Source organism: Plantactinospora sp. WMMB782 (assembly GCF_049179135.1).
Taxonomy (GTDB): Bacteria; Actinomycetota; Actinomycetes; order Mycobacteriales; family Micromonosporaceae; genus Plantactinospora.
The window spans coordinates 2218629-2276096 of record NZ_JBMHMC010000007.1 but is presented as its reverse complement, the minus strand read 5'-3'; the positions used below and the strand labels follow the sequence as shown (position 1 = coordinate 2276096).

Below are 57468 nucleotides of genomic sequence, written 5' to 3'. Positions count from 1 at the left end.
GGCGCCGTTGAGGTCGTTCTGGAAGAATCCGTGCTGGTAGATCAGGTAGGCCACCGAGGTCGCCGAGTCCTCCGCGCCGGCACCGTTGGCCAGGATCAGCGGCTCGATGAAGAGCTGCATGGTGGCGACGATCTGGAGCATCGCCAGCAGCAGCAGGATCAGCCGGGTCTGCGGGATGGTCACGTTGACGATCCGCCGCCAGATCCCGGCGCCGTCCAGCTCGGCCGCCTCGTAGAGTTCGCCGGGGATGTTCTGCAACGCCGCCAGGTAGACGAGTACGGCGCTGCCCATGTTCATCCAGGTCGAGGCGAGCACCATCGCCGGCATCGTCATCCCCGGCGACTGCATCCACTCCGAGGTCGGCAGGTGCAGCGCGGCGAGGACCGCGTTGAACAGGCCCGCCTCGCTGGGGTCGTAGGCGTAGTACTTGAAGAGGAAGAGCGCCGAGGCCGGCGGCAGCATCACCGGCAGGTAGACCAGGATCCGCAGGTAACCCTTGGCGTGCCGGAACTCGTTGAGCAGGATCGCCACGAAGAACGGCACCGCGTAGCCGAGGACCAGCGCCAGTACCGTGAAGTAGAGGGTGTTCCGCCAGGCGGTGAAGAAGCTCGGGTCGTCGACGATCCGGAGATAGTTGTCCCAGCCCACCCAGGTGGTCTCGCCGCGCCGGGTGCGCTGGAAGCTCATCACGACGCCGCGGATCATCGGATACCAGGAGAAGACGGCGAAGCAGGCCACCGCACCGACCAGGAACGCGTGCCCGGTGAGGTTGTCCCGCACCTTCCGGCCCAGCCCGCCGCCGCGCCGGGGCGGTGCCGGATACGGCCGGACGGAACGGCCCGGTCTGGTGGTACCCGGAGCGGTGGTGATCGCCAAGGCAACTCCTAGGTCGGTGCGGTTACGCCGGTCCTGGGCCGGTGCGGGGAGCCGGGGCTGACCGGCCCCCCGCACGGGCCGCCGGTCAGCTCTCGGCGGCGAGCAGCTGGTTGACCTTGTCCTCTGCGGTCTTCAGCAGCGTGTCGGTGTTGGCGTTCGGGTTGGTCAGCACCCCGGACATCGCGGCGTCGAGCACGGCGTAGACCGCCTGCGCGTTGCGCGGCTCGCCCCGGATCGGGACCGGGGTCGCCTCGAAGAGCGCGAAGTTGGCGGTGTCGACGTTGGCGTTCGCCTTGCGCAGCTCGAGTTCCTGCTTCTGTGCCTCGCTGCCGTTCGCGAAGAGCAGCGGCTGCGGCAGCCCCACCGGGTAGTTCTGCGGCTTGGCCCGTACGTAGTCGAACTGGCCCTTGCCCGGGGTCAGCTTCTGGTAGGCGATCCACTTCAGGCCCGCCCTGACCTGCTCCGGGCTGAGGCCCTTCTTGAAGAAGTAGCCCTCGCCGCCGCCGAGCGTGGCCTTGGCCGGACCGTCCTGGCCGGGCATCGGGGCCATCGCCCAGTCCTGGAACCTGCCCTGGAACTGGCTGACGATCGCCTGGGTGGCGTCCGGCGCACCGACGAACATCCCGACCTTGCCGGCGGCGGCGTTGGTCAGCAGGTCGCCCCACTGGAGCAGTTGGCGGGCGCCCATGCTGTCGTCGCCGTAGCGCATGTCCTTGAGGTTCTGTAGGACCTGCCGGCCCATCGGGTCGTTGAAGTCGGCCTTCCTGCCGTCCGGGGTCAGCACCTGACCGCCCTGCGAGTAGAGCAGCGCGGTGAAGTGCCAGCCGCCGGTGTTGCCGGCGCTGTATTCGGAGTACCCGGCGATGCCGTCGCCGAGCGCGGAGATCTTCTTGGCCGCGTCGCGCACCTCGGGCCAGGTCTTCGGCGGGTTGTTCACGTCCAGCCCGGCCCGCTGGAAGAGCGTCTTGTTGTAGACCAGGCCCATCGAGTAGTTCTTCGCCGGCAGGGCGTAGAGCTTGCCGCCGTCGCTGAAGACCTCCTTGAGGGCGGGGTCGATGCTCTCCCAGGTCGGCACGGTCTCCTTGTCGGCGTACCCGGTGATGTCCATCGCCTGACCGGAGTCCAGCACCTGCGCCAGGTCGGTCATGTACCCGTAGAAGACGTCGGTCATGGTGCCGCCGGCGAGCCGGGCGGTGAAGTCCGGCGGGTTGTTGCACTGCTCGCCGACGCTGACGCTCTTGATGGTGATGTCGGGGTTCTGCCGCTGGAACTCGGCGACGTCGGCGTTCCAGTTCTGCAACAGCTCCTTCTGCGAACCGACCGGCTGGCAGTCGACAGTGATGGTGACCCTGCCGCCGGCGTTCGAGTCGCCGTCGTCGCTCTTCGTAGAGCAGGCCGGGAGGCTGAATCCCAGGCCGGCCGCGAGCGCGAGCGCCGCGGCCCTCCGGTACTGCGGTACGGACATCTGTGGCATCCCTTCGGGAACGGGAGCTGTGTGGCGTCGGGTGTGAGTGCGGTCACTGTAGCGAGGGCGACTCGGTTACGCAAGATTGCGATTGCGTGATGAAAAGACGCGACGCAAGTACGGCAGTTGTTGACAGAGATTGGCCTTCTGATCCGGAACGGGACACTTCTCCGGTTGCCGTCCGCCGCTCCGCTCACCTGGCGGCTGGCTGACCGGATACGGATCGGGAAAGCTGGCGGTATGGCTGAACAGCAACACAGGCGGGTGGAGCCGGACGGAGTAGGCGGTCCGGCCGGCACGGTGGACGTGGACGTGGTGGTGGTGGGGCTCGGGGTGGGTGGCGAGGAGACGGCCAACCGGCTCGCCGCGGCCGGCCTCTCGGTGGTCGGCATCGAACGCAACCTCGTCGGCGGCGAGTGCCCGTTCTGGGGTTGCGTGCCGAGCAAGATGATGATCCGGGCCGCCAACGCGCTGGCCGAGGCCCGCCGGATCGACGGCCTGGCCGGGCGGGCCCGGGTCGAACCGGACTGGAGCACGGTCGCCAGGCGGATCCGCGAGGAGGCCACCGCCGGCTGGACCGACGACGCCGGGGTCGCGCGGTTCACCGGCAAGGGCGGACGTTTCGTCCGGGGTACCGGCCGGCTGGTCGGCCCCGGCCTGGTCCGGGTCGGCGACCAGACGTTCCGGGCCCGGGTCGGCGTCGTGCTGGGTACCGGCACCACGCCGGTGATTCCGCCGGTGCCGGGACTGGCCGGCACGCCGTACTGGACCAACCGGGAGGCGATCGAGCTGGCCGAGTTGCCCGAGTCGCTCGTGGTGCTCGGCGGCGGGGCGATCGGCGCGGAACTGGCCCAGGTCTTCGCCCGGTTCGGGGTACGGGTCGGGATGGTCGAGGCCGGCGAGCGGATCCTCGCGCTGGAGGAGCCGGAGTCGTCCGAGCGGGTCGCCGCGGCGCTGCGCGCGGACGGGGTGACCGTGCACACCGGGGCCCGGGCCGAGCGGGTGGAGCACGACGGCAGCGGCTTCACCGTGCACCTTGCCGACTCCGCCCGGCTCCGGGGCGAGCGGCTGCTGGTGGCCACCGGCCGGCGGGCCGTACTCGACACGCTCGGCCTGGAGACGGTCGGGCTGGACCCGACCCGGCGGTTCGTGGCGACGGACGACCGGATGCGGGCCGGCGACGGCATCTGGGCGGTCGGCGACCTGACCGGGCACGGCGCCTTCACCCACGTGGCGATGTACCAGGCCGGGATCGCCGTCGACGACATCCTGCGCCGGGCCGGGAAGCTCACCGACGCGGCCGGGAAGGCCGACGACCCTGCCGGGAAGCTCGGGGACCCGGCCGGGGGTGGGCCGCGGGCGGACTACCGGGCGCTGCCCCGGGTCACCTTCACCGACCCGGAGGTGGGTGCGGTCGGGCTTACCGAGCGGCAGGCCCGGGAGCGCGGGCTGACCGTCCGGACCGGCTTCACCGCGCTCTCCGACTCCACCCGGGGCTGGATCCACCAGGTCGGTGACGAGGGCTTCGTCAAGCTGGTCGCCGACGCCGACCGGGGCGTACTCGTCGGCGCGACCTCGGCGGGTCCGGTCGGCGGCGAGGTGCTCAGCGCGCTGGCCGTGGCGGTGCACGCCGAGGTACCGGTCAGCACGCTGGCTGGAATGATCTACGCCTATCCGACGTTCCACCGCGCGATCGAGTCGGCGGTACGCGACCTGTTGCAGTAGCGCGGCTTGCGGTAGCGCGGCGGACTTTGGTTCGGTTTTTGCAGACGGCTGCCGTACCATCGCCGCCGTGACCAGAAGACTCACCGAGGTTGCCCGCAAGGCCGGGGTCAGCGAGGCCACGGTGAGCCGGGTGCTCAACGGCCGGGGCGGGGTCTCGGAGAGCACCCGGGTCGCCGTGCTCACCGCCCTGGACGTGCTCGGCTACGAGCGTCCCAGCAAGCTGCGCGGCGAGCGGGCCCGGCTGGTCGGGCTGGTCCTGCCGGAGTTGCAGAACCCGATCTTCCCGGCCCTGGCCGAGGTGGTCACCGGGTCGCTGGCCCAGCGCGGGCTCACCCCGGCGCTCTGCGCCCGGACCATCGGCGGGATCTCCGAGTCCGACTACGTGGAGATGCTCCTCGACCACCAGGTCTCCGGGGTCATCTTCGCCGGTGGCTCGTACGCGCTCGCCGACGCCCCGCACGACCACTACCGGCGGCTCACCGACCGGGGCCTGCCGGTGGTACTCGTCAACGCCGGCGTCGACGAGCTGGGCTTCCCGTGCGTCTCCACCGACGACGCGGTGGCGGTCGAGCAGGCGTACGGGCACCTGCGCTCGCTCGGCCACGAGCGGATCGGGCTGGTGCTGGGGCCGGCCGACCACGTGCCGTCCCGCCGGAAGCTGGCGGCGATGGCGAACGTCGCCGGCTGGGCCGACGACGAGGAGTGCGTCGAGCGGTCCAGTTTCTCCATGGAGGGGGCCCGGGTCGCGGCGAGCAAGCTGATCGAGCGCGGCGTCACCGGGATCATCTGCGCCAGTGACGTGATGGCGCTCGGCACCATCCGGGCCGCCCGCCGGCTCGGCCGCTCGGTTCCGGCCGACGTCTCGGTGGTCGGCTTCGACGACTCGGCGCTGATGACCTGCACCGATCCGCCGCTGACCACGGTGCGGCAGCCGATCGAGATGATGGGGCAGGCCGCGGTGGACCTGCTGGTGCACCAGATCGACGGCGTCGGCGTACTCACCGACGAGCTGCTCTTCGAGCCCGAGCTGGTGGTACGCGGCTCGACCGCTCCCGCACCCGGGCACTGACCGGCCCCGCCCCGCCCGGCCCCGCGATCAGGGGGAACCGGGCGGCTGTCGCGCGCCTCCGGCCTGGACACCTCAAGTCGTCGTCTTTCATAGTTCTGTCGTGTTATTGCGGCAGGGCGCTCTGCTTTGTATCGTCATCGACACGAAACGAGCACTTTAACGGTCCAGACGAGGCAGTTCAGAGGTCCAGGAAGCAGGTACTCGTGTCCACAATCCAGCGCCGCCGGTGGTGGCGAGACGCGGTGATCTACCAGGTCTACCCGCGCAGCTTCGCCGACGACAACGGCGACGGCGTCGGCGACATCGCCGGCATCCGCAAGCGGCTGGGCTACCTGTCCGGACTGGGCGTCGACGCCATCTGGTTCAGTCCCTGGTATCCCTCGCCGATGGCCGACGCCGGCTACGACGTCGCCGACTTCCGCTCCGTTGAGCCGGTCTTCGGGACGCTCGCCGAGGTGGAGGAGCTGATCGCCGAGGCGCACGGTCAGGGCCTGCGGATCATCGCCGACCTGGTGCCGAACCACTGCTCCGACCGGCACCCGTGGTTCCAGGCCGCGCTGGCCGGCGGCCCGGACGCGCCGGAGCGGGAACTCTTCTGGTTCCGCCCCGGTCGCGGCCCCGGCGGCGACCTGCCGCCGACCGACTGGATCGGCGAGTTCGGCGGCCAGACCTGGACCCGGACCACCAACCCGGACGGCACCCCGGGCGACTGGTACCTGCACCTCTTCGCCGCCGAACAGCCCGACTTCAACTGGGACCACCCCCGGGTACGCGCCGAGTTCGAGGACATCCTGCGGTTCTGGTTCGACCGGGGGGTGGACGGCATCCGGATCGACTCGGCGGCGCTGCTGCTCAAGGACGCCACCCTGCCCGAGGTGGTCGACGGGGCGGCACACCCGTTCCACGACCTCGACGGGGTGCACGACATCTACCGGAACTGGCGGCGGATCGCCGACAGCTATCCCGAGCCGCGCGCGCTGATCGGCGAGGTGTGGCTGCCCGACCGGCAGCGGTTCACCAACTACCTGCGCCCGGACGAGCTGCACACCGCCTTCAACTTCGACTTCCTGACCTGCGCGTGGGACGCGGCGAAGCTGCGGGCCAGCATCGACGGCACCCTCGCCGAACACGCCCCGATCGACGCCCCGGCCACCTGGGTGCTCTCCAACCACGACGTCACCCGGGTGGTCACCAGGTACGGCCGGGCCGACACCACCTTCAGCTTCGCCAGCAAGCGCGAGGGCACCTACACCGACCTGGAACTGGGCACGGTCCGGGCCCGCGCCGCCGCGCTGCTCTCGCTCTCCCTGCCCGGCGCCGCGTACGTCTACCAGGGTGAGGAGCTGGGGCTCTGGGAGGTCGAGGACATCCCGCCCGCACTGCGCCAGGACCCGATGTACCCGCGCTCCGGGTTCGTCGACCCGGGCCGGGACGGCTGCCGGGTGCCGCTGCCCTGGTCGGGCGAGAACGCACCGTTCGGGTTCAGCCCGGACGACGCCACGGCACCGCCCTGGCTGCCGCAGCCGGCCGCCTGGAAGGACCAGACCGTGCAGGCCCAGACCGACGACCCGCACTCGATGCTGGAGCTCTACCGCGAGGCGATCCGGATCAGGCGCGTCCTGCCCGCGCTCGGTGACGGCACGCTGCGCTGGCTGCCGGCGCCGGACGGCGTACTCGCCTTCGCCCGCGATCCCGGGTTCGCCTGCGTGCTCAACCTCTCCGACGCGCCGGTGCCGCTGCCCCCGCACCAGAGCCGCCTGCTGGCCAGCCGCCCCGTCGACGGCGACCTGCTACCGCCGGACACCGCCGTCTGGCTGCGTACCGCCGAAGCAGGCTGACGGCGCCGGGGGCAGAGGCTCCGGTGGGTACGCCGACCCCACCGGAGGCGTGCTGGTGCGTGCCGGCGGCGGGGACGCCGACCCCGTCGCCGGTGCGCAACCGGTCCGCCGGCCCCCGCCGGTCCGTTCGCCCTGCGCCTGATCCACTCGGCTACCGTGGAGTGGGCACCAACGGGGAGGGCGGGTCGATGGGAAAGACTTACGACCGGATCGACGGCCGGCTGCGCGGCTTCATCGAGAACCAGAAGGTCTTCTTCGTGGCGACCGCGCCGCTCGACGCCGACGGGCACGTGAACCTCTCCCCGAAGGGGCTCGCCGGGTCGCTCGCGGTGCTGGACGAGCAGACGCTGGCGTACCTCGACTTCGGGGGCAGCGGTGCCGAGACCGTCGCGCACCTGCGGGAGAACGGCCGGATAACGCTCATGTGGTGCGCCTTCGACGGCCCGCCGAACATCGTCCGGGTGCACGGCCGGGGCGAACCGGTGTTCCGAGACGACCCCCGCTGGGCGGAGCTGATCCGGCACTTCCCCGAGCAGGCCGACTCGCCGGGGCAGCGGGCGATCGTGCTGGTCACCGCGCGGCGGATCAGCGACAGCTGCGGCTACTCCGTCCCGTTCATGGACTACCGGGAGGAGCGGACGCTGCACTCCGACTACTTCGGCCGGAAGACCGACGAGGAGTTCGCCGCCTACTGCGAGCGGAAGGACCACGTCGGCAGCAGCCTCGACGGCCTGCCGGCGATCCCGCTCCCGCTGCCGCCACTGCCGGCCTGACCGTTCCGGCCGTCCCGGGCGGGTCCCGGCCGTTCCGGGCATCCCGGGCATCCCGGCCGCGCCGGGTTCTCAGGCCGGGCCGAACGTCCCGTGTCGACCCTCTCCGGCGGTGAACCGGGTCACTCCCTCGGTGGCGTCGGTGGCGAGCGAGTTCATCCCGTACGCCAGCTCGGTGCGCATCGCCTCCTCCTCCGGCCGGCCGGCGGCGGCCAGGGTGGAGAGCCGGTCGTTGCGCAGGCAGGTCTGCGGGAAACCGGCGATCTCGGCGGCCAGCGCCTCGGCGGCGGCCCGTGCCTCGCCCGGCTCGACCAGCCGGTTGACCAGCCCCATCTGGTACGCCTCGGTGGCCGGCACGGGGCGGCCGGTGAGGATCAGGTCCATCGCCCGGCTCTGCCCGACCAGCCGGGCCAGCCGCACCGTCCCGCCGTCGATCAGCGGTACGCCCCAGCGGCGGCTGAACACTCCGAACACCGCGTCGGACTCGGCGACCCGCAGGTCGCACCAGAGCGCCAGTTCGAGCCCGCCCGCGACGGCGTACCCGGAGACGGCGGCGATCACCGGCTTGCCGAGTCGCATCCGGGTCGGGCCCATCGGGCCGTCCCCCTCCGGCTCGACCCGGTTGCCGCTGGAGGTGGTGATCGCCTTCAGGTCGGCGCCGGAGCAGAAGGTGCCGCCCTCGCCCCAGAGCACCGCCACCGAGGCGTCCCGCTCGGTGTCGAAGCTCCGGAAGGCGGCGGCCAGCTCCCGGGCGGTCGGGCCGTCCACCGCGTTCCTGGTCTCCGGCCGGGACAGCACGACCGTCCGCACCGGACCGTTCTGCTCAACTCGAACCCCCACCGGACAAGGATGCCCGCCCCGCACCCGGACCGCACCCCTCGATATCACCGGCGGTTCCGGTAGATACCGCCACGGTTTCCGCCGGACCGCCCGGACCGCCCGGACCGTTGGGACCGTCCGGACCGGCCGACGATCGGCGCCTTCAGCCGGACCGGCCGGGTCGTTCGGGCTGGCCGGACCGGGCGACGATCGGCGCCTTCAGCCGGACCGTCCGGACCGGCCGGACCGGGCGGTGATCGCGCCCAGCGAGGCGGCGACGACACAGCCGACGCCGAGCAGCTGTGGCCAGCCCAGCGTCTCGTGCAGCAGGGTCAGCCCGACCAGCGCCGCCACCGCCGGCTCCAGGCTGAGCAGTACGGCGAAGACCCGGGCCGGCATCCGGCGCAGTGCCGCCATCTCGGCCGAGTACGGCAGTACCGAGGAGAGCAGCGCGACCCCGAGCCCGAGCGTCAACGTCCACGGGTCGAACAGCGCCGCACCGCTGCCGGCGACCCCGAACGGCAGTACGCAGACCGCCCCGGCCACCATCCCGAGGGCCAGCCCACGGCTGCCGCCCAGCCGGGTGCTGACCGCCTTGCCGAACACGACGTACCCGGCCCAGCCCAGCGCGACCAGCCCGCACCAGGCGAGCGCCGTACCGTCCAGCGGGCCGGTGCCGCCGTCCGGGCCGAGCAGGCCGGCGAGCAGCGCCACCCCGAACCCGGCCAGCAGTACCCAGCCGACGTCCCGGGCCCGGCGACTCGCCGCGACCGAGACCAGCAGCGGTCCGGTGAACGCGATGGTGACCGCCACGCCGAGCGGTACCCGTTGCAGTGCGGTGTAGAAGGCCAGGTTCATCCCCGCCATCGCCACCCCGAACGCGACGACGAGCCCGGCGGAGCGCGGTCCGAGCCGCAGGGTCGGCCGGACCACCGCGAGCAGCACCAGGGCGCCGAAGCCGAGTCGCAGCGCGGTGGTACCGCCGGGACTCACCGTCCGGAACAGTCCGGTGGCGATCGCCGCGCCGACCTGCGTGGAGACCATGCCGAGCAGCATCAGCAACGGCGGCGGCACCGCGTCCGGCCCGACCAGCGCGGCGAGCCGGCGCGCGCCGCCAGCCGCCGGCCGCGCGCCCGACGGCCCGACGGCACAGGTGTACGTCCCGGACATGCCGATCATCCTGCGACCCGGGTCAGCCGCGACGCGAGCGGATTAACTGGGCCAAGGGATCGGGCCTGCCCCGGGGCGGGCGGGTCAGCGGTCGGTGAGTGTGCCGAAGCCGTCGGCGGCCAGTTCGGCGAGCTCGTCGAGGGCCTGCCGGGCCCGGGCCGCCGTGGCCGGCTCCCGCTCGGGCAGGCCGCTGGCGAGGAACTCGTCCTCGTCGAGCCGGTACACCTCGCTCAGGTCGGCCGACGCCCACAGGTCGAGGTCCAGGTCGGGGACCACCAGCACGTCGTCGCGTACGGTCGGCGGCCGGGTCACGTCGCAGTACCAGCCCTTGCGGGTGCCGGCGGCGTCGTAGACCTCCTTGACCGAGTACCAGCGGTCCCGCCAGTAGTGCTCGGTCCAGGTGTCGCCCGGCTCGAACCGGACGAAGCCCATGTCCCGCACCACGTCGTCCGCCCAGGGCGCCTGGACGACCAGGTGGTTGCCGTCGTCGGAGACCACCGAGGCGGGATAGCGCAGGTCCGGGCGGGGTGCCTTGACCAGGTGGACCGTCACCGGTCGCCCGACCGCCAGCACCTGCCCGCCGGCACCGGCGCCGCTGCCACCAGGGTCGCTGTCGTTGCCGCCGCCGCTCGGGTCGCTGTCGTTGCCGTCGTGGTTGCCGCCGTCTCGGACCGTCATCCCGTACTCCCCGCTGCTGCCGTCGCGACCGACGGTACCCGGGCGGCACCGTGGCGGGCGACGGCGATTCCAGGTGTGGTCAGGACGGTGGCGCGAAGGGCCACTCCTCGAACGCCGCACACCGGCCGTCGCCGGCGAACCTCATGATCCAGAGGTCCCGGAACTCCTTCCCGGTGCCGTACCGGACCTCCAGCCGGGCCACCGCCACGTCGCCGTCGACCGCGACGATCTCGCTGGTCATGCCGAACTCCTCGTCGGGGCCGTCCCGCTCGGCCTCCCACATCTCGCCGATGTCCGGCAGGCCCACCACCGGCTCCCGGTACGGCCCCGGCAGGTAGCTCGCGTCGGGGGTGAAGAGCGCGGCGAGGGGTTCGGTTCCGGGGGTACGCCAGGCCCGCTCGTACCCGGCGATCCAGCCCTGCACCTGACTCCGGTCCATAGCGTTCCACTGTGCCATCCGGACGCCGGCGGGCGGGCCGCTTTCCGAGTCCGTACCCCCGAAATCGGCCTGGCGGTCAGCCGTGGCGGTCAGCCGGCCTGGCGGCCGTGACCCGCTCGGCCGGGCGCGGTGGCGGGCCAGCCGTTCCCGGGCTGGCCGTTCCCGGGCTGGCCGTTCCCGGGCTGGCCGTTCCCGGGCTGGCCGTTCCCGGGCCGGTGGCGGTTCCGGCGAGCATCTGCCGCAGCGCCTCCCGGGCGTCCCGTCGAGGTCGCCAGCCCAGTTCCCGTTCGGCCCGCGAGCAGTCCAGCAGTGGTACCGCCGCCCCCGGCTCCGCCCAGCCCTCGTCCGGCGCCGCCGGCCGGGCCCGCCCGGCGGCCCTGGTCAGCAGCCGGAGCAGGCCCAACGGCACCGGTACCGCCCAGCCACCCAGCTCCGTCGCGAGCAGCGCACCGTCGACCGCCGGCTCGGCGGCGATGTTGAAGGCTCCGGTCCGGTCACTGCGCACCGCCCGCAGGTACGCCTCGGCGGCGTCGTCGGCGTGCACCACCTGCACCCGCAGCCGACGGTGCCGGGGCACCACCGGCAGCCGGCCGGGGCGGAGCACCGGGACCGGGGTGAACCGGCCGAGGAGGTGCCGGATGCCCGCTGCCCCGGCGTCGCCCCGCAGGACCGGGGCGGTACGCAGCCGGGTCACCCGCAACACCGGATAGTCCCGCTCGGCGTCGGTGAGCATCGCCTCCACGGCCGCCTTGTCGACGCCGTGACCGGAGCGCCCGACACCGGTCACCGGCCAGTCCTCGTCGACCCGCCGGTCGGCCGGGCCGGGCGCGTACGCCGCGATCGAGGAGGCGTGCACCAGCTTCGGCACCCCGGCGGCCAGCATCGCGTTGAGCACGTGCCGGCTGCCGCCCAGGTTGAGCTGGCGCAGCCGGGCCGGCTGCTGGCCGGGCTGGACCTGCCAGGCCAGGTGCACCACCGCGTCCACCCCGGCCAGTCGCTCGGCGAGCGGATGCAGGCAGGCCGGGTCACCGAGGTCGGCGGCGTGCCACCGCACGACGCCGTACGGCTGCCCGGCGTCCGGTTCGGGGCAGCGCCGGGCGATGCCGACCACCTCGACGTCCGGTTCCCGGGCGAGCCGGCGCAGCAACGCCGTACCGACGTTGCCGGTGGCTCCGGTGATGGCGACCCGCATGCCGGCCGGTCTACCCGCAGGCGGTCCCGGTAACCCGTTCGAGGGTATCGGCCAATTCGACGGCACGCGAAGTTTGTCCGCCCACGGGGCGGGTAGTCCCAGTCGGTGCGAGCGCTTCTGAAACTTGAGCAGGCGACCGGGCTGGACCGGACTGCGGAACGCGTCCAGCGGGTGGTCGCTGCGGCGATCCGCCCGCAGTGGCTACGCGACGTCCTGCACGGTGTGCCGATCGGGCATCCGCTGCATCCGGCCCTGGTGCAGGTGCCGATCGGCGCCTGGGTCAGTACTGCCGTCCTCGACCTGATGCCGCAGCAGCGACGTGCCGCCACCACCCTGGTGGCGCTCGGCACGGCCACGGCGGTGCCGAGCGCGGTGTCCGGCTGGAACGACTGGAGTGCGCTTTCCAGGGAACAGCAGCGGGTGGGCCTGGTGCACGCGCTCGCCAACGGCGTCGCAATCGCGATGTACGCCGGCTCGCTCGCCGCCCGGCTCTCCGGGCGGCACGGTCTCGGCCGTACCCTCGGCTATCTGGGTCTGGCGGCGGCCGGCGGCGGCGGCTTCCTCGGCGGCCACCTCGCCTACAAGCAGGCGGCCAACGTCAACCAGGGTGTGCCGGACCTGCGCCGGATCGAGGACGGCTGGCACGCGGTCGCGGACATGTCCGCGCTGCCGGAGCACGAGTTGCTGACCCGGCGGATCGACGACATCGCGGTGGTGGTCTACCGGGACGGCGACGACGTCACGGTGATGCTGGAACGCTGCGCCCACCAGAGCGGCCCGCTCGGCGCCGGCCAGGTCGTCCGGGAGAACGGTCGTACCTGCGTGAAGTGTCCCTGGCACGGCAGCATGTTCGAGCTGGACGGCGGCGAGGTGGTGCACGGCCCGGCCAGCAGCGACCAGCAGGTCCTGCCCACCCGGGTGGTCGGCGGCGTGCTACAGACCCGGCTGCCCTGAACCGCACCCGGACCGGTTCACCCACACACCCGGACCGGCTCACCCGCGCACCCGGACCGGTTCGTCCACCCGGCGGGATCAGCTCAGCCGCGCAGCCGGTGGCGGCCGAAGACGGACCGGCGGCCCGCGCGGTTCCGTAGTCCGAGTACCGCACCCACCTGCGCGCCGACGATGCCGGCCACCGCGATCACCGCGGAGACGGCGAGCGGCCGGTTCACCTCCTCGGTCGCACCGGCCCGGGAGGCGGTGACCGTGTATCCGCCGCCGTCCCGCTCGGCCGTCGACGGCTGGGCGGGCTGCGGGTCGGCCGGTGACTGTGGTGCGTCCGGCTGTCCGCCCTCTGGTGCGTCCGGCTGTCCGGCCTTCGGGGCGGTTGGCTGGTCGGGTACGGCCTGCGGCCAGCCCCCGGGCGGCGGCGGGGTCGCGACCAGTCCGGTGGCGTGCTCGCGTACGCCCCGGTCCTCGGCGTTCGGCGGCAGGTGCAGCAGTTGACCCGGCCGGATCCGGTCCGGGTCTCCGATCTCGTTGAGCCTGGCCAGTTCCGGATAGCGGTCGAAGTCGCCGAGATAGCGCCCGGCGATGTGCCCGAGGTAGTCGCCCTTCTCCACCCGGTAGACCGGTTCCGGCTGCTCCGCCGGCTCGCCGGCCAGCCACTGCGGCGCAGGTCCGGAGGCCGGTTCCGCCGCCAGCCAGTGCGGTGCCGGCCCCGACGGCGGCCCGTCCCCGCTGACCGGCAACCCACCCCGCACCGCCGCCGGCACTCCGCCGACCGGCACTCCGCCGACCGCCTGTCGCGTGTCGATTGCCTGGCCCGTGCCACCCGCCTGTCCCGCGCCGGCTGGCTGCCCCGCGCCTTCGGCGTACGTTACTGCCGTCCCCGGTGCGGCCGCCGCCGGCGTCGACGCCACCACGGCGGCGGCGGTGGCGGCCGGGCTGACCGCCAGGGCCAGTGCCACCGAGCCGATCAGGGTGGCGGCCAGCCGCTGCTGGCGGCCGAGTCCGGGCAGCCGCACCGCCGGCCGGCGCAGGAGCCGGGCCGGGATCTCGACGAGCACCGAGAGGGCGAAGGTGGCCCAGCCGGCCCAGCCGGCGACCGCCAGCGCCCGCAGGAAGAGCTGGCCGTCGTCCCGGCTGGTCAGCGCGGTTCCGATCTCGTCCAGCCCGGGTACGTGGTCCGGCAGCGGATTGCCGGCCAGGGCGAGCAGCGCCAGGGGCGCCCCGACCAGCAGTCCGAGCAGGACGACAAGCGCCCCGAGGCCGGTGCAGAACTGGCCGGCCCGGCGGGCCGCCCGGGATGCAGGCATGACTATGCCCCCTATTCAGCGGTTCGTCGTGGTGAGGAGTGTCGCGGTGGCCGTACCGGGCACCGTGATGTTGTCGGCGAAACCGAACAGGTCGAGGAAGACCGTGTCGTAGTCGAGTTCGACGTCGACCGTCAGCGTGGCGTTGTCCCCCGCGACCGCGAACGCGACGTCCCAGCGCTGCACGTCGTCCACGCTCGCGAGGTAGTTTCCGACCGCCGTCCGGGCGGCGGCCTGGTCCAGCAGGGTGGTGCCGTCGAGGAGCAGTTGCCCGAGGTCGATCGCCTGGCCGCCGGCCCGGGCCGCCTCGGCCGCCAGGTTGTCGGCCCGCTGCATCGTGCGGAGCTGCCCGGCACCGTCGTAGGCCAGCCCGATGATCGCGAGTACGCCGATCAGCGCCACCGCGAGGAACAGGCTCACCCGCCCCGAGTCCGCCCCGACCGGGTGCTCTTCACCGATCCGACCCGTTGTATCAGGACCGGCGAAGCGGCCCCCGCCACGACGGACAGAATCGTTGGACCCAACGACAGGACTGCCAATACCATGCCCGCCGTGCAGATCACCAGCCTCGATCCACAGTCCCGGTCCTACGCCCAGGGCGTTCTGGTCACACGCGCCGATCGAACGCTGTTCATCAGTGGACAGGTCCCCGAAGCACCCGACGGGACCGTACCGAACGACTTCGACAGCCAGTGCCGCCTGGCGTGGCGGAACGTGCTGTCCGTCTTGAAGGACGCGGGCATGACCGAGCACAACCTCGTCAAGGTCACCGTCTTCCTGTCCGACCGGCAGTACCGGGAAGCCAACGCCCGGATTCGCCACGAGGTCCTCGGCGACCACAGTCCCGCGCTCACCATCATCATCACCGGCATCTACGACGCGGCGTGGCTGCTGGAGATCGAAGCCATCGCCGCCGCCTGAAACCAGCCACCACCAGCGTCCAGTTCGCGAACCGGCCACGCCTCCAGCGCTCATCATGCGTCGCCCACACTCGGGTTCGTCCCAGATGGCGCCTCAGTGAACCCGAAACCGAGAGCTCTGCCCCGGTAACGGTCCAGTGCGGACGCGAACGTCGCCTCGACGGTGCTGTACGTCCGGGCGCCCGGCAGCAGCGGCATCCGCAGGTCCCGTACCGAGACGTCGCAGGTGACGGTGACGACGACCGAGGCGTCGGTGCCGAGGCCGATGACGTACACCTCGTCGAAGCCGGCCCGCTGGCCGTTGACCGTACCGGCGAAGTCCAACTCCGGCTCGTCGGAGCAGGCGAGCCCTTCGGCGTCGAGTCGACTCTGCACCGCCGCCCGTGCCGCGTCCCGCCCGTCCGCCGACGTACGCGAGATCGAGGCGGCTCGGGCCGCGTCGTGTGCGGCGGCCTCGATCGCCTCGTGCGCGACGGCGGTCCGGCCGGCGACCCCGGCCAGCGCGACCAGGGCGAGGAAGGCCGGAGTGAGGATGGCGGTCTCCACCGACACCGAACCCCGCTCCCGCTCCCGGTGCCACACCGGCCGCCTTGCCAGCCCGGCCGCCCTTGCCAGCCCGGCCGCCCTTGCCAGCCCGGCCCGCCTTGCCAGCCCGGCCAGCCCCATTACCCCGGCCCGGAGCCCTGCCAGCCTCGCCCGCTCGCCGGGTGCCGCCGCCGGGCCGGTCACGACGCCGGTTCCTCGTCGGTGAACCGCTCCAGGGTGCCGAACGCGGTCTCGCTGATCGGCGGCAGCGAGATCAACGGCACCACCCGGAGCGGTTGACCGGTTACGGTGGCGCTGACCTGCGTGTCGTCCGGTTCCGGAACGCTCACCGTGACCTCCCAGTCGACAAGCCAGTCACCGGCCCGGTCCAGGAAGTCCTCGGCGCGCTGCTGCCCCACCCCCGGCTCGGCCTGGTACGCCCGCTGCGCGCTCACCGCCGACTGCGCGGCGTTCAGCGCGGTGGCCCGGGCGATGAACCAGGCGGCGGCCTGGATCGAGGCGAGCAGCAGGATCAGGATCGCCGGCATCAGCACGGCCAGCTCGACGGGGTTGGCCCCCCGGTCCCGCTCCGCCCCGAACGTCCGGCGCCACCGGCTCCCGGCCACCGCCGGAAGCCGGTACCGGAAGCTGCGGCGCGGTCGCGGCACGGGTCAGTCCTGGCCCGTGCCGGGGTCGGCACCGCCGTCCGCGCCGCCCGGCTCGGGGATGGCGTCCATCCAGTCCCCGACGCTCTGCGACACGGCGACGGTGACCGCCAGCGCGGCGGCCACCAGGCCAAAGATGATCACCGCGGTCGGGACCGGGCTGTCGCCGCGGTCTCCCTCACCGGTACGGCGCAGCTCCGCGATCCGTACCGCGAGCGCAATGTGCAGGTAGTTGACGATCGACATTGCGGTCTCCCTTCAGTGCGACGGTGGGTCGGGGTCGGGGTCGGGTTCGGGATCAGATCCGGGCCACGAACGGATAGAGGACGAAACCGACGAGTACGAAGACCAGCAGCGCACCGGGCACGTCCAACCGGCTCGTCACCGCCTCGGCCCGGGCCAGGTTGTCGGTCCGGATCTGGTCGCGCAGCGAGTCGGCCCGGCCCCGCAGCGAGTCGTGCACCTGTGCGCCCTCGGTGCCGGAGGACTGCATGATCGCCCCGACGTCACCGAGTTCCGGAATGCCGATCTTCTCGGCCAGGTCGCGCAGCTCGTCCCAGGGCGAGTGCATCTGCAACTGGGCCAGCCGCAGCGCCTCCCTGATCCGCTCGAAGACCCAGCCGTCGCAGACCTCGGCCGCCCGTTCCAGCGCCTGCACCGGCCCGTGCGCGGCCGACAGTTGCAGGGCGACCAGGTCCAGGTAGGCGCAGACCGCCTGCCGGAACTCCCGGCGGGCCCGGTCCGCCTTGACCAGGACACTCCGGTGCGCCATGAAGACGCAGAGCAGTGCGAAGCCGAGTGCCCCGACGGTCGGCACCACGAACGGCAGCCGGATCCCGGCGAGCATCAGGATCGCGGTCGACACCGCCGGAGTCGCCAACCCGATCAGCCCGGAGAGCAGCAACGACAACGTGTACTGCTCGGGCGTCTGCTCGATCAGCGCGAGCTGCCGGTGCGGCGGACGCAGCCAGCGGGTCGCCCCGGCCAGCCAGTCCAGGTCGTGCCGGCCCGCCCGTGCGGGACGGCGCGCCCCGACCGGCTGGTGCAGCCGGCGCAGGGCCGGCCCGAGCGCCGGAGTGGCCGGCAGCGCCTCCCGCACCAGCAGGAAGAGCCCCAACCCGACGGCCGCCCCACCCACGACCCCGAACGTCAGCGTCCAGTTCAAAATCATGCTGAGTCCCCGTCCGTTCGCGACTGCGGGGCTCGCAGACCCGGCTCACTCCTCGCGCTCATGGGTCTTGTCTTCGTTCGCGACTGCGGGGCTCGCAGACCCGGCTCACTCCTCGCGCTCACCGCAACGCCTCCTCGCGGTCCGGCGGGGCGAGGAACCTGGCCGGCCTGGGCGGCAGGCTCATCGCCCGTACCCAGGCGAGCAGGGCGACGAAGGCGGCACCGAGCAGCACCATCACCAACTGGCCGTCCGGCGTGCCGTACGGCTCCATGTAGTCCGGGTTCACCAGCCCGTACGCCAGCACCAGCAGGGTCATCCCGGTCAGGAAGCGCACCGCGAACCGGGGCTGCGCCCGCTTCGCCTCCACCTCGCGCCGGGTCACCACCTCGGCCGCCGCCGCCGAGGCGATCGCCCCGAGTACGTCGCCGAGCCGCTCACCCCGGTCGGTCAGGTGCAGGATCAGCGCCGCGACCACCTGGTCGCAGACCGGGTCACCGATCTCCTCGGCGAACGCCAGCAGTGCGGCCCGCCCCTGCCAGCCGGCCGCCAGCCTGGCGGCGAGCAGGCGTACCTCCTCGTCGATCTGGTCCGGTGCGGTCGAGACCGTACCGATGATGGCCTGCTGGAGTCCCTGGCCCGTGCCGGAGACGTCCTTCAGCCGGCGGGTCCACTCGCCGATCGCCTCGATCCGGTTGATGGCCCGCCGTTCGGCCCGGCCGGTGCCGAGCAGCCACGGCACGCCGGGCACCGCGACGGCGGCCAGCAGGCCGACCACCGGCAGCCCGGTGAGCAGGAACCCCACCGCACCGGCCAGGGTCGCCCCGACCAGCAGGGTCTGGTGCGCCCGCTGCTCCCGGGCACTCGTACCGTCGCCGAGCCAGAGCCGGCGCAGCAGGGAGTTCCGGGCGGGCCCGGCCGGCCGCTTCGTCCCGACCAGCGCCACGACCACCAGCACCAGCCCGCCGGCACAGGCGATCCCGGAGAGTACGGCGATCAGCTCGATGTTCGACGGCAGCGTCACCACGCCACCCCCGCACCCCGCGCGCCCGCCCCGTTCACGCCAGCCGTCCCAGCCGACTGTGCCGGGGCCGCCGCCACGCACCCGTACCCGCCTCGATGTACCGGGTCAGCAGCCGCGCGTCGTACCCGACCCGGAGCAACTGGTCGCGGACCCGTTCCGGCAGGTGGCGGGGGACCGCCCGGCCGTCCGGCCCCGGCCCGAACACCGTCGTCGTGGTGATCCGGTTGCCGTCGCCGACCCCGACGACCTCCTCGACGTGCGAGACGAACCGGTGCTTCCGGCCGCCGATCGCGGTCTCGTCCTCGATGGTGACGTAGACGATCAGGTCCAGCGCGTTCCCGGCCATCCGCCGGGCCTGCTCGACGGTCATCTCCCGGCCGTGCGAGAGCGCCAGCTCGATGATCCGCTCGCTGACCCCGGCCGGGGTACGGGCGTGGATGGTGCACATCGAACCCCGGCTGGTGGTCATCGCCTGGAGCATCGGCACGATCTCCCGGGACCGGACCTCGCCGACGATGATCCGGAGTACGCCCATCCGCAGCGCCACCGGGATCAGGTCGGCGATCGTCACCTCGCCGGCCGGCCGCCCGTCCGGACCCCGGTCGCCGTGCCCCTCCCGGGACTCGAAGCTCATCACCGCCCGGTGCTTGCGACCACGGCGGGCCGGCAGCAGCTCCCGGCTCTCCTCCAGCAGCACGTACGGCTCGTCGGCCGGGATCTCGTCCATCATGGCCCGGATCACGGTGGTCTTGCCGGCGCCGGCCAGCCCGGCGACCATGATGTTCAGCCCGGCCCGCATCGCCGCGCGCAGGAAGTCCCGGATCAACACGTCCAGCATCTCGTCCAGGTCGGCCCGGCCACCGGCGATGTCGTCCAGGGTCACCTCGACGGTGTTGTGCTTGCGGATCACCGCGTACGGGCGGTGGCTGACCAGGAAGACCGCCGCCAGCCGACTGCCGTCCGGCAGTTGCAGGTCAAGGGTGGGCTTCGAGGTGGAGAGCGACCGTTCGGTGGCCCCGGCCCGGCGGGCCGCCGCCTGGAGGATCTCCACCATCTCCTCGTCGCTGTCGGCGATCGGTTCGGCCCAGTCGACGCCGCCGCCGCGCCGGGTGATCCGCACCGAGTCGCAGCCGAGGATGTGCACCTCCTCGATCGTGTCGTCGACAAGCAGCGTCTGTAGCCGGCCGAGCCCGACGAGTTCGGCGTTGACCTGGTCGAGCAGCATCCGCTCCTCGACCGCCGACATCGGGGTGCCGGCCCGGCGGGTGGAGTCGGCGTACTCGGCCACCACCGTTCCGGCGAGCCGGGCCCGCTGCACGTCCTCCTCGGCGGTGCTGAACTCCCGGCCGCGCTGCCATCTGGTCAGCCGCTCGCTCAGCTCGCGGCGCAGTTCCCGGACCACCGCGAAGTCGACCCGGGGCCGGGCCGGGGCGGGCGGGGTCACCGGCTGCGGCACCACCGCGTACACCGGCACGCCGCCGTGCTGCGGCACGCTTCCGTCCGGCAGCGCCGGGCCGTAGCGGCGGCCCGGGTCGCCGCCGGCCTGCCCGGCCGGGCCGTAGCGCCGGCCCGGATCGGCCGGTGCGGGAGTGCCGCCGGTACCGGGCGGCAGCGGTACCGGCCGGTGCCCGTTGTGCGGGACGACCTGCCAGATCGGCGCGGTGGAGGGTGCCGCCGTTTCGGCGTCGGGGTCGTCCCGGGGACGCGGGTCGGAGTAGACGGGCTCAAAGCGCACCGGGCACCCCCTCGATCGCGGCCGGCCAGCCGAGCCGGGCCCGGCGCCGGTCGAGTACCGCCCGGACCGGCACCTCCAGGGCGCTGGCCGCACGCATCAGCGGTCGGTTGGCGCGTACGGTGCCGCCGTGGCTGAGCACCTCGGCGGTACGCGGGTCGTCCGGCAACTGGCCGACCACCGGAAGCCGGAGCGCCTTGCCCACCTCGCTCCGGCCGTGCTCCCCGCCGATCAGCAGCAGCCGCAGCGTGTCGGCCGGCACCCGGTGCTCGGCGAAGTCCCGCTCGATCGCCCGGATGGTGGCCTGGGTGCTGGACAGGTGCGGCAGCCGGGCGGTGGTGACGACGAGCACCAGGTCGGCGGCCCGGAGCAGCGGCCACGGCGGCCCGACCACCTGGAGCCGTCCACAGTCGACAAGCACGTCGTACGCCGGGCGGCCCTTGGCCAGTTCGGCGAAGAAGTCGGCGAACCGCTGCCAGAGCGGTACGACACTGCCGGCCTGTGCCGGGTCGACCACGCCGGGCAGCAACAGCCGTTCCCGCCGGGGTGCGTCGAGGTCGACGAGCTGCGACCAGAACGCCTGCTCCAGGTTGCCGTCCCGCAGTTCGCCCACGGCCAGTTCGCCGATGCCCCGGGGGCCGGGCAGCGCCCCGCCGAGATAGCCGGCCAGCACCGACCCGCCGGACGGGTCGCACTCGGCCATCACCACCCGGTGGTGCCAGGTGAGGGTGCAGGCGAGGGCGGTCGTGGTGACTCCGGGCGATCCCTTGGCGGAGACGAGGGCGACGATGGCCACGGTCAGGCTGCCGCGTTCAGTACGACCGCGATCCGGTCGCCGGTGGCCAGCGCCACCACCGCCGGGACGTCCCGGGCGGCGAGCGCGAGGTAGAGCACGACGGAGTTGCTGGCCGGGGTGGCCATGTCGATGACAGTCGCCTGGAACCGGGTGGCCGGTGCGGCGGCGGTCCGGCCGTCGTCCCCGGCGGTGCTGAACAGCAGCACCTTGTCGCCGGGGCGGAGCCGTTTCGCCGGTACCTCGCTGGGGCGCAGCCCGATCGAGATCTGCTGCTGTCCGGGGCCGAGGAGTGGTTTGTCGGTCAGTTGCGCCATGCTGAGCAGGGTGCCGGGGACCAGGGTCACGGTGGCCCGCTTGCCGACCACCTCGGCGATCCGGTCGGCGGCCACCGGTTCGAGGCCCTGCCCGCCGGCCACCTGCACCGTCACCAGGTCCTCGGCGGTGAGCGCGGTGCCGACCGGTACGGCGCGGGCGACCGCCAGGTAGCTGCCGGTGGCGCGTACCGAGGTGATCGCGAACGCGGATCCGAGCCCGCCGAGCGCGATAAGCAGTACGGCGAGGCCGAGCAGCCCGGGACGCATCCGGCGCTGCCGGACGATCCGGGGTGGGGTGATCGGCGCGTCGATCGGCGCACCGGTGGTCGGACTGGTCGCCACGGTCACCTCGTCACCACCCGAAGCCACGACTGGAGTACCGTCACCTCGTCACCACCTGGAGTTCGTCGATCCGGATCGTGGTCGTGGCCTGCCGGCTGGTGGAGAGCGCGTCCTGGTCACCCTCGCCGGTGTTGCTGCCCCACGGCACCGTCCAGTGCTTGACGGCGGTGATCTCGTACCGCCCGCCCGGCCTGCCGCCGCTGGACCGGGGATAACCGGGGTACGCGCAGGCGGCGGCGGGCGGCTGGCGCGGGTCGTGGGTGCCGGCCTTGAACGGGACGCCGGCCGAGGTGCACTCGAGCGTCTCGCCGTTGCCCATCCGCCAGACGATCTTCGTCGGAATCGCCTCGATCCAGACCGCCACCTCGCCCTGTCGGTCCGTTCTCCGCTCGGTGTCCCAGCTCGACGCGTCGTGCAGCCACACCGGTACGCCGACCAGGCCGGGTGCGTCGCTCGGCGCGGTCCGGATCTCCGGTGGCTCCAGGTTCAGGCTGGCGAAGAGGTCCAGGGCCATCTGCTCGGGGTCCGGCGGCGCGAACCCGGCCGGCGGGTCGGTCAGGAAGACCGTCTCTGAGCTGGGGGCCCCGCTACAGGTCCGCAGGTAGGCGGTCTGTCCCGCCGGGACGTCCGGCGGCTGCGGCTCGGCCCGCTTGTAGTAGCAGTCGTCGGCGCTGTTGAACCAGCCGAGTATGTCGTCGTAGCAGGGCACCCGGGTGCCGTCGTCCTTCTCGCAGACCCGGTTGCCGCCGCCGGAGCCGCCGCCGTCACCGTCACCGTCACCGGAGCCCGAACCGCCGCCGTCGCCGGGCTCGTTCTGCCAGACGTCGCAGTTGGTCTGGCCGGGCGGGCACTCCGCGCCCGGGGCCGCCCCGACCGGCCCACCCGGCACCGCCAGCGCGACGGCCAGGACCAGCCCGGACACGGCACCGGCGGCGAGCACCCGCCGGACCGCCCCGGCTGCGGCACCCGCCGGGTGCGCAGGCAGACCCGCACCCGCGACATCGCCCGCCGGGCGCGTGCACCGGCCGATCCCCGTGACATCGCCCGCCAGGCGCGTCCACCGGGTCAGCACGGCTGGTCCTCGTGCGAGGCGCCGGCGCTGATCAGCCAGCGGCCGTCGGGATAACGGGTGGCGGTGGCGGTGGCCAGGTGCCGGCCGCTGGCCGAGCCCGGGACGACCTTCCGGTCCTTCTTGTAGACCAGCCGGTAGCCGGTGGCGTCGATGCAGTCCTGGATCGAGACGGTGGCCGGGTCGGCGACGAGGTCGACCGCGGTGACCGTCGGATTGGAGACCAGCTTTCCGGTACGCATCGCGCCGTGCTCCTTCGCGTCGCGAATGGTGAGCCTGACCCGGGTCAGTAGTGGATCGGCGAGGTATTTCCGCAGTCCCGGATCGAGTGGATCGCCGGTCCGCTCGGCTTTCCGGACGGCGTCCAGATAGCCGGCGTACGCGGCCAGTGCGGATTTCTCCGCCTCGGCGGCTCCGGCGTCGGCAGTGGCCGCCGCCGCACCCGAGGCGCCTGGCTGGGTGGCACCGCCGGGCCGGTTGCCGCATCCGCCGACGAGCAGTGTCGCCGCGAGCAGGGCGGCCCAGAGGTACGCCGGTTGCCGCCTTCGCAACGGTGCCTCCTCCAGCTCCGTCGCCGATCGCCCACCTCTGAGCGGAGTCGACCGGACTGTCCCCGCCGACGGATCGGCGGGGACGTGGGCAGGGCCGCTCCGCCCCGGAGGCCCTCCACCGGGCCCGGCGCCGCCGCATCCACATTCGGGTGAATCGATCTAGATTTGGTGTGGGTATTGTCGAGCGATCTTTCTGCTGCCTGCCAGCCGACGGTTGTGCGCCGTCCAGATGGCGAGCATAGGCTGACCGCCGACGATACAACAGGGGCTATTCGAGAGAATACGTACGGTTACGATCTCTGTTGTCGACCGGAATCTCGATCATAAGATGTCGATCGATGGAACTCAGGTGATCAATGCTGGGCCGGCGGAAAAGATCCGCTGTCCCTTCCGTTCAGATTGTGCCGGCCCGGTGGAGCGAAATGCCATGGATGACGATGATCTGACAGCTTCCGTACCGGGCCTGCGGGGTTGCCTCGCCGACCCGCCGGACGGAGGTGGCTCGGCCGCCGCACGCGCAGCAGAGCTGCCTCCGGTGGAGCGCGGACGATCCGAGAAGTGCGATCATGAAGTTACGCTGCGTGTGCGTTGGCCGGTTCGGACCCTGGCGATGCTGGCCGTCACCCCGCTGCTGCGCTGGCTCGTCGCCGCCGACTCGGTGCCGTACGGCCGGCCGCGCCGCTCCGCCTGCGACTCCTGCGGTATCCCGATCGGCCCGGCCGGGGCGCTGCGCCCGCTCACCCCGTCGGCCCGGTGCGCCGGCTGTGGCGGCAGGATCGGTGCCGCACCGCTGGCCGTGGAGGTCGTCCTGCTCCTCGCGGTGGCGGCGGTGGTGGTGGCCGCCCGGCCGCCGATCGAGACGATCGCGTTCGGTTGGTGGGCGGCGTGTGCCGTGCCGCTGCTCTTCGTCGACCTTGCCGTGCACCGGCTGCCGGACCGGCTCAGCTATGCCGCCGCGATCGGCACCCTCGGCCTGCTGGGCGTGGCGGCCCTGGCCAGCCGTGACCCGTCGGCCTGGTGGCGGGCGGTACTCGCCGGACTCGGTGCCGCCCTCCTCCTCGCCGGCACCACCCTGCTGCTCGGCCGCCGGGGGTTCGGGCTCGGCGACGCGAAGCTGGCGCTGAGCGCGGTGGCGGTGCTCGGCTGGCTCGGCTGGCCGGCGGTGGTGCTCGGGGTGCTGCTCACCTTCGGCGCCTCGGCGCTGTGCGGGCTGGTCCTGCTGGCGACCCGCCGGATCGGCTGGCGCGGTCACCTCCCGTTCGGCCCGTTCCTGGTCCTCGGCACCCTCGGCACCCTGGCCCTGAGCTGAGTCGGGGCTGACGGGCACGGCGTGCTGGCCAGCCGGCCGGACGGTGGAGGAGGTGGCCGGACTGCCGGCCGAGCTTTTCGGCTGATCGACGGACGGACCGCTCGGCACACCGCAGCAAAAGGACCCCAATCAGGCGCCGCTCCGGATGCACCCCGCTAGCGGCCGATCACCGGGATCGCGGGCCCGGTCGCCGGCCGGTACCGTACGCCGGGCATCCCGTACTCGATCATGTAACTCGGGGGAATCATGAAGCTGCGTACCCGGCACCTGCTGGTCCGGGCCGGCGCGGGCGGCCTGGCCCTGTTCACCACCGGTGCGCTGGTTGCCGTCGGTGGTGCCGCGCAGGCCGCCGCCGGTGCCGACCTGGCGCTGACCGTCTCGTCCGACACCGTCGCGATCGGCGAACCACTGGCCGCGCACCGGGCAACGGCCCTGAACAAGGGTCCGGGCGAAGCCGCGGGTTGGCAGTTCGAGTACGACCTGAGTGGGCTCGACGACAGCGTGGTGACGGTCGGCGACCGGCTGCATCTCGGCTGTGAACTGACCGGTGCGAAGATCCGGTGCTCCACCATGGGGCTGAACCAGGGGGAGAGCCTCACCCAGCCTACGCCGTTCACTCTGGAACGGGTGCCGGGCAAGCACGGCAAGGCCGGCTCGTACACGGTCACCGCCGTGTCGGAGAGCGACCCGGAGCAGAGCGACAACTCGGCGAAGGTCGCGGTCGAGGTGCCGGCGATCGGGGTGGACCTGTCGGTCTACGCCGAGGACGTCCGGCAGGTCACCGAGGACGGCGAGTTCACCGACGCACCGGTGCCGCCGGGTGGCCGTACGTTCACCTTCGGGGCGGTCGGCAACTTCGGCGACACCATCGCCAAGGGCATCAAAGTGCGGGTCACCCTGCCGCAGTACCTCACCTTCGACGAGGTCGAGCCGGGCTGCGGGTACTCCGCCGACAAGCGGACCGTCACCTGCGACTACGACCAGATCACGCTGGTACCGGCGATCCACGACACCGACGGGGACGACGACGTCATCTCGGCGGTCGGGATCGTCTTCCCGGTCAGGGTCGACGCCGACGCACCCGGCCCGGTCGTCGCCCGGGGCGGTGAGATGTTCAGCGCCGCGCTCGCCGTCTCCGACGAGGTGAGCCGCGCCTCGGTACAGCGCAGCCGGAGCGCCGCGCTGCCGGAGGGCGCCAAGGGTATGTCGGCGAAGGAACTCGACGACGCCGACCCGGCGGACAACACCGACACCTTCGTGGCGCACATCGCCGCGCCCACCGGTGACGGCGGCGGTGGCGGTGGCGGCCTGCCGGTGACCGGTGTCCAGGCCGGCCTGCTCGGCGGCGTCGGAGCCGGCGTGGTCGTACTCGGCGGAGCGCTGTTCCTGCTCTCCCGGCGCCGCCGGGTCGTGCTGGTGAACCCGGGCGACGAGAAGCCGAGCGCCTGACAGTTCTCGGCACCACCGGGCGGGGCGGCGAAGGCCGCTCCGCCCGGTGTCGTTCCGGAGGCTGCCCGGTGTCGTTCCGGAGGCCGCGTGGAACTGCCTTCAGGGGGCGAAGCCTGGGCGGCCGGCGGACCGCCCGGCCCGGTAGGCGCGCATCTTCGCCCGGCTGCCGCAGATGCTCATCGTGCACCAGCGACTCCGCCCGGCCGGGCTGTGGTCGTAGTAGACCCACTGGCAGCGGTGTGCAGCGCAGGCCTTGAGCCTGGGCCAGGTGCCGGCGGTCGCGGCGTTCAGGATCCCGGCGGCCACCTCGGCGATCAGCGCCGCCGACCCGCCGAGCCCGGCCACCGGCACCGCCCGGGTCGCACCGGTGCCGTCGATGGTGAGCAGCAGCGGGGAGGTGGCGAGGGCGTGCCGCAGCGCGGCGACGGACGGGGCCGGCACCTCGCTGCCGGCATGTCCCCGGCAGGCGTCCCGCAACGCCTCCCGGAACCGCCGGATCTCGGAGACGTCGGATTCGGTGAAGCTGAGCCCGGTCGCGCCGTTGGCGGCGGCGAAGGCGGTGAGTTCGGCGATCGTACGCAGCCGGTCGCGGCCCGCCCCCATGTCGACGGTGTTCAACAGGTTCTGCACCAGGGCCAGCGGCCCGGGTGCGGGGGCACGGTCACCGGGCTGCCTCATCACGCCACCGTACGCACCCGACGCCAGCGCGGGGTAGGCGTTGTCGATTCTTGACCGTCAATGTGTCGGATTGGTGGCGTGCGCCGGTGGCTGTCGCGGCGACTCCAGCCGGTGGGTGAGCGCGGTGTGCCGGCGACCCGTTCCGGCGGTACGGACCGCGATGGCAAGCGCCTTGCGCGATCCGGCCAGCACCACCAGTTTCCGGGCCCGGGTCACCGCCGTGTAGAGCAGGTTCCGCTGCAACATCGTGTACGAGCCCATCGTCACCGGCACCACCACCGCCGGATACTCGCTGCCCTGCGACCGGTGCACCGTGATGGCGTACGCGTGTTGCAGTTCGTCGAGTTCGTCGAAGTCGTACCCGATCTCCTCGGCCTCGTCGGTGCGGACGGTGAGGTTGCGCTCCTCCACCGACAGCCCGGTGACCACCCCGACGGTGCCGTTGAAGACCCCGGCGGCGCCCTTGTCGTAGTTGTTCCTGATCTGGATGACCTTGTCGCCGACCCGGAAGACCCGGGCACCGTGCCGGCGCTCCGGCTGCCCATCCCGGCCCGGCGAGATCGCCTGTTGCAGGGCGGTGTTCAGGTTGCCGGCGCCGGCCGGACCGCGGTGCATCGGGGTGAGCACCTGGATGTCCCGGGGCCGCAGGCCGAACCGGCGCGGCACCCGGCGGGCCACGATGTCCACCACCAGCTCGGCGGTCGCCTCCGGCTCGTCCACCGGGAAGAGGAAGAAGTCGGGATAGTCGCCGAGCAGCGGCGGCTGGCCGGCGTTGATCCGGTGCGCGTTCACCACCACCCCGGACTTCTGCGCCTGCCGGAAGATCTTCGTCAGCCGTACCCGGGGGACCGACCCGGCGCCGAGCACGTCCCGGAGCACCTCGCCGGCCCCGACCGACGGCAACTGGTCGACGTCGCCGACAAGCAGCAGGTGTGCGCCGGGAGCGACCGCCTTGACCAGCTTGTTCGCCAATATCAGATCCAACATGGACGCCTCGTCGACCACCACCAGGTCGGCGTCGATCGGGTTGTCCCGGTCGTGCGTCGGGTCGCCGCCGGGGCGCAGTTGCAGCAGCCGGTGCACGGTCGCGGCCGGGTGCCCGGTCAGCTCGGTCAGCCGCTTCGCGGCCCGCCCGGTCGGCGCGGCCAGCACGATCTTCGCGCCCTTGGCGGCGGCGAGCGCGATCACCGACGAGACGGTGAACGACTTGCCGCAGCCGGGTCCGCCGGTCAGCACCGCGACCTTCGAGGTCAGCGCGAGCCGGACCGCGGCCTCCTGCTCCGGGGCCAGTTCGGCACCCGTCCGGGTACGCAGCCAGCCCAGCGCCCTCGTCCAGTCCACGGTGGCGAAGGCCGGCATCCGGTCGGTGCGGTGGTGCAGCAGCCGCAGCAGGCTGGCCGCGAGCGCGGACTCGGCCCGGTGGAACGGCACCAGGTAGACGGCCGGGATGGTGCCGCCCTCGCTGCTCGGGTTCGGCACCGCCTCCCGGACCACACCCTCCTCGGCGGCCAGCTCGACCAGGCAGTCCCGGACCAGTTCGACAGGGACCCCGAGGATCTCGGCGGCGTCCGCCACCAGGTTCGGCTCCGGCAGGTAGCAGTGCCCGGCGTCGGCTGCCTCGGAGAGCGTGTACTGGATGCCGGCCCGGACCCGCTGCGGACTGTCGTGCGGGATGCCGACGGCCTGCGCGATCGTGTCGGCGGTCTTGAACCCGATCCCCCAGACGTCGGCGGCCAGCCGGTACGGCTCGTTGCGCACGATCGAGATCGAGCCGTCGCCGTACTTCTTGTAGATGCGTACGGCCAGCGAGGTGGAGACGCCGACGCCGGAGAGGAAGACCATCACCTCCTTGATGGACTGCTGCTCCACCCAGGCGGCGGCGATCAGCTTCGTCCGCTTCGGGCCGAGCCCGGGGACCTCGACCAGCCGCCCGACCTCCTCCTCGATGATCCGCAGCGTGTCGACGCCGAAGTGCGCCACGATCCGCTCGGCCATCTTCGGCCCGATGCCCTTGATCAGCCCGGAGCCGAGGTACCGCTCGATGCCCTGCACCGTCGCCGGCAGCACCGTCGTGTACGACTGCACCTCGAACTGCCGCCCGTACTTCGGGTGCGAGCCCCAGCGCCCGACCAGCCGTACGCTCTCGCCGGGTTGCACCCCGAGCAGCGACCCGACCACGGTGAGCAGGTCGGGCCCGGTCCGGTCGGTGGCGAACCGGGCGATCGTGTAGCCGGTCTCCTCGTTGGCGTAGGTGATCCGTTCCAGCACCGCCTCCAGCACCACGCCGCCGGGCCGGTCAGCCGCCCGGTCGGTGGGCCGGTCCGCGACCCGGTCGACGGGCCGGTCCACAACCCGGTCCACGGGTCGCTGCCCGGCGGTCGGCGCATGCTGTCCGGTCACGGGAGCATCATGGCGCACCGCTGTGTCACCCGGTGCCCAGCAGCCACCCTCGACCCGCTGGTCCCGCTGGTCCCGCCGGTCGCCAGCTCGGTCGATCAGTCCTCCCGCCCGCCCGGCCGGGCTTAGCGTGAGGCCATGGACGACGGGGAGCGGGCACTTGTCATCGACGGTGAGCTGCACGAGCTGCTGGTCATGCTCGCCACCGCCCGGAACGAGACGGTGGGCGAGACGGCCACCCGGCTGATCGAGGCGGAGTTCGACCGGATCAACCCGGGGATGCTCGACGACATCCGGCGCCCGGGTGCGGCGATCAAACGGCTGTACGCGGCGACCGGCCGCCCGGTCCCGCCGGTCTTCGCCGAGATGGTGGAGCCGGAGTTCGGTCGGGCCGCCGGAATCCGCGAACTCGACGAGACCGGCGAACTCCGGCGCGTCTGACCCGCACCCGCCGCACGGTACGGGGTCGGCTGGTCCGCCCTCGCTGGGTGACAATGGCCCGGATGATCGAGGCCATCGCACTGACGAAGCAGTACCGCCGGGTCCGGGCGGTGGACGAGGTGACCTTCTCGGCCGTGCCGGGCCGGGTCACCGGGTTCCTCGGGCTGAACGGGTCGGGCAAGACCACCACGCTGCGGATGCTGCTCGGGCTGACCCGGCCGACCGCCGGCCGGGCGCTGATCGACAGGCGGCGCTTCCGCGATCTCAAGCATCCGCTCCGCCGGGTCGGTGCCGTCCTCGAACAGGGGATCAGCCATCCCGGCCAGACCGGCCGGGCGCATCTGGTCAGCCAGGCGATCCTGGCCGGCGCCGGCCGGTCCCGGGTCGACGAACTCATCGAGTACGTCGGGCTCGGGCACGCCGCCGGGCAGCGTACCGGCGACTACTCGCTGGGGATGCGGCAGCGGCTGGCGGTGGCGACCGCGCTGCTGGGCAGCCCACCGGTGCTGATCCTGGACGAGCCGGCGAACGGCCTCGACCCGGAGGGCATGGCCTGGCTGCGTGAGCTGCTGCGCGAGCACGCCCGCTCCGGCGGAACGGTGCTGATCTCCAGCCACCTGCTCGCCGAGCTGGCCCAGCTCATCGACGACGTGGTGATCGTCGCCAACGGCCGGGTCCGCTGCGCCGCCCCGCTCGCCGAGCTGTACGGCGGCACCACCCGCCGGCTGCGGATCCGGGGACGTGACCCGGGGCGGCTGTGGCAGGCGTTCGAGCGGGCCGGCGGCCGGGTCAGCTCGGACGGGTACGCGCTGGAGGTGGTCGGCCTGTCCCCGGAGGACGCCGGTGAGATCGCCTTCCACGCCCGGGTACCGATCTACGAGCTGGCCAGCGACGCCCCGAACCTCGAACAGATCTTCCTCGACCTGGCGACCGCCGGATGATCGCCCTGGTCCGCAGTGAGCTGTACCGGATGGCCACGATCCGGTCGAGTTGGGTTTCGATCGCGGTCTTCGGCGTGCTGGGTGCCCTCTTCGGGGCGGTGAACGTCGACGCCTGGGCGCTGCTGGCCGGGATGGGCGCCTTCGGGTTCGGTGTACTCGGCGTGAGCCAGCACTTCCAGCACCGCACCGCAGTGCTCCTCTACCTGGCCCGGCCGAACCGGCTGACGACCCTGCTCGGCCAGCTGCTCGCCGGCATCGTCGTGGCGCTGGCGTTCGCCGCCGTCAGCGGGGTGACGGTGCTGGCCAAGGGCGACCTGACGCAGTACCGGAACACCCTGACCGTGGTGCCGCTGCTGGCGGTCTTCGGCGCGGCCAACGCGGCCGTGCTGCGCCGCCCCACCTGGCTCTTCCTCGGGTACGCCGGCTGGTTCGTCTTCGTCGAGGGGCTGCTCGGCCGGCTGACCGCCCCGCTGCCGTTCTCGTCCTTCCTGGGCGCGGCCGGCGGCGACCGCACCAGCCTGCTCGTCGCCGCCGCCTGGACCCTGCTCGCCCTGCTCGCCGCCGCCCTCGCCATCCACCGCGACGTAACCACCGACTGACCCCCGCCCACCCACAGCTCTCGCCCCCATCCACTCGCAGCTCTCGCTTCCGTCCACCTGTCTCGCCCCGCCTACTCGCAGCTCTCGCTTCCGCTCACCTGGACACCAGAGGCGTTACCCGTTGCTGTTGACGCCTCTGGTGTCCAGGTGAGCGGGGTGGGCCGGGTCAGCGAGGCGCTGTGAAGTGGGACCGGCGTCGCTGGGCGGACGGCCGGCCAACCAGATGAGCGACCCGCCGGCGGAGCGGGGGAGCCGGCGCGGAGACTGTCGAGCTGGGTGCACAGGCGGGGCACGAAGCCCGGGGTTGCCGACCGGTGTGCCGCGTGCGGTTCGGGTCGACGGGTGGGCGGGACCAGGGTTCGGGCAGCCCGGCAGGGTGGGCGCACAAGCGGGGCAGCTCGACAGTCTCCCCGGCGAATATCCCTACCCCGCACCCGGCCTGACGCCAGGAGATCGCCAGCTCAAGAACTCGAGGGCACCGGGTTACCCGATCAGCCCTTGAAGACAGTGCACCAGTTGTACGGCGAGGCGCCGCAGTTCACCCAGGAGCTGACCGTTCGCTGGGGCACCGCCGGCCGGATTCTGGTCACCGGATCCGAACCGCCCGAGCGGGACCGGTTCGACGCACGGCCGCTGCCCTGGGAGACCGCTGGCCTGACTGTCCGGGAGGGCCAGCGGGTGATCGTGGCGGCCGACGGGGCGGTCCGGGCGGGCAGAACCCGGCCCGGACCGCCTGCCGCTGCGCCTACTGTGGACGCCGGTGTCGCCGGCTCAGCCCTTGAAGGCGCCTTCCATGATGCCCTGCACCAGGCGTCGGCCGACGAAGACGAAGAGCACCAGCAGCGGCAGCGTGGCCAGGAACGAGCCCGACATGGCCAGGCCGAGGTCGATGTCCCGGCTGTTCTGCAGCGCCTTGATGGCGATCTGCACGGTGTAGTTCTCCGGCGACTTCAGCACGATGAACGGCCACAGGAAGTCGTTCCAGGAGTAGACGAAGCCGAACAGTCCCAGCACCAGTGCTGCCGGGCGGACCAGCGGGAAGGCGATCCGCCAGAAGATCTGCCAGGTCGTCGCGCCGTCCACCCGGGCGGCATGCAGCAGCTCGTCGTCCAGGGTGCCGACCATGTGCTGACGCATCCAGAAGATGCCGAACGCGCTCACCAGCCCGGGAACGATCAGGGCCTGCAGGGTGTCCACCCAGTTCAGCTTCGACATGATCAGGTACTGCGGGATGATGGACAGCTGGGCCGGCACGGTCATCGTCAACACGACGACCAGGAAGAGCGTGTTGCGGCCCCGGAAGTGCAGCTTCGAGAAGGCGAAGCCGGCCAGCGCGCAGAGTACCGCCTGGCCCACGCCGATCGAGGTGGAGACGACGACGCTGTTCACCAGCGCCTGCACGAACGGCACGATCTCGAAGACCAGGTCCGCCAGGTAGAAGAAGTTGCCGCCGGGCACGACGCGCGGCGGCAGGCTGTACGCGGTGGCCGAGTCCGTCGTGGCCACCACGAACATCCAGTACAGCGGGAAGAGGCTGACGAACACCATCGCGCCGAGCAGCGCGTACACCCCGAACGAGATCCGGTGGGCACCGCGCTGGCGGCGGGGCGCCCGCCCGGTGCTGGTCGGGGAACTGGTGCTGGTCGGAGATGCGGGGTTCATGGGCGCTCCGGGCGGACACGGGTGACCAGCAGATAGTTGATCGTAGAGAAGAGCACGACCATCACGAAGAGCGCCACGGCGATGGCGGCGCCGTAGCCGAAGTGGAACCGGCCGAAGGCCTGCTCGTAGAGGAACAGGGTGAGCGTCTGGCACTGCCGGGCCGCCCCGCAGGTGAGTCCACCCACCGGGTTGACCAGCAGCGGCTCGGTGAAGATCTGCAACCCGCCGATCGTCGAGGTGACGACGGTGAAGACGATGATCGGCCGCAGCGACGGGATGGTGATGTGCCGGAACTGCTGCCAGCCGGTGGCGCCGTCCGCGGCGGCGGCCTCGTACAGCTCGCGGGGGACCGCCTGGAGCGAGGCCAGATAGAGCAGGGTGTTGTAACCGGTCCACCGCCAGGCGACCATCACGGCGATCATGAAGTGGCTGCCCCAGACCGACGCGGTGAAGTCGACGTGCTCGAAGCCCAGCAGCTCCAGGAACCAGTTGAGCATGCCGTAGTCGCGGTCGAAGAGCTGGGCGAAGACGATCGTCGTCGCCGCGACCGAGGTGACGTACGGGACCAGCACCGCCATCCGGAAGAACGTCGCCGCGCGCAGCCGTACGTTGTTGAGCAGGTGTGCCAGGCCGAGCGCGATAAGCAGCTGCGGGACGGTCGACAGCACCCAGATGCTGAACGTGTTGCGCAGCGCGCCCCAGAACCTCGGGTCCTGCACGAGCTGGGAGAAGTTGGCCAGCCCCACGAAGTTCCGCTCGCCGATCGGGTCCCATTCGAACAGCGCGACATAGAACGTGAACAGCAGTGGGAAGAGGCCGAAGACGAGGAAGAGCAGGAAGAAGGGCGCCACGAAGGCGTACGGCGCCAGTCGCTCGCGTACGCCCTGCTGGATGTGTCGGTACCGGGTGGGCCGGGTGCTGGTCTTCGGGGCCGGGGCCGGGGCCGGGCTGAGCGTGGTGGTCACAGGTCACCTTCCCGACGTGCGGCGGCCGGGGGTCGTCGCCGGCCGCCGCACATCAGTCGTCCGTTCAGCCGCCCAGGGCGTTCTTGACGTTCTTCAGGGCGGTGTTCCACGCGTCGGCGGGGGCGACCTTGCCCTGCTCGACGCTGGTCAGCGCGTTCAGCAGCTCGCTGCCGATGGTGGCGTCGTCGGGGCCGATGTAGAACGGCTTGAGGTTCACGACGGACTGGGTGTAGATCTTGCCGATCGGTGCGTTGGAGAAGAACGGCTCCTCCCGTCCGACGAGCTGCGGATCGGTGTAGACCGACGGTGTCGTCGGCAGGTTCCCCTTCATCAGGAAGTTCTCCAGCTGACCGGCCGGCGACTGCATCTCGGCGATGTAGTTCCAGGCCGCCTTCGGGTTCTTGGCCCGCTTGGGAATGGCCAGGTAGCTGCCGCCCCAGTTCCCCGAGCCGCCGGGGACGGTGGCGATGTCCCACTTGCCGGCGGTGTCGGGGGCGTTGGTGCGGATGTTGTTGAGCATCCACGCCGGCGCGGAGACGACGGCGAAGTCACCCTTGGTCATGCCCGCGGTCCAGCCGGTCGAGAACGAGGACTGCTTGGCGGAGATGCCCGCCGCGGCGACCTTGAGCGTCAGGTCGAACGCCGCCTTGACCTGTGGGTTCTTGTCGTACGACAGTTGGCGGTTCGCGTCGTAGTAGCGCTCCGTGCCCTGGTTGACCGCCTGGTAGAAGATGCTCGTCGGAGTGTTGTCCAGGAACGGCTTGCCGGTGGCCTGGACGTACTGCTTGCCGATTTCCGTGAACGCGTCCCAGGTCGGCCACAGCTTGGAGACCTGCTCCCGGTCGGTGGGCAGACCGGCGGCCTTGAACAGGTCCGTGCGGTACGCGATCGCCATCCCGCCGACATCCGTCGGTACTCCGATGATCTTGCCGTCCTCGGTGGTCGACTGCTTCATCACCCAGTCGAGGTAGTCGCCCTTGATTTTGTCGGCGCCGAGCGTGGTCAGGTCCACGAAATTGTCCGGGGACTGCATGAACTTCGGCAGGTCGTCACCCTGGATCAGCACGAGGTCGGGCACCTTGCCGCCGGCCAGCGCCGCGGTGAGGGCCTGGGCCGTCTCGGTCGTGCTGCCCACCTCGGTGAGCTTGATGTCGACGTCCGGATGCTTCTTCTTGTAGTTCTCGACGTCGAGCTTCTGGTTGATCTGGGTGAACGACCAGAACTCGAACCCGTTCCCGGAGTCGTCGCCCGATCCTCCGGAGCAGCCGGAAAGCAGGAGCGTGGCTGCGGCGACGACGGCTGTGGTGGTGGTGATGACGCGTTTCACGCGGCCCTCCAAACGGTGGTGTGCGGTCCGGCGGCCCGGAGCGACCGCAGTGGATCACCGAAACAGCGACCGCGGTGGATCACTGGAACGGCAGACCGGCCGAACCCCGCGCGACGTGGCCCCGTCGGCACGCCGCGCGCTGTCCGGCCTGAATCTATGAGTTGACATGGTTGAATGTCTTTCGTATGACGTGTGAGGGTACTCACGGCCACGAAGCCCGTCAACGACCCGGGCCCGGCGCGGTACTGGCCGGGCGGTGGTTCCGCCAGTGGACTTCCATCGTTCACGATGAATGTATTGGTGCTGGTACGCCCCCCGGCACCAGAAGTCGAGAGCGAGGAATCCCGTGCGCAGTCGCCCGTACCGACCGATCCGCCACTGGGCCCGTACCCTGATGCTGCCCGTCCTCGTCGCCGCCCTGGTGGCCGGCAGCGGCGCCACCGCCGCGCAGGCCGTGGCCGAGGACACCGAGCCGCCCAGCGCACCCGGTGCGATCACGGTGGTCGGCGCCACCGCCGACACCGTCGAACTGACCTGGACGCCGTCCACGGACAACGTCGGGGTGCTGGAATACCACGTATCGCAGATCTTCACCGATGTCGCGATGCTGCACCGCACCCCCACCAACCGGATCGTGCTCGACCGGATGCTGCCGTCCCGGACGTACACCTTCGGGGTCTGGGCGGTGGACGCGGCCGGCAACCGGTCGACGGCGCCGCCGTCGCTTCGCTACACGATGCCGCCGGGGGACAGCCAGCCGCCGAGCGCACCCACGTCGCTCGCCGTGACCGGGGTCGGCGAGACCACCGTGGCCCTGCGCTGGAACCCGTCCACCGACAACGTGGTGCTGGCCTGGTACGAGGTGCTCGCCGTCGCCCCGGACGGCGGCGGCAGCGTGGTGGGGCGGGTGTTCCTGATGCCGCCCGTCGGCCCGAGCACCGCGTTCACGGTCACCGGCCTGTCGCCGCGCACCGGGTACCGGTTCGCGGTGCGGGCGGTGGACGAGGCCGGCAACACCTCCGCGCTCTCCAACCAGGTCGCCGTGACCACCGGGCCGGTGCCGGCCTGCGCCGCCCACGCCCAGCGCCGGGGCGCGGAGGTCCGGATAACGGTCCGCAACGTCGGCTCGACCACTGTCGACGGCTGGACCCTGACCTGGGCGCTGCCGAACGCGCAGCGGATCGCCGCGATCTGGAACGCGACACTTGTCAGCCACACCGGCGGCGTGGTCACCGCCGGCAACCTGCACTGGAACGCGGTGATCGCGCCGGGCGGGACGCTGACCATCGGGTACGTGGCGAGCGGAAGCGTCGCGCCGAGCGGTTTCGCGCTGAACGGGCAGATCTGCCAACCCAACTGACGGGCGGCCCGGCAGGCCGCCCCGGACCGGCGGGGACGGAACGACCTGTCCGGCCGGGTGGGGAGCGCGCCGGAGCGTGCGCGCTCCCCACGACCATCGGCCGTCCGGCCATCGCCCACCGCCGAGCCGGTTCCGCCGGCCGGGCGCCGCGTGTCCTGTGACGCCCGGTGGCGTTTACCTAGGTAATCGCACCTGTCCCCGCGCTGTCGATTGACAGGACTGCCGATTCGAGGAAAGGACCCGACCCGCATCTCCGCCGTTACTCCGGGACGTTGACCAATGGCCGATCTGCCGCCGCACGCCGCGGAAATCGCCGCCGAGGTCGAGCGACTGGCGGCGGCACCGGTAGCCGTGACGGAGCGGGTGGCGGAACTCTTCGGCGTGCTGCGCCGACTGGTCCCGTACGAAGCCGCGATCGTGCAGGTGGTGGATCCGGAGCGGCTCAGGTTCGACACGGTCGGCGCGGTCGGCTACGACCAGGCGACCATGACGCACCTGCTCGGCCCACGGCAGTACGAGGAGGTGGAACTCCTCGGGCTGGACCGGGACGGGCCGCCGCTGCGGGTCCGGGAGTCGCCGGTCCCGGTGGCCGAGCTGTACTCCTGGAGCGAGCACTTCGCCCCGGCCGGGTTCAACGAGGGCATCGGGGTGCCCCTGTTCGGCCCGACCGACCGGCACATCGGTGTACTGGCCCTGCACACCGAGGCGACCGAGCACCCGACCGACGCCGCCCGGGACTTCCTCGGCCTGCTCGCCCCGGTGATCGGCGAGGTGGTCGACCCGATGCGCTCGGTCGCCGCCCTGGCCAGGATCGTCGCCAACGCGACGGCCGGGGTGGTGCTGACCCGTGCGGGCAACGCGGTCGAGTTGGCGGGCCTGCCGGACCACCCGGTACTCCGGCCCGGCTCACCCGTGTTGCACGCGGCGGCCGGCAGCCTGGCCGAGGGAGAGCCGCACGCCGCCTTCCTCTGCCCCGACCACTCGGGAGCGCCGTACCGCGACCTCCTGCGGATCAGCGTGCTGGCCTGCCCGGACCACGTGCCGGCGTACCTGCGTGCCGTGGTGCTGGTCTCGCCTCCGGGCGACCTGCACGGGCTGACCCGCAGAGAGCTGGAGATCCTCGGCATGTTGATCGAGGGCTGGTCCAACCAGCGGATAGCCGACAATCTGGTGATCGCCCACCGGACGGTCGCCGCACACGTCGAACACGTCCTGGCGAAACTGGCGGCGCCCTCCCGCACCCTGGCCGCGGTACGCGCGTTCCGGCTCGGCCTGTATGTGCCACGCTCACTGACGGAGCGCCAGACGAACCGGAGCGCCAGATGACCCGAGGCCCCTCGCTGTCCAGGATCTTCCAGGAGGCGGCGGCGATCGCCGCGAGTCCGGTCGGAGCCGACCGACCGGCCCAGTGGATGTCCCTGCTGCGCCGGGTGTTGCCCTACGACGCGGCCTGGTTGTCCCTGGCCGACGAGCGGAGCCACCGGTTCGTCGAGGTGGTCTGCACCGGCTACCCGGAACGGATCCGGGACTACTTCCGCAGCCGGGAGACGATGGAGCAGGCCGAGCATGCGGGTCTGACCGAGTCGCCCGTTCCGCAGTGCGCCCGGGACCATCCGATGCCCGCGGTCGAATATCCGATCTGGAGCGAGTACTACATGCCGGCCGGCTTCCGCGAAGGGCTGGCGGTCGGCCTGTTCAGCCAGGACCGCCGGCACATCGGCATGCTCGCGCTCTGCACCGAGGACGCCGACCACCCCACCGACGGGGAGCGGGACCTGATCGGGCTGCTGACGCCCCGGATCGCCGCGACCATCGACCCGTTGCGGTCGCTGTCGGTGCTGGCCCGGGTCGTGCACGACGCCGTCGCCGGGGTGGTGCTGACGCACACCGGCGATCCGTTCCCGCTCTGCGGCCTTCCCGGGCACCCGCTGCTGGCGGTCGGCTCGCCCCTGCTTCCGGTGATCGACGAACTGGCGCCCCGGACCGAGGGATCGGTCTCGTTCCTCTGGCCGGTCCGGCAGCGGCGCACCGCATCCGGGCGGGACGCCCCGGCGACCGCCGACGAGTTTCTCCGGGTGGTGCTGCTCGGCTGCGCCGCCGCGCCGGCCCCGCTGTTCGGGCTGGCGTTGCTCGCTCCGCTGCCGGCCGGTTGGGCTGTGCTGAACCGGCGTGAACTGGTGCTGCTCGGCCTGCTGCTGGCCGGCTGGACCGAGGAGCGGGTCGCGGTCGGTCTCGACCTGCCGCTGAGCACGGTTGCCGACACGGTGGCCCGGACGGTCGTCGCGCTCGGCGCCCCGGACCGGCACGTCGCCCTGCTGCGGGCGGCCCGCCGGGGCTGGTTCGTGCCGCACCGGACCGGATCGGTGCTGCTGGGCTGAGCGGGCGGATCGCGGAAGTTTCATCCAAGACGTCGCGGACCGGCGTTTCCCTGGTGTCGCGCGCACCGTTTGGCTAGGTAACCGCGCTGACGCGGTGACGGCCGATGGAGAGGGACCGGACTGCCACTCGGAAGGTACCGACCAGGCGAATGGAGTGGCTGTGTGGGCACGTGGGATGGTCGAGCCGCCTCGGGGTGCGGTCGAGGTCGTCGGCGAGGTCCGGCGGATCGCGGCGCTGCCCGGGGACGCCAGGGACCGGCTGCCGGAGCTGTTCGCCGTACTGCGCCGGGTGACGCCGTACAGCGCCGTCGCGATGCATGTGCTCGATCCGGAACTGCGGACGTTTGCCGCGCTCTGCGAGTACGGCTATCCGGAGTCCGTCGTCGCCTTCATGGGCGGGCCAGAGTTCTACCAGGACATCGAGTTGATCGGTCTGGACCGGACCGGGCCGCCGCTACGGGTACGTGACCTGCCGGTGCCACCGTCCGAGGTGCGGGTCTGGGCGGAGCACCTGGAGCCGGCGGGGTTCCGGGAGGGCGCGGGGATACCGCTGTTCACGTCCGACGGACGGCACCTGGGCATGATCACGTTGAACACCGACGACCCGGCACATCCGGACGATGCCGCGCGGGACGTACTCGGGCTGCTCATCCCGGCCATCGCCGACGCCGTCGACCCGATGCGCTCGATCGTCAACCTGTCCCGGATCGTCGCCGACGCCACCGCCGGAGTGGTGCTGACCCGCGGCGGCGAGGTACTGCCACTGCCCGGCCTGGGCGAGCATCCGGTCCTCCGGGCCGACTCGACGGTGCTCGCGGTGGCGGTCGCCAGCCTGGTCGACGGTGCCGCACACACCTCGTACCTCTGTCCGTACCGGACGGCGCAGGGGCTGGTGGGGCACGTCCGGGTCACCGTGCTGCCCTGCCCGTCGTCGGTGCCGGCGCATCTGGTGGCGATAGTGCTGGCGTCGCATCCCGGCGACCTGCGCGGCCTGACGCGGCGCGAGCTGGAGATCCTCGGGCTGCTGGTCGACGGCTGGTCGAATCAGCAGATGGCCCACCAGTTGGTGATCACCCAACGGACGATTGCCGCGCATATCGAACACATATTACGGAAACTGGACAGTCCGACCCGTACCCTCGCCGCGGTGACCGCGCTGCGCCTCGGTCTCTACGTGCCGCCGCCGCTGGCCGGAACCACATCCTCCTGAGGTTCGCACGCCGCCGTCCGGTGCCCCGACGGGCTGACGATCCGACCCGGCGCAGTGGGCTGGGTCACAAGCCGGAACACGGGGCATCATTTGTTACTTGAGTCGTACAAGCTCAACTAATCGATGGCAGGTGTGTGATGGCAACTCTTCCGGTTCTTCCCTTGACCGACGCTGTCCTGCTGCCCGGCATGGTCATCCCGGTGACCCTGGACGCGACCACCCAGGCCGCGGTGGACGCCGCCCGGGCCACCGGCGACAAGAAGCTGCTGGCCGTGCCCCGGGTCGACGGGGAGTACGGCTCCATCGGCGTGATCGCCACGATCGAGAAGGTCGGCCGGCTGCCCAGCGGCGAACCCGCCGCCGTGGTGCGCGGCGAGTCCCGGGCCCGGATCGGCTCCGGCGTCCCCGGACCCGGCGCGGCGCTCTGGGTCGAGACGGTCGGGATCACCGAGCCGGCACCCGCCGGCCGGGCCAAGGAACTCGCCCGGGAATACCGGGCACTCGTGACGTCACTGCTGCAACAGCGCGGCGCCTGGCAGGTCGTCGACGCCGTCGAGCGGATGACCGACCTGGCCGAACTGGCCGACTCGGCCGGCTACGCGCCGTGGCTCACCCTGGAACAGAAGATCGAACTGCTCGCCGCGCCGGACGTGACCGCCCGGCTCGAACTGCTGGTCGGCTGGGTCAAGGCGTACCTGGCCGAGCAGGAGGTCACCGAGCAGATCAACTCCGACGTGCGGGAGGGTCTGGAGAAGTCCCAGCGGGAGTTCCTGCTCCGCCAGCAGCTCGCCGCGATCCGCAAGGAACTGGGCGTGGACGAGCCGGACGGCTCCGCCGACTACCGCTCGCGGGTCGAGTCCGCCGAACTGCCCGAGAAGGTACGCGAGGCGGCACTGCGCGAGGTCGGCAAGCTGGAACGGGCCAGCGACGCCTCCCCGGAGGCGGGCTGGATCCGCACCTGGCTGGACACGGTGCTGGAGATGCCGTGGACCACGCGTACCGAGGACAACACCGACCTGGTGCAGGCCCGCGAGGTGCTCGACGCCGACCACGCCGGCCTGGCCGACGTGAAGGACCGGATCCTGGAGTACCTGGCCGTGCGCAACCGGCGGGCGGCCCGCAACCTCCAGGTCGTCGGCGGCCGTGGCTCCGGCGCCGTGCTGGCCCTCGGCGGCCCGCCCGGGGTCGGCAAGACCAGCCTCGGCGAGTCGGTCGCCCGCGCGCTGGGCCGGAAGTTCGTCCGGGTATCCCTCGGCGGCATCCGGGACGAGGCCGAGATCCGCGGCCACCGCCGGACGTACGTCGGCGCGCTGCCCGGCCGGATCGTCCGGGCGCTGCGCGAGGCCGGCTCGATGAACCCGGTGGTACTGCTCGACGAGGTCGACAAGATCTCCGCGGGCTACGCCGGTGACCCGGCGGCCGCCCTGCTGGAGGTGCTGGACCCGGCACAGAACCACACCTTCCGGGACCACTACCTGGAGGTCGACCTCGACCTGTCCGACGTGCTCTTCCTGGCCACCGCCAACGTGGTGGAGGCGATCCCCGGCCCGCTGCTGGACCGGATGGAGCTGGTGACGCTGGACGGCTACACCGAGGAGGAGAAGGTCGCGATCGCCCGGGACCACCTGCTGCCCCGGCAGATCGAGCGGGCCGGACTGACCGCCGAGGAGGTGAGCGTCTCCGACGCGGCACTGGGTCGGATCGCCGCCGAGCACACCCGGGAGGCCGGGGTACGCCAGCTCGAACGCGCACTGGCGAAGATCCTCCGCAAGGTCGCGGTCGCGCTGGCCTCGACCGACGGCCCGGTACGGGTCGACACCGGCAACCTGACCAGCTATCTGGGGCGGCCGAAGTTCACGCCGGAGTCGGCGGAGCGGACGGCGGTGCCCGGGGTGGCGACCGGGCTGGCGGTGACCGGTGCCGGCGGTGACGTGCTCTTCATCGAGGCGACCAGCATGGAGGGCGAGCCGGGGCTGACCCTGACCGGGCAGCTCGGCGACGTGATGAAGGAGTCGGCGCACATCGCCCTCTCCTACCTCCGGTCGAACGGCCGGGCGCTGGGGCTGGACCCGAACGCGCTGGCCGGGCGGCGGATCCACCTGCACGTACCGGCGGGTGCGGTGCCCAAGGACGGACCGAGCGCCGGCGTCACGATGGTCACCGCGCTGGCCTCGCTGGCCAGCGGCCGGCCGGTACGCCCCGAGTTCGGGATGACCGGCGAGGTGACCCTCTCCGGCCGGGTGCTGCCGATCGGTGGGGTGAAGCAGAAGCTGCTCGCCGCGCACCGGGCGGGACTGACCGAGGTGATCATCCCGGCCCGCAACGAGCCGGACCTGGACGACCTGCCCACCGAGGTCCGGGAGGCACTTACCGTGCACACCCTGGCCGACGTGGCGGACGTACTGGCGCTGGCGTTGCGGCCGGCGGACGACGCCGGGCTGCTCGACACCGCCGACGGCCCGGCCCTGGCCGCCGCCTGACCCTGACCGGCCGGGCCGGTACGACCGGCTGGCCGATCGAACCACGACGGGCCGCCCGCGATGCGCGGGCGGCCCGTCGCCGTTCGGCCCGTCGGCGTCTGTCGCGCGGCCCGGCGTTCAGGAGGCCGGGGGCGGCGGTGGATAGAGGTGGTAGCCGCCGACGGTCTGCGGGGTGGTGCCGGGCAGCCGCCGGGCCAGTTCGGTGTCGAGCGGCGAGCCGACCGGTGCCAGTACGGCCTGCGCCGTCGGGCGCCAGTGACCGGGGTACCGGTTGAGTCCCCGGCCCAGCCGGTCGTCGACGACGCCGCAGGTGACCCGTTCCCCGCTCAGGTAGCTGATCCAGTTGCAGGTCCAGTAGCCGCCGTGCACGTAGCTCAGCCCGCGTTCGCGCAGTGCCGCGAGTACCGCCGACTTCTCCGCCCGGTCCGCCCGGTATCCGCCGACGGCGCCGGTCAGGCTGACCGTGGCGGCGAGCATGGTGAGCGCGAGGGCGGCGATCGGCACCGCCGCCGGCACCGCCCGACGGCCGCCGGCCCGGACCAGCCGGTAGAGCGGCCAGAGCGCCACCGGAAGCGAGACCAGCAGTACCGACAGGTAGCGGGAACTCTCCACCGGCGTGTCGGCGGCCGACGGGCTGCGTACGTAGCTGAGCACGGTGAGCAGGCCGGCACCGGCAAGTACCAGCCAGATCGCCGCCCGCGCCCGGTCCGCACCGCCCTCGGGCCCGGGACGGGTACCGAGCTGGCGTACCGCGATCACCAGGGCGGCGGCCAGCAGCACCAGCACGGCCGGTCCCCACCAGAGCGACCAGCCGGCGCAGGCACTCGGCCGGCAGAGTCCCATGCCCAGCGGCAGGCCCAGCCAGGTGCCGCCGACGATCCGGTCCCACAGCCCGGCATCGCTGCCGGCGCCGCTGAGCCGGAACAGCACCGCGACCGAGTTGTCGGCCCAGCCGGCCCGCACGTTCCCGACGACCAGCGGCAACACCCCGACCAGCAGTCCGGCCCCGACCAGCCCGGCGGTGCGCCGGGTCGGCACCCGGGCGGCGCCGAGCACCAGCAGCGCCCCGAGCAGGTACGGCGCCGGCAGCCAGTGGTTCCACAGGACCAGCCCGAACAGGACGCCCCAGCCGGTGAGGGCGTACCAGCGGGTGGTGGCGCGGGTGACGATCAGGTAGGTGAGCAGCAGGAGGCCGGCCAGCATCGGGGCGGTCTCCGGATAGCCGCCACCGGCGATCAACTGGTTCTTCACGACCCGGTCCGAGCCCAGCGCCAGCAGTCCGACGGTGAGCACCGCCAGACCGGCGGTGAAGACGCGCCGGACCAGCAGGTACATCAGCACCAGGAAGAGCGCGTAGAGCAGCAGGGTGGGAATCCGCAGCGCGGCCACCGACGGCCCGGCGAGCGCGACGAGCGGCGCCGACAGGTAGGCCTCGATGGTGCCCATGTAGTGCTGCCCGTAGAAGAAGACCGGCAGGTCCCGTCCCTGGGCGATGTGCAGCGCGGCCAGCCCCATGGTGGCCTCGTCGCTGTTCGTCGGCGGCGTGCCGGCCACGGTCAGCCAGACCCGCCAGAGCACCCCGAGCAGGCCCAGCCCGGCGGCGAGCCAGCCGTACCGGGTGGGACGGGGGATTCGGAGTGGCACGAGTCGCGAGTCTGTCACATCCGCCACCGGCCCGGGTCGGTCCGACGACCCTGCCGGAGGTTGACCTCGACAATGCTTGAGGTCCTAATGTCGGTGGGCGCCGATATGGTTCGGTCGATTCGGCGTCCACAGGGGGAGCAAGCACGATGGACATGGAAGTCACGGCGTGGAACTCGCTCTACCACGCCATGCACGCCCAGCAGGACAGACGCCCGTTCTCGATGGCCACGCTCCGCCGGATCGCCGGGTTCGCCCGGCCGCACCGTCGACGACTCGCCTGCTACCTGCTGCTCAGCGTGGTGATGGCGGTGCTGGCGGTGGCCACGCCGGTGCTGGCCGGGCGGGTGGTCGACGGCATCGTCGGCGACGGCAGCACCGACCTGGTGGTCGGGCTCGCCGTGCTGATCGGGGTCGTCGCGCTGGTCGAGGCCGGGCTCGCGCTCTACAACCGCTATCTCTCGGCGAGCATCGGCGAGGGGCTGATCCTCGACCTGCGTACCGCCGTCTTCGACCACGTGCAGCAGATGCCTGTCGCCTTCTTCACGCGTACCCGGACGGGCGCCCTGGTGAGCCGGCTCAACAACGACGTGATCGGTGCGCAGCGGGCCTTCTCCGACACCCTCTCCGGAGTGGTCGGCAACCTCGTCATGCTGCTGCTCACCCTGGTCGTGATGATCGGCATCTCCTGGCGGATCACCCTGCTCGCGCTGGTGCTGCTGCCGGTCTTCGTGCTGCCGGCCCGCCGGATGGGCAGCCGGCTGGCCCGGCTGGAGCGGGAGGCCGCCAACCACAACGCGACGATGAGCACCCAGATGACCGAGCGCTTCTCGGCGCCGGGAGCGACCCTGGTCAAGCTCTTCGGCCGGCCGGCGGAGGAGTCGGCCGAGTTCGCCCTCCGGGCCCGCCGGGTCCGCGACATCGGAGTACGCACCGCGATGGTGCAATCGGTCTTCATCACCTCGCTCACCCTGGTCTCGGCGCTGGCCCTCGCCCTGGTGTACGGCCTCGGCGGCTTCTACGCGCTGCGCGGTCAGCTCGAACCGGGCGCCGTGGTCGCGCTCGCCCTGCTGCTGACCCGGCTCTACGCCCCGCTGACCGCCCTGGCCAGCGCCCGGGTCGAGGTGATGAGCGCACTCGTCAGCTTCGAGCGGGTCTTCGAGATCCTCGACCTCAAGCCGCTGATCACCGAGAAGCCCGACGCGGAGCGGGTGCCGGACGGGCCGGTCTCGGTCGAGCTGGACGGGGTGACCTTCGGCTACCCGTCGGCGGAGAAGGTCTCGCTGGCCTCGCTGGAGGAGGTGGCCACCCTGGACACCCGGGGCGGGGTCGACGTGCTGCACGACGTGTCGTTCCGGGTCGAGCCGGGCCAACTCGTCGCCCTGGTCGGCTCATCGGGAGCCGGCAAGTCCACGATCGCCCAGCTCGTACCCCGGCTCTACGACGCCGACGCCGGTGCCGTACGCCTGGCCGGGCGGGACGTCCGGGACCTCACCGCCGACTCCGTACGGGAGACGCTCGGCCTGGTCACCCAGGACGGGCACCTGTTCCACGACACGATCCGGGCCAACCTACTGCTGGCCCGGCCGGGCGCCACCGAGGACGAACTGTGGGACGTGCTGCGCCGGGCCCGGCTCGCCGACCTGATCGAGAGCCTTCCCGACGGGCTGGACACGGTGGTCGGCGAGCGCGGCTACCGGCTCTCCGGTGGTGAGCGGCAGCGGCTGACAATCGCCCGGCTGCTGCTGGCCCGCCCCCGGGTGGTGATCCTGGACGAGGCGACCGCGCACCTCGACTCCACATCGGAGGCGGCGGTGCAGGCGGCACTCGGCGAGGCACTGGCCGACCGGACGGCGCTGGTGATCGCGCACCGGCTCTCCACCGTACGGGCCGCCGACCAGATCCTGGTGGTCGAGGAGGGCCGGATCGTGGAGCGCGGCACCCACGACGAGCTGCTCGCCGCCGGTGGCCGCTACGCGGAGCTGTACCGGACCCAGTTCGACCAGCAGCAGGAGCGGTCCGGAGCCGGAGAGCCGGCACTTGTCGCCGGCTGAGTGGGCCCGACGGCCAGATTGGGACGCCGGGACGGTCGTGGCGGACCGGTGCGGCGGGACCCGACAATGACGTGGTGACGACCGAACCATCCCCATCCGTCTCCTCCGTCGGTACGGTTCCCGCCCAGCCGGCACCGCCGGAGATCGCCCCGGAGGTCGTGCCGGAGACCTCGCCGGCCCCCGAGACCTCACCGCCGGAGGTCCCGGCCAATCCGGAGACGCCGGACCTGCCGGGCACCGCCGAGATGCCGGCCCCGCCCGCCGCCGCGCCGGCATCGCCGGCCACCGCCGCAGCCGGATCGGCCGACTTCGGGCCGGCCGACTCCGGGCCGGCCGACTCCGGGCCGGCCGGCTCGACGGCGGCGAGGTCGTCCGGTGACGGCTCGGCCAACCCGACCAAGGTCCGGATCGACACACCGGGCGCCACCATCGAGATCGAGGCCAACGAGTCCCTGGCCGAGGTGGTGGCGACCGCACTGCGGCTGTTCCACGAGGCCGGCGGCTGGCCGCAGGTGAACAGCCGGGCCGCCGGGTTCGCCCAGGCCGAACGCCGGGACACCTATCCGGTACAGCCGAGTTCGATGCCGTACGGGCCGGGGTCATATCCCGTACAGATGCCTTGACCTGCGGGTGCCTTGACCTGCGGGTGCCTTGACCTGCGGGCGCGGGGGATCAGCAGACGCGGCCGGACCCGGCCGAGGACGTGGGCGTACGTCCGGACCGGTCCGGTGCGGCGGCGGGGACCGACTACCTTCCGCGCAGACTGTCGAGCTGCCCCGCCTGTGCTCCCGCCGCCAGATCCAGATCCAGATTCGGCCCGATCAGTTCCGGCCCGGCCGCGGCGAATTCATTCCGGATCGACGCCTGCCCCGTCTGTGCACCCAGCTCGACAGTCTGCCCGCGAGAGTGTCCCGCCCCCGACGCACTGAGGGTCGGCCGGCCGGCCGAGCGAGCGACAGACTGATCGAGCAGGGCAGGGTGCGGGCGGCCGGCTGGTGCGGTGTTCAGGCCGAGGCGGGTCGGGGCCGAAAGGGGCCGGGGGAGTAGAGCCGGGGCGGACCGGAGGGTTGGAGCAGAGCCGTGGGGCGGGTGGGCAAGTACCGTGGCCTGGTGGGCAACCCCTTGCAGACTCTCTCCCTGGCCGACCTGCGGCGCCGCAGCAGCGAGAAGTGGCGGCGGTACCCGCCGGACGTACTGCCGCTCTGGGTCGCCGAGATGGACGTGCCGCTCGCCGAGCCGGTCGCGCGGGCGTTGACCGACGCGGTCGCGCTGGGCGACACCGGCTACCCGCAGGGCGGCGCCGACTATGCCTCGGCGCTCGCCGGATTCGCCCGGGAACGCTGGGGCTGGGCACCGAAGCCGGAGCAGACCCGGCTGGTCCCCGACGTGATGCTCGGTGTGGTCGAGGCGCTCAGGCTGGTCACCGGGTACGGCGACGCGGTCGTGATCAACCCGCCGGTCTATCCGCCGTTCTACGACTTCATCAGAAGTGCCGACCGGCGGGTGGTGGAGGCGCCGCTCGGCCCGGATCACCGGCTCGACCCGGACGCCCTGGCAGCCGCCTTCGCCGAAGCCGTCGCCGGTGGCCGGCAGGCCGCCTACCTGCTGTGCAGCCCGCACAACCCGACCGGCACCGTGCACACCGCCGACGAACTCGCGATGGTGATCGAGCTGTCCGACCGGTACGGCGTACGTGTGGTGGCCGACGAGATCCACGCACCGCTGGTCTGTCGGGGCGCGACGTTCCGGCCGTACCTCTCGATGCCCGGCAGCGGGCGCGGCCTCGCGCTGCACTCCGCGTCGAAGGCGTGGAACCTGGCCGGGGTGAAGGCGGCGCTGCTGGTCGCCGGGCCGGCGGCCGCCGACGACCTGGCCCGGATGCCGAAGGTGGCCGGCGACGGCGCCAGCCATCTCGGCGTGCTCGCGCACACCGCCGCGTTCCGCTACAGCGGCCCCTGGCTCGACGAACTGCTGGCCGGGCTCGACCAGAACCGCCGGCTCCTCGGCGACCTGGTCGCCGAACACCTGCCGCAGGTGCGGTACCGGCCGCCGGAGGGCACCTATCTCGCCTGGCTGGACTGCCGGGACCTGGCCCTGCCGGCCGGTGACACCGGGGCGCCCGCCGACCCGGCCGAGGTGTTCCTGGAGCGTGGCCGGGTCGCCCTGGTGCCCGGGCCGGCCTTCGGGACCAACGGCGCCGGGCATGTCCGGTTCAACCTGGCGACCTCGCCGGAACTGGTCACCGAGGCGGTCCGCCGGATGGCCGCCGCACTGGGCTGACGAGCGGCCGGCGTGCCGGGCTGACGACCGCGCTGCGAAGAGCGCTGCGGCGGCGGCTCAGAAATCGCGCCAGTCGTCGAACCAGTCGTCCGCGAGCCTCGCCGGAACCCCGGCCCGGTCCGCCAGGGCAAGGAACGCGTCCCCGGCCTGTTCGCGGTTGACGGTGTCGATGATCTCGTAGCGCTGCTCGATCCGGTTGAGCGCCTCGACCAGCGCCCGGAGGATCGGCTCGGCCGCCCGGACCCGAGCCTCTCCCTCGGTCGGCAGCCGGTCGACGGCCCGCAACGCGATCGAGTACGCCCGGCAGGCGGCCGTGCCGCCGCGCGGATCGTCGTCGACCCAGTCCCGGAACGGGTTGCTGAAGTTCGCTTCCAGCCACCCGTCGGACTTCGCCCCCCGGAGCAGCAGCTCGACGCCGGTGTCCCGGTAGCGGGTCCGGAACGCGGCGACCGCCGAGCGGCGCAGCCCGTCAACCGCCAGATGGCACAGGGCCGGCAGTTCGGGCAGCGTGTCGGCGGCGCAGCCGTAGCCGTCGAGCAGTTCGACGGCGTAGAGCCGAGACAGCGTTGCCAGCGGGTCGGAGTCGGCCAGCAGGCCGGGCGCCCTCCGCCAGCTCAACCGGAGCGTTTCCAGCTCGGCCAGTGCGCCGAGCGACGCTGCCGAGACCACCCCGTCGGCGCGCACACCCAGGCGGCGTACGCCGTGCAGCCCGGCAGGCAGCAGCACCTGGGTGTCGGGAAGCTCGACACTCAGGTCGATCCACCGTCCGCGTTCGGCCGTGTCGACGGTGGCCGGCAAGCCGCCGACGAGTCCGCAGTACAGCAGGGTGGGCGGCAGCCGCAGGACCCGCACACCGGGGCCGCGAAGGATGAACCTGGTCAGGTTGCTGGCCGTCAGGTCGATCTCGGCCGGGGGATCGTGCCAGGTCAGGTTCGAGACGATCGGCCGGGCCGCGAGTGCCTCGGGCAACCCGCGTGCCGGGCCGTGCCAGGTCAGCGTGGTGCATCGGGGCAGCGCGTCGAGTCCCGCCCAGCGCACGTCGCCGCTCGCCGGAAGCAGGGCCGAGCCGGCGAGGTCGAGGCTCGACGTGGCCGCGCCCACCATCGCCGGCTCACCGCCGAGGTCGACCTCGACCTGGCCCCGGGTCCGGGCCGCCCGGTAGTCCGCCTTGACTCGCTCCGGCAACCGCAGATCCCACTGGCGCTGGTGGTAGACCTGCTCAGGCAGGTAGGACCAGCTGGCATAGCTGGCCGAGGTCTCGGGTGCGCCCGGCCGGAGCGGCTGGTCACCGAGCCAGTCGAAGTCGAGCGGGACGGGGTCGTCCCGCCGTATGTTGACGGCCGCCAGCGCTCCGGCGTGGCTGTGGTGCCGCAGCCGCAGCGGACCGGACCCGGCGAGCTCGGCCAGGGCCGGCCGTTCGGCCGAATACCAGTCCAGGGCATACACCAGCAGCGTTTCGTCGCCGACCGAGGCCACCTGGGCGGCACCGTATCCGCCGCGTGGCAGCGTCAGCACCGCCACCGCACCCGGCCCGATCCCGACCCCGTTGACAGCCCCGCCTGAGGGAGTATCCGGCATTCGGCCATGCTAAGTGGACGGTAAGACAACCTGCCGGTGGCAGACTGCTCGACATGGCGGGTGGAGGTGCGGCGGCCGGAGGGCTGCGGATCGCGGCCAGCGGGGGTACGGGCCAGCCGCTGCTGCTGCTGTTGCACGGGATGGGCGCGACCGGTGACGTGTGGCGGGGCTGGGCGGAGCTGCTCGCCGAGCGCTGGCCGGGTCGCTGGCTGGCGCCGGACCTGCCCGGGCACGGCGGTTCGGCGCCGCTCGACCGGTACTCCTTCGGCCCCTTCGCCGCCGCCCTGGCCGGGCTGTTCGTGCCCGGTGACCGGGTGGTGGTGCTCGGGCACTCGCTGGGCGGCGCAGTCGGACTTGCCCTGGCCGGGCAGGCGTCGGCGGAACTGGCCGGGCAGGTGCCGACGGAACCGGCGGGTCGCGGTGCGGACTCGGCGGAACCGGGGGGTCGCGGTCCGGACTCGGCGGAACCGGGCGGTACCGGTCCGGGCTGGGGGGTCGAGGCGGTTGTCGGGCTGGGTGTGAAGGTCGGCTGGACTGCCGACGAGCTGGGCCGGGCTGCCGCACTGGCCGCCCGGCCGGTCGGCTGGTACGACTCCCGGGCCGAGGCGGCACAGCGGCACCTGCGGGTCTCCGGGCTGGTCGGGATCGTCGAACCGGACGATCCGGTGGTCGACGGCGGACTCGTCGCGTCCGGGGACGGTCGCTGGCGGCTGGCGATGGACCCGCGCGCGTTCGGGGTCGGAGCGCCGGAGATGGCCGGCCTGCTGTCGGCGGCGTCGGCGCCGGTGCTCCTGGCCAGGGGCGAGCACGACCCGATGGTCGGTTCCGCCGAGCTGGCCCGGTTCGGCGTACCGTCGGACACCCTGTCCGGTCTGGGGCACAACGCCCACGTCGAGGACCCGGCCGCCGTGCTGGCCCTGCTCCGGGAGTTCTACGACGTCCGGTCCTGAGCCGGGTGTCCGGTTTTTGGTCATGATCGGGTGGCTGGTCGGGGCCGGGTGGCGGAACATCGGGCCGGCGGCCATGGTTATACCCGGCGTACGTCCGCAGCAGCACCCCGAGCCCCGGCCCCCCGGTGTGGCCCGGGGAATGGGTAGCCGCCGGGCGTGGTTACATCCCCCGGCACCCCCGAGAGACTTCTGATCTTCGGGTTTCTTTCCCTCTTCCGACCCACCACCCCGCCCCCCCGGGCGGGTGGTGGCGTCGTACCCCCGGAAATGGAAGGTGACCATCATGACCAACGTCAAGCGGTGGCTCCCGGCCATCACCGAAACCCCGATCCGCAAGACCGCGCTCGGCATCGCCGGCCTCGCCGTCGTCGGCGGCGCGTTCGCCGCCCCGGCCATCTCGACGCAGAACCCGCCGACCGGCGGCAACCCGACCGCCGCCGCGGTCACCAACGACATCCGCGAGATCGACAAGCGGGCACCGTCGAAGTCCCTGGACTACCAGTACAAGGCGCAGGAGAACTTCTACTACTGCGCCCCCGCCGCGACCCGGATCGCACTGTCCGCCCAGGGCCAGACCCCCAGCCAGGACGACGTCGCCAAGCGACTCGGCACCACCGAGGCCGGCACCAACTCGGCCGAGGACACCACCCGGGTCCTCAACAGCACCGGCGGCAAGGACTACCGCACCGTCGCGATCCCGGACAGCACCGCCAAGCCCGAACAGATGGACCGGCTCCAGGTCGACATCGTCAACGCCATCGACGCCAACCGCCCGGTCGTGATGAACATCAAGGGCACCGCCACCGACGTCGACGGCATGTCCCACTCCTACCCGGGTGGGCACTACCTGACCGTCGTCGGCTACGACGACCACGGCCGCAAGGTCAAGATCGCCGACCCGGCCAACCCGGACCAGGCCCAGTACTGGATGAGCACCATCAACCTCGCCAACTGGGCCACCGAACGCGGCTACTCCGCATAAACACCACCCGACAACACCCACACCCACACCACCGAGAGGGCCAGCCCCCGCAACCACCGCGGGGGCTGGCCCGCTCGCCGTCTCCGGTCAGCCGTACACGGCCCGCCACCCCCGAGTCGGCGGGTCGTCAGGGTTCAGCGGCCGAACTCGAAGCGCGGGTTCTCCTGGCTCAGGATCGCGGTCGTCGGCCGGACCGCCCAGAGCGCGACGAGTTCGTCCGCCAGCGCGGCGGTCAGCTTCGGTACGTCGACCGGTGCCGACGCGTGCAGCCCCTCGACCACGATCAGGATGTCGTCGGTGCTCTCCCGGACCGCCGAATATCCGCTCTGCCGGTTGGTCCAGCGCCGGGCATGTGCCCGACCGGTGGCGTCGGCGAAGATGACCTCACCGGCGGCCGGCTGCTCCACCTCACCCGAGAAGGTCAGGTACGTCTCGCCGCCCCCGGCGGGGCGTACCTCCAGGTTTCCGTCGATCCGGCTGACGTCGAAGACGCCGACCGGGATGGCGAAGGCGAGCGAGGCGGCGTTGCAGAGGTCGATCAGTGGATGGATCCGGGGCAGTGATCCCTCCCGGGCGAAGCGCCGGAGCAGCGCCTCGGCCGCACACCGGTACTGCGTCGGCTTGAGTCCCATCCGGGTGAAGGTTCGCCGCCAGGCCTGGATCTCCGGCTGCTCGGCGACCGGTCCGCTGCCGAGTCGGGCCTCGGCGGCGGCGGTGAACCTGGCGATCGCCGACTCGATCCCCGACTTGCTTCCCGACTCGATCCCCGACTTGCTTTCCGGGTCGTCCCCGGCGGTCCGGGCAGCCACCCCGCCGTCGGCGGTTCCGGGGCGCCGGGTCAGCCCGGTGGCCGCGACGACCCCGGCCACAAGTTCCGGATGGTCGGCCCAGATCTCGGTCGAGTGCTGGAAGTACACGTGTCGGTCACCCCGTCGTCCCTGCGTCGCGGCCTGGCGGCGGCGATGTCGCGTGTGATCACTCTGCCCGGCACAATGGCCTGGTGGACAGGGCCAAACAGGAGGCAGCCGACGGGTCCATAACGGCCGGCTCCGACTTCCTCCAGCTCGACATCGGCGAGGCGCCGGCCGGTGGCCGGGCGGACTGGCTGGCCAACCGGCTCCGCTGCGCGATCGCCGACGGCCGGGTTCCGGTGGGCGGTCGGTTGCCGGCGACCCGGGTCCTCGCCGCCGAGCTGGGCGTCTCCCGGGGCGTGGTCACCGAGGCGTACCAGCGGCTGGTGGAGGACGGGCACGTCGCCGGCCGGGGCCGTGCCGGCACCGTCGTCGTCTCCGCTCCGCTCGGCACACCCGCCCCGCCGTCCGGGTCCACCGGCTCCGGGCGCACCGGCGATGCGGTGCCGGCCCATCGAGGCTCCGCCGCCGATCCCCGGCTGGGCGGCGCCGATCCGCAGATCTTCGCCAGCGCTCCCGGGCCGGACGTCTTCGACTCGCTGCGCGCGGCGCCGGCCCGGATCGACCTGACGCCCGGCGTACCCGATCTCGCCGCGTTCCCCCGCGCGGCCTGGCTGCGGGCCGAACGCGCCGTGCTGCACGACCTCGCCCCCGGCGACTTCGGCTACGGCGACCCGAGGGGTACCCCGAGGCTGCGGGTCGCCGTGGCGCACTGGCTGGCCCGCAACCGGGGGATCGCGGTGGACCCGGACGACCTGCTGGTGGTGGCCGGGGTCGCGCAGGCGCTGACCCTGCTCGGGCAGGTGTTGCACCACGACGGGGTGCGGACGGTGGCGGTGGAGGACCCGGGCTCGCTCGGGGTCCGGCAGCAGCTTCGCAACCGGGGGCTGGCGACACCGCCGATCCCGGTCGACGCGGGCGGGCTGCGGGTGGCCGAACTGGTGGCCAGCGGCGCACCGGCGGTGATGCTGACCCCGGCGCACCAGTTCCCGACCGGGGTGGTGCTGGACGGCGCCCGACGACGCGAGCTGATCCGCTGGGCGGCCGGCGGCGGGCTGGTCGTGGAGGACGACTACGACGCCGAGCACCGGTACGACCGGCCACCCGTACCCGCGCTCCGGGCGGTACTGCCCGAACAGGTCTGCTACGCCGGCAGCGTCTCCAAGCTGCTCGCCCCGGCCCTGCGGGTGGGCTGGCTGCTCGCCCCGAGCCGGTACCGGGCCGCCCTGGTCGACGCCAAGCGGGCCGCCGACCTCGGCAACGCCGCCCTGCCGCAACTGGTGCTCGCCGAGCTGATCGGGTCGGGGGCGCTGGAACGGCACCTGCGGCTGCTCCGCCGCCGGCACGTACGCCGCCGGGACGCGATGATCGCGGCGATCCGGACGCACCTGCCGGACGCGATGTTGCACGGCGCGGCGGCGGGACTGCACCTGACCATCACGTTCGCCGAGGGCAGCGTCGACGACGTGGAGTTGGCGACCGCGGCGCTGGCCCGGGGCGTCAAGGTGCAGCCGCTCTCCTGGCACCGGCAGCGCCCCGGCCCGCCGGGACTGGTGCTCGGCTACGCCGCCAACGCCACCGCCGAGATCTCCGACGGCATCGCGATCGTCGGCGCCGTGCCGCGCTGACATGATCGGGGTGTCGAGAGGAGTACGAGGTGGACGACGCGACGCAGGTGACCCAGGTGACGGAGCCGTGCTGCCAGCATGGCGAAGGCCCGGTGTGGGACACCCGGACGGACCGGTTGCTCTGGGTGGACATGCTGGCCGGCGACGTACTGGCGCTGGAACCGGGGACCGGGGAGGTGGCCCGGCAGCACGTGGACAGCGTCGCGGCGGTGGTCCGGCCCCGGTCCGGGAACGGCTACCTGGTCGCGGTGGAGCGCGGGTTCGTGCTCACCGACGCCGAACTGCGGCCGGTACGCCGGCTGCCCGACCTCTGGACCGATCCGGACCTGCGGATGAACGAGGGCGGCTGTGACCCGGCCGGCCGGTTCTACTGCGGCTCGATGGCCTACGACAGCCGGCCGGGCGCCGGGGCGCTCTACCGGCTGGACGCCGACCTGACGCCCCGCCGGATACTGGCCGACGTCACCATCTCCAACGGCCTCGGCTGGTCACCCGACGGCACCCTGGCGTACTACGTCGACACCCCGACCCAGCGCGTCGACGTCTTCGACTACGACGTTGCCGAGGGGGCGCTCACCGGCCGCCGCCCGTTCGTGCGGATCGAGCCCGACGACGGCGCCCCGGACGGGTTGACGGTGGACGCCGAGGGTGGGGTCTGGGTGGCGCTCTGGGGCGGCGCCGAGGTACGCCGCTACGCGCCGGACGGCCGGCTCGACGTACGGATTCCGGTGCCGGCCGGTCAGGTCACCGCCTGCACGTTCGGCGGCCCGGAGCTGCGCGACCTCTACATCACCACCTCCCGGCTGGGCCTGGACGACCCGGAGCCGGCCGCCGGCGCGTTGTTCCGGGCCGCCCCGGGGTTCGCCGGGCTGCCGGTCGTCCCGTTCCGGGCCTGATCCACCGCCGCCCCTTCCGGGCCAGCGACGTGGTAGGTGAAGCCGCTGGTTGAGACTTCCGCTCTGGACTGGGAAGCCAGCGCAGAGAAAGTCTCAACATCGTAGTTCAACGATACAGTTGAAGGAATGAGTGTCGTTGAATCCTCCGGGCAGCGGGCGCCAATCGTGGAGTGGATCCGGGTCAGCGGAGCCCGCGAGCACAACCTCGCCGCCGTCGACGTCGAGATCCCCAAACGCAGGCTGACCGTCGTCACCGGCGTCTCCGGATCGGGGAAGTCGTCGCTGGTCTTCGGAACGATCGCCGTCGAGGGCCGGCGGCAGCTGACCGAGATGCTGCCGATGTTCGTCCGTACCTTCCTGCCCGACTCCGCCCGCCCGGCCGTCGACCTCATCGCGCACCTGCCGGCGACGGTCGCCGTCGACCAGCGACCGCTCACCGGCGGGCCGCGCTCCACCGTCGGCACCATCACCGACATCGCCCCGCTGCTGCGGCTGCTCTTCGCCCGGGTGGGGGAGCCGTTCGTCGGCTACCCCGACGCGTTCTCCTGCAACATGCCCGCCGGAATGTGCCCGGAGTGCGAGGGCCTCGGCGAGATCACCGACGTCGACCTGACCACTTTTCTCGACCGGCGCCGGTCGCTCAACCAGGGTGCGCTGCTCGCCCCGCCCTTCAGGGTCGGCAGCCGGGACTGGCACCTGCTCGCCGGCTCCGGCCGGCTCGACCCGGACAAACCGGTCTCGGCATACTCCGAGCGGGAGCTCGACGACCTGCTGCACTCCACCGACGGGACCGTGCCGCTGGAGGTGGCCGGGTCCACGATCAACCTCGGCTACCAGGGCGCGGTGGTGAAGTTCCGCCGCCGCTACCTCGACCAGGCGACGGAGCCGACCGAGCGGACCCGGCGGATGGTGCGGGAGTTCACCACCTCGGTGCCGTGCCGGGCCTGCGGCGGCAGCCGGCTGTCGCCGCTGGCGCTCTCCAGCCGGGTCGGCGGGCACACCATCGCCGAACTCTGCGCGATGGAGGCAGAGGAACTTCTCGGCGTACTGGCCGGACTGGAACTGCCGGCCGCCAAGCCGGTCCTGGATGCCCTGGTCGCCCAGGTCGGACACCTGGTGGAGATCGGGCTCGGCTACCTGAGCCTGGACCGGCGCACCGGCACGCTCTCCGGCGGCGAGTCGCAGCGGGTCAAGATCGTGCGGCACCTCTCCGCCAGCCTGAACGACCTGCTCTACATCTTCGACGAGCCGAGCGCCGGGCTGCACCCCCGGGACGTGCACCGGCTCACCGGCCTGCTCCGGACGCTGCGGGACAAGGGCAACACGGTACTCGTCGTCGAGCACGACCGGGACGTGATCGCCGCCGCCGACCACGTCCTCGACCTCGGCCCCGGCGCAGGCACGGCGGGCGGCCGGGTGGTCTTCGCCGGGGACGTCGGCGCGCTCGTCGACGCCGACACCCCCACCGGCCGGGCGATGACCGGACGGACCCGGTTGAAGGCCGCGGTACGCACCCCGACCGGAGTACTGCCGATCGTCGGCGCCCGGACCAACAACCTGCGCGACCTCAGCCTCGACCTGCCGGCCGGGGTGCTGACCGTACTCGCCGGGGTGGCCGGCGCGGGCAAGTCGAGCCTGGTCGGCGGCGCGTTCCGGGCGCAGCATCCCGAGGCGGTGATCGTCGACCAGTCGATGCCGCACGTCAACCGCCGCTCCACAGTGGCCACCCACACCGGGATCGCCGACCAGATCCGGGCCGGGTTCGCCCGGGCCAACCAGGTCAGCCCGGCGCTGTTCAGCGCCAACTCCGCCGGCGCCTGCGCCAACTGTGCCGGGCTCGGCGTGGTGCAGACCGACCTCGGCGCGCTGCAGGGCGTCTCGCTGGTCTGCCAGACCTGCGACGGCCGGCGCTTCTCCGACGAGGTGCTCGGCTACCGGCTGCGCGGGCGC

Annotated in this window: 51 protein-coding genes (2 of these 51 running past the window's edge); 24 read left to right on the top strand and 27 right to left on the bottom strand. The window is 72.5% G+C overall.

Features of this window, described 5'->3' with window-relative positions:
• Both ACN28A_RS12440 and ACN28A_RS12435 read right to left on the bottom strand, forming a co-directional pair.
• On the bottom strand, window positions 1-876 hold the 5' portion of the coding sequence (locus ACN28A_RS12440; RefSeq protein WP_421395178.1) for a carbohydrate ABC transporter permease. It extends 81 nt beyond the left edge of the window; 876 of the gene's 957 nt are visible here — the first part of the coding sequence; its start codon is at window positions 874-876; the stop codon falls past the left edge of the window.
• A gap of 85 nt (window positions 877-961) precedes the next feature.
• The gene (locus tag ACN28A_RS12435) at window positions 962-2341 is read right to left on the bottom strand and encodes an ABC transporter substrate-binding protein (RefSeq protein ID WP_421395176.1); all 1380 of its coding nucleotides are present in this window, start codon (window positions 2339-2341) and stop codon (window positions 962-964) included.
• A 240-nt stretch (window positions 2342-2581) separates the two neighbouring features.
• Between ACN28A_RS12435 and ACN28A_RS12430 the strand changes: the two genes are divergently transcribed.
• The 4 genes from ACN28A_RS12430 (at window position 2582) to ACN28A_RS12415 (ending at window position 7746) form a co-directional block, all read left to right on the top strand.
• A complete protein-coding gene (locus ACN28A_RS12430; protein ID WP_421395174.1) occupies window positions 2582-4066 on the top strand; it encodes a dihydrolipoyl dehydrogenase family protein in 1485 nt (494 codons plus the stop codon).
• 67 nt (window positions 4067-4133) lie between these two features.
• Window positions 4134-5135: a LacI family DNA-binding transcriptional regulator gene (locus ACN28A_RS12425; RefSeq protein ID WP_421395172.1), complete on the top strand. Its 1002-nt coding sequence runs from the start codon at window positions 4134-4136 to the stop codon at window positions 5133-5135.
• A gap of 203 nt (window positions 5136-5338) precedes the next feature.
• Window positions 5339-6973 (top strand): glycoside hydrolase family 13 protein, encoded by a 1635-nt coding sequence (locus ACN28A_RS12420; protein ID WP_421395170.1) that lies wholly within the window; start codon window positions 5339-5341, stop codon window positions 6971-6973.
• A 188-nt stretch (window positions 6974-7161) separates the two neighbouring features.
• Window positions 7162-7746 (top strand): pyridoxamine 5'-phosphate oxidase family protein, encoded by a 585-nt coding sequence (locus tag ACN28A_RS12415; RefSeq protein WP_421395168.1) that lies wholly within the window; start codon window positions 7162-7164, stop codon window positions 7744-7746.
• Between the two features lie 69 nt (window positions 7747-7815).
• On the opposite strand, the gene ACN28A_RS12410 is transcribed toward ACN28A_RS12415, so the two are convergent.
• The 5 genes from ACN28A_RS12410 to ACN28A_RS12390 form a co-directional block, all read right to left on the bottom strand.
• Window positions 7816-8583: a crotonase/enoyl-CoA hydratase family protein gene (locus ACN28A_RS12410; RefSeq protein ID WP_421395166.1), complete on the bottom strand. Its 768-nt coding sequence runs from the start codon at window positions 8581-8583 to the stop codon at window positions 7816-7818.
• Window positions 8584-8781: 198 nt separating this feature from the next.
• The gene (locus tag ACN28A_RS12405; RefSeq protein WP_421395164.1) at window positions 8782-9732 is read right to left on the bottom strand and encodes an EamA family transporter; all 951 of its coding nucleotides are present in this window, start codon (window positions 9730-9732) and stop codon (window positions 8782-8784) included.
• Between the two features lie 84 nt (window positions 9733-9816).
• The gene (locus tag ACN28A_RS12400; RefSeq protein ID WP_421395163.1) at window positions 9817-10410 is read right to left on the bottom strand and encodes a DUF402 domain-containing protein; all 594 of its coding nucleotides are present in this window, start codon (window positions 10408-10410) and stop codon (window positions 9817-9819) included.
• 79 nt (window positions 10411-10489) lie between these two features.
• Window positions 10490-10849, bottom strand: coding sequence for a YybH family protein (locus tag ACN28A_RS12395; protein WP_421395162.1), 360 nt, complete (start codon window positions 10847-10849; stop codon window positions 10490-10492).
• Window positions 10850-10925: 76 nt separating this feature from the next.
• Window positions 10926-12041 (bottom strand): NAD-dependent epimerase/dehydratase family protein, encoded by a 1116-nt coding sequence (locus ACN28A_RS12390; RefSeq protein WP_421395160.1) that lies wholly within the window; start codon window positions 12039-12041, stop codon window positions 10926-10928.
• Window positions 12042-12146: 105 nt separating this feature from the next.
• Here ACN28A_RS12390 and ACN28A_RS12385 point away from each other — a divergent pair, with 105 nt between their 5' ends.
• On the top strand, window positions 12147-12995 hold the full coding sequence (locus ACN28A_RS12385) for a Rieske 2Fe-2S domain-containing protein (protein ID WP_421395158.1): 849 nt from the start codon (window positions 12147-12149) through the stop codon (window positions 12993-12995).
• 83 nt (window positions 12996-13078) lie between these two features.
• Here the strand turns inward: ACN28A_RS12385 and ACN28A_RS12380 are convergent, their stop codons facing one another.
• Entirely contained in the window at window positions 13079-14299 is a 1221-nt protein-coding gene (locus ACN28A_RS12380) for a LysM peptidoglycan-binding domain-containing protein (protein ID WP_421395157.1), read from the bottom strand.
• Window positions 14300-14314: 15 nt separating this feature from the next.
• On the bottom strand, window positions 14315-14716 hold the full coding sequence (locus ACN28A_RS12375) for a hypothetical protein (RefSeq protein WP_421395155.1): 402 nt from the start codon (window positions 14714-14716) through the stop codon (window positions 14315-14317).
• Between the two features lie 132 nt (window positions 14717-14848).
• Here ACN28A_RS12375 and ACN28A_RS12370 point away from each other — a divergent pair, with 132 nt between their 5' ends.
• The gene (locus tag ACN28A_RS12370) at window positions 14849-15217 is read left to right on the top strand and encodes a RidA family protein (RefSeq protein WP_421395153.1); all 369 of its coding nucleotides are present in this window, start codon (window positions 14849-14851) and stop codon (window positions 15215-15217) included.
• 53 nt (window positions 15218-15270) lie between these two features.
• On the opposite strand, the gene ACN28A_RS12365 is transcribed toward ACN28A_RS12370, so the two are convergent.
• The 10 genes from ACN28A_RS12365 to ACN28A_RS12320 all read right to left on the bottom strand — a co-directional run bounded on the left by ACN28A_RS12365 (window position 15271) and on the right by ACN28A_RS12320 (window position 23402).
• Complete coding sequence (locus tag ACN28A_RS12365; protein WP_421404329.1) at window positions 15271-15882, bottom strand: TadE/TadG family type IV pilus assembly protein; 612 nt, start codon at window positions 15880-15882, stop codon at window positions 15271-15273.
• A gap of 59 nt (window positions 15883-15941) precedes the next feature.
• On the bottom strand, window positions 15942-16409 hold the full coding sequence (locus tag ACN28A_RS12360) for a TadE family protein (protein WP_421395151.1): 468 nt from the start codon (window positions 16407-16409) through the stop codon (window positions 15942-15944).
• A gap of 3 nt (window positions 16410-16412) precedes the next feature.
• Complete coding sequence (locus ACN28A_RS12355) at window positions 16413-16652, bottom strand: hypothetical protein (RefSeq protein WP_421395149.1); 240 nt, start codon at window positions 16650-16652, stop codon at window positions 16413-16415.
• A gap of 52 nt (window positions 16653-16704) precedes the next feature.
• Window positions 16705-17574, bottom strand: coding sequence for a type II secretion system F family protein (locus ACN28A_RS12350; RefSeq protein ID WP_421404328.1), 870 nt, complete (start codon window positions 17572-17574; stop codon window positions 16705-16707).
• Between the two features lie 121 nt (window positions 17575-17695).
• Window positions 17696-18592 carry a type II secretion system F family protein gene (locus ACN28A_RS12345; RefSeq protein WP_421404326.1) on the bottom strand — a complete coding sequence of 299 codons (897 nt, stop codon included), beginning with the start codon at window positions 18590-18592 and terminating at the stop codon, window positions 17696-17698.
• Between the two features lie 40 nt (window positions 18593-18632).
• Entirely contained in the window at window positions 18633-20333 is a 1701-nt protein-coding gene (locus tag ACN28A_RS12340; RefSeq protein ID WP_421395148.1) for an ATPase, T2SS/T4P/T4SS family, read from the bottom strand.
• Entirely contained in the window at window positions 20323-21126 is an 804-nt protein-coding gene (locus ACN28A_RS12335; protein WP_421395147.1) for a ParA family protein, read from the bottom strand. The genes ACN28A_RS12340 and ACN28A_RS12335 overlap by 11 nt, the downstream gene beginning before the upstream one ends.
• A 2-nt stretch (window positions 21127-21128) precedes the next feature.
• Window positions 21129-21788 carry an SAF domain-containing protein gene (locus ACN28A_RS12330; RefSeq protein ID WP_421404324.1) on the bottom strand — a complete coding sequence of 220 codons (660 nt, stop codon included), beginning with the start codon at window positions 21786-21788 and terminating at the stop codon, window positions 21129-21131.
• Window positions 21789-21822: 34 nt separating this feature from the next.
• Complete coding sequence (locus ACN28A_RS12325; RefSeq protein ID WP_421395146.1) at window positions 21823-22722, bottom strand: hypothetical protein; 900 nt, start codon at window positions 22720-22722, stop codon at window positions 21823-21825.
• 125 nt (window positions 22723-22847) lie between these two features.
• On the bottom strand, window positions 22848-23402 hold the full coding sequence (locus ACN28A_RS12320; protein ID WP_421395145.1) for a hypothetical protein: 555 nt from the start codon (window positions 23400-23402) through the stop codon (window positions 22848-22850).
• 610 nt (window positions 23403-24012) lie between these two features.
• Between ACN28A_RS12320 and ACN28A_RS12315 the strand changes: the two genes are divergently transcribed.
• Together ACN28A_RS12315 and ACN28A_RS12310 are read left to right on the top strand one after the other, a co-directional pair.
• Complete coding sequence (locus tag ACN28A_RS12315; protein ID WP_421404322.1) at window positions 24013-24711, top strand: prepilin peptidase; 699 nt, start codon at window positions 24013-24015, stop codon at window positions 24709-24711.
• A gap of 246 nt (window positions 24712-24957) precedes the next feature.
• A complete protein-coding gene (locus tag ACN28A_RS12310; RefSeq protein WP_421395144.1) occupies window positions 24958-26160 on the top strand; it encodes a hypothetical protein in 1203 nt (400 codons plus the stop codon).
• A gap of 99 nt (window positions 26161-26259) precedes the next feature.
• Here the strand turns inward: ACN28A_RS12310 and ACN28A_RS12305 are convergent, their stop codons facing one another.
• Together ACN28A_RS12305 and ACN28A_RS12300 are read right to left on the bottom strand one after the other, a co-directional pair.
• Complete coding sequence (locus ACN28A_RS12305; protein WP_421395143.1) at window positions 26260-26838, bottom strand: CGNR zinc finger domain-containing protein; 579 nt, start codon at window positions 26836-26838, stop codon at window positions 26260-26262.
• A gap of 57 nt (window positions 26839-26895) precedes the next feature.
• Window positions 26896-29187 carry an ATP-dependent RecD-like DNA helicase gene (locus tag ACN28A_RS12300; RefSeq protein WP_421404320.1) on the bottom strand — a complete coding sequence of 764 codons (2292 nt, stop codon included), beginning with the start codon at window positions 29185-29187 and terminating at the stop codon, window positions 26896-26898.
• Between the two features lie 186 nt (window positions 29188-29373).
• Here ACN28A_RS12300 and ACN28A_RS12295 point away from each other — a divergent pair, with 186 nt between their 5' ends.
• From ACN28A_RS12295 to ACN28A_RS12285, 3 genes are all read left to right on the top strand, one after another.
• Complete coding sequence (locus ACN28A_RS12295; protein WP_421395142.1) at window positions 29374-29676, top strand: hypothetical protein; 303 nt, start codon at window positions 29374-29376, stop codon at window positions 29674-29676.
• A 62-nt stretch (window positions 29677-29738) separates the two neighbouring features.
• Complete coding sequence (locus ACN28A_RS12290) at window positions 29739-30617, top strand: ABC transporter ATP-binding protein (protein ID WP_421395140.1); 879 nt, start codon at window positions 29739-29741, stop codon at window positions 30615-30617.
• Window positions 30614-31216: a hypothetical protein gene (locus ACN28A_RS12285; protein WP_421395139.1), complete on the top strand. Its 603-nt coding sequence runs from the start codon at window positions 30614-30616 to the stop codon at window positions 31214-31216. The genes ACN28A_RS12290 and ACN28A_RS12285 overlap by 4 nt, the downstream gene beginning before the upstream one ends.
• Before the next feature lie 771 nt (window positions 31217-31987).
• On the opposite strand, the gene ACN28A_RS12280 is transcribed toward ACN28A_RS12285, so the two are convergent.
• The 3 genes from ACN28A_RS12280 to ACN28A_RS12270 form a co-directional block, all read right to left on the bottom strand.
• On the bottom strand, window positions 31988-32878 hold the full coding sequence (locus ACN28A_RS12280; RefSeq protein ID WP_421395138.1) for a carbohydrate ABC transporter permease: 891 nt from the start codon (window positions 32876-32878) through the stop codon (window positions 31988-31990).
• On the bottom strand, window positions 32875-33843 hold the full coding sequence (locus tag ACN28A_RS12275; protein ID WP_421395137.1) for a carbohydrate ABC transporter permease: 969 nt from the start codon (window positions 33841-33843) through the stop codon (window positions 32875-32877). The genes ACN28A_RS12280 and ACN28A_RS12275 overlap by 4 nt, the downstream gene beginning before the upstream one ends.
• 64 nt (window positions 33844-33907) lie before the next feature.
• Complete coding sequence (locus ACN28A_RS12270) at window positions 33908-35170, bottom strand: ABC transporter substrate-binding protein (protein ID WP_421395136.1); 1263 nt, start codon at window positions 35168-35170, stop codon at window positions 33908-33910.
• 346 nt (window positions 35171-35516) lie between these two features.
• Between ACN28A_RS12270 and ACN28A_RS12265 the strand changes: the two genes are divergently transcribed.
• The 5 genes from ACN28A_RS12265 to lon all read left to right on the top strand — a co-directional run bounded on the left by ACN28A_RS12265 (window position 35517) and on the right by lon (window position 42598).
• Window positions 35517-36530: a fibronectin type III domain-containing protein gene (locus ACN28A_RS12265; RefSeq protein ID WP_421395135.1), complete on the top strand. Its 1014-nt coding sequence runs from the start codon at window positions 35517-35519 to the stop codon at window positions 36528-36530.
• Between the two features lie 279 nt (window positions 36531-36809).
• Window positions 36810-37856 (top strand): response regulator transcription factor, encoded by a 1047-nt coding sequence (locus tag ACN28A_RS12260; protein WP_421395133.1) that lies wholly within the window; start codon window positions 36810-36812, stop codon window positions 37854-37856.
• Window positions 37853-38908, top strand: a complete 1056-nt coding sequence (locus ACN28A_RS12255) for a hypothetical protein (protein WP_421395132.1) — start codon at window positions 37853-37855, stop codon at window positions 38906-38908. The genes ACN28A_RS12260 and ACN28A_RS12255 overlap by 4 nt, the downstream gene beginning before the upstream one ends.
• Before the next feature lie 160 nt (window positions 38909-39068).
• Window positions 39069-40118: a LuxR C-terminal-related transcriptional regulator gene (locus ACN28A_RS12250; RefSeq protein WP_421395130.1), complete on the top strand. Its 1050-nt coding sequence runs from the start codon at window positions 39069-39071 to the stop codon at window positions 40116-40118.
• A gap of 137 nt (window positions 40119-40255) precedes the next feature.
• Window positions 40256-42598, top strand: a complete 2343-nt coding sequence (gene lon / locus ACN28A_RS12245; RefSeq protein ID WP_421395129.1) for an endopeptidase La — start codon at window positions 40256-40258, stop codon at window positions 42596-42598.
• Between the two features lie 117 nt (window positions 42599-42715).
• Here lon and ACN28A_RS12240 read toward each other — a convergent pair whose 3' ends face one another.
• Entirely contained in the window at window positions 42716-44242 is a 1527-nt protein-coding gene (locus tag ACN28A_RS12240; protein WP_421395128.1) for a hypothetical protein, read from the bottom strand.
• Window positions 44243-44388: 146 nt separating this feature from the next.
• Between ACN28A_RS12240 and ACN28A_RS12235 the strand changes: the two genes are divergently transcribed.
• The 3 genes from ACN28A_RS12235 (at window position 44389) to ACN28A_RS12225 (ending at window position 48573) form a co-directional block, all read left to right on the top strand.
• Complete coding sequence (locus ACN28A_RS12235) at window positions 44389-46293, top strand: ABC transporter ATP-binding protein (protein ID WP_421395126.1); 1905 nt, start codon at window positions 44389-44391, stop codon at window positions 46291-46293.
• Window positions 46294-46367: 74 nt separating this feature from the next.
• Entirely contained in the window at window positions 46368-46916 is a 549-nt protein-coding gene (locus ACN28A_RS12230; protein WP_421395124.1) for a hypothetical protein, read from the top strand.
• A gap of 487 nt (window positions 46917-47403) precedes the next feature.
• Complete coding sequence (locus ACN28A_RS12225) at window positions 47404-48573, top strand: MalY/PatB family protein (RefSeq protein WP_421395123.1); 1170 nt, start codon at window positions 47404-47406, stop codon at window positions 48571-48573.
• A 57-nt stretch (window positions 48574-48630) separates the two neighbouring features.
• Here the strand turns inward: ACN28A_RS12225 and ACN28A_RS12220 are convergent, their stop codons facing one another.
• A complete protein-coding gene (locus ACN28A_RS12220; protein WP_421395122.1) occupies window positions 48631-50151 on the bottom strand; it encodes a hypothetical protein in 1521 nt (506 codons plus the stop codon).
• 53 nt (window positions 50152-50204) lie between these two features.
• On the opposite strand from ACN28A_RS12220, the gene ACN28A_RS12215 reads away from it, so the two are divergent.
• The gene (locus ACN28A_RS12215) at window positions 50205-51101 is read left to right on the top strand and encodes an alpha/beta fold hydrolase (protein WP_421395120.1); all 897 of its coding nucleotides are present in this window, start codon (window positions 50205-50207) and stop codon (window positions 51099-51101) included.
• Window positions 51102-51384: 283 nt separating this feature from the next.
• Window positions 51385-52083, top strand: coding sequence for a C39 family peptidase (locus tag ACN28A_RS12210; RefSeq protein WP_421392611.1), 699 nt, complete (start codon window positions 51385-51387; stop codon window positions 52081-52083).
• A gap of 134 nt (window positions 52084-52217) precedes the next feature.
• On the opposite strand, the gene ACN28A_RS12205 is transcribed toward ACN28A_RS12210, so the two are convergent.
• Window positions 52218-53000, bottom strand: a complete 783-nt coding sequence (locus ACN28A_RS12205; RefSeq protein ID WP_421395118.1) for a B3/4 domain-containing protein — start codon at window positions 52998-53000, stop codon at window positions 52218-52220.
• A gap of 83 nt (window positions 53001-53083) precedes the next feature.
• Here ACN28A_RS12205 and ACN28A_RS12200 point away from each other — a divergent pair, with 83 nt between their 5' ends.
• The 3 genes from ACN28A_RS12200 to ACN28A_RS12190 form a co-directional block, all read left to right on the top strand.
• The gene (locus ACN28A_RS12200; protein WP_421395116.1) at window positions 53084-54622 is read left to right on the top strand and encodes a PLP-dependent aminotransferase family protein; all 1539 of its coding nucleotides are present in this window, start codon (window positions 53084-53086) and stop codon (window positions 54620-54622) included.
• A gap of 29 nt (window positions 54623-54651) precedes the next feature.
• Entirely contained in the window at window positions 54652-55518 is an 867-nt protein-coding gene (locus ACN28A_RS12195; RefSeq protein WP_421395115.1) for an SMP-30/gluconolactonase/LRE family protein, read from the top strand.
• Between the two features lie 126 nt (window positions 55519-55644).
• A protein-coding gene (locus tag ACN28A_RS12190) for an ATP-binding cassette domain-containing protein (RefSeq protein WP_421395113.1) crosses the window boundary here: on the top strand, window positions 55645-57468 show its 5' portion. 504 nt of this gene lie beyond the right edge of the window; the window shows 1824 of its 2328 coding nt (coding positions 1-1824); the start codon lies at window positions 55645-55647; its stop codon lies off the right edge, out of view.

Excerpts from the sequence above, each read along its gene's own strand:
- ACN28A_RS12280 (WP_421395138.1), bottom strand. The coding sequence starts at position 32,878 with ATGAACCCCGCATCTCCGACCAGCACCAGTTCCCCGACCAGCACCGGG.
- ACN28A_RS12220 (WP_421395122.1), bottom strand. The coding sequence starts at position 50,151 with ATGCCGGATACTCCCTCAGGCGGGGCTGTCAACGGGGTCGGGATCGGG.
- ACN28A_RS12405 (WP_421395164.1), bottom strand. The coding sequence starts at position 9,732 with ATGTCCGGGACGTACACCTGTGCCGTCGGGCCGTCGGGCGCGCGGCCG.
- ACN28A_RS12310 (WP_421395144.1), top strand. The coding sequence starts at position 24,958 with ATGAAGCTGCGTACCCGGCACCTGCTGGTCCGGGCCGGCGCGGGCGGC.
- ACN28A_RS12435 (WP_421395176.1), bottom strand. The coding sequence starts at position 2,341 with ATGTCCGTACCGCAGTACCGGAGGGCCGCGGCGCTCGCGCTCGCGGCC.
- ACN28A_RS12210 (WP_421392611.1), top strand. The coding sequence starts at position 51,385 with ATGACCAACGTCAAGCGGTGGCTCCCGGCCATCACCGAAACCCCGATC.
- ACN28A_RS12400 (WP_421395163.1), bottom strand. The coding sequence starts at position 10,410 with ATGACGGTCCGAGACGGCGGCAACCACGACGGCAACGACAGCGACCCG.
- ACN28A_RS12260 (WP_421395133.1), top strand. The coding sequence starts at position 36,810 with ATGGCCGATCTGCCGCCGCACGCCGCGGAAATCGCCGCCGAGGTCGAG.
- ACN28A_RS12295 (WP_421395142.1), top strand. The coding sequence starts at position 29,374 with ATGGACGACGGGGAGCGGGCACTTGTCATCGACGGTGAGCTGCACGAG.
- ACN28A_RS12315 (WP_421404322.1), top strand. The coding sequence starts at position 24,013 with ATGCTGGCCGTCACCCCGCTGCTGCGCTGGCTCGTCGCCGCCGACTCG.
- ACN28A_RS12365 (WP_421404329.1), bottom strand. The coding sequence starts at position 15,882 with ATGGGGCTGGCCGGGCTGGCAAGGCGGGCCGGGCTGGCAAGGGCGGCC.
- ACN28A_RS12415 (WP_421395168.1), top strand. The coding sequence starts at position 7,162 with ATGGGAAAGACTTACGACCGGATCGACGGCCGGCTGCGCGGCTTCATC.
- ACN28A_RS12395 (WP_421395162.1), bottom strand. The coding sequence starts at position 10,849 with ATGGACCGGAGTCAGGTGCAGGGCTGGATCGCCGGGTACGAGCGGGCC.
- ACN28A_RS12215 (WP_421395120.1), top strand. The coding sequence starts at position 50,205 with ATGGCGGGTGGAGGTGCGGCGGCCGGAGGGCTGCGGATCGCGGCCAGC.
- ACN28A_RS12390 (WP_421395160.1), bottom strand. The coding sequence starts at position 12,041 with ATGCGGGTCGCCATCACCGGAGCCACCGGCAACGTCGGTACGGCGTTG.
- ACN28A_RS12235 (WP_421395126.1), top strand. The coding sequence starts at position 44,389 with ATGGACATGGAAGTCACGGCGTGGAACTCGCTCTACCACGCCATGCAC.
- ACN28A_RS12305 (WP_421395143.1), bottom strand. The coding sequence starts at position 26,838 with ATGAGGCAGCCCGGTGACCGTGCCCCCGCACCCGGGCCGCTGGCCCTG.
- ACN28A_RS12380 (WP_421395157.1), bottom strand. The coding sequence starts at position 14,299 with ATGCCTGCATCCCGGGCGGCCCGCCGGGCCGGCCAGTTCTGCACCGGC.
- ACN28A_RS12290 (WP_421395140.1), top strand. The coding sequence starts at position 29,739 with ATGATCGAGGCCATCGCACTGACGAAGCAGTACCGCCGGGTCCGGGCG.
- ACN28A_RS12355 (WP_421395149.1), bottom strand. The coding sequence starts at position 16,652 with ATGTCGATCGTCAACTACCTGCACATTGCGCTCGCGGTACGGATCGCG.
- ACN28A_RS12430 (WP_421395174.1), top strand. The coding sequence starts at position 2,582 with ATGGCTGAACAGCAACACAGGCGGGTGGAGCCGGACGGAGTAGGCGGT.
- ACN28A_RS12285 (WP_421395139.1), top strand. The coding sequence starts at position 30,614 with ATGATCGCCCTGGTCCGCAGTGAGCTGTACCGGATGGCCACGATCCGG.
- ACN28A_RS12255 (WP_421395132.1), top strand. The coding sequence starts at position 37,853 with ATGACCCGAGGCCCCTCGCTGTCCAGGATCTTCCAGGAGGCGGCGGCG.
- lon (WP_421395129.1), top strand. The coding sequence starts at position 40,256 with ATGGCAACTCTTCCGGTTCTTCCCTTGACCGACGCTGTCCTGCTGCCC.